General features: G+C 59.0%; 55 protein-coding genes and 1 pseudogene (2 of these 56 running past the window's edge). 23 read left to right on the top strand and 33 right to left on the bottom strand.

The features are described from left to right. Together LRL22_RS07135 and cysS are read right to left on the bottom strand one after the other, a co-directional pair. On the bottom strand, positions 1-313 hold the 5' end (the start) of the coding sequence (locus tag LRL22_RS07135; protein WP_270905050.1) for a hypothetical protein. It extends 329 nt beyond the left edge of the window; the window shows 313 of its 642 coding nt (coding positions 1-313); the start codon lies at positions 311-313; its stop codon lies beyond the left edge, outside the window. A 117-nt stretch (positions 314-430) separates the two neighbouring features. Further along, complete coding sequence (gene cysS, locus LRL22_RS07130; RefSeq protein WP_270905049.1) at positions 431-1,807, bottom strand: cysteine--tRNA ligase; 1,377 nt, start codon at positions 1,805-1,807, stop codon at positions 431-433. Between the two features lie 212 nt (positions 1,808-2,019). On the opposite strand from cysS, the gene LRL22_RS07125 reads away from it, so the two are divergent. The 5 genes from LRL22_RS07125 to LRL22_RS07105 all read left to right on the top strand — a co-directional run bounded on the left by LRL22_RS07125 (position 2,020) and on the right by LRL22_RS07105 (position 4,966). Then, positions 2,020-2,517, top strand: a complete 498-nt coding sequence (locus LRL22_RS07125) for a peptidylprolyl isomerase (protein WP_005337417.1) — start codon at positions 2,020-2,022, stop codon at positions 2,515-2,517. After that, positions 2,507-3,304 carry a DUF4269 domain-containing protein gene (locus LRL22_RS07120; RefSeq protein ID WP_270905048.1) on the top strand — a complete coding sequence of 266 codons (798 nt, stop codon included), beginning with the start codon at positions 2,507-2,509 and terminating at the stop codon, positions 3,302-3,304. The genes LRL22_RS07125 and LRL22_RS07120 overlap by 11 nt, the downstream gene beginning before the upstream one ends. Beyond that, complete coding sequence (lpxH, locus tag LRL22_RS07115; RefSeq protein ID WP_270905047.1) at positions 3,301-4,032, top strand: UDP-2,3-diacylglucosamine diphosphatase; 732 nt, start codon at positions 3,301-3,303, stop codon at positions 4,030-4,032. The genes LRL22_RS07120 and lpxH overlap by 4 nt, the downstream gene beginning before the upstream one ends. 254 nt (positions 4,033-4,286) lie before the next feature. After that, positions 4,287-4,463, top strand: a complete 177-nt coding sequence (locus LRL22_RS07110; protein WP_139434670.1) for a DUF3606 domain-containing protein — start codon at positions 4,287-4,289, stop codon at positions 4,461-4,463. A gap of 254 nt (positions 4,464-4,717) precedes the next feature. Beyond that, entirely contained in the window at positions 4,718-4,966 is a 249-nt protein-coding gene (locus LRL22_RS07105) for a GlsB/YeaQ/YmgE family stress response membrane protein (RefSeq protein WP_005359720.1), read from the top strand. 66 nt (positions 4,967-5,032) lie between these two features. Here LRL22_RS07105 and LRL22_RS07100 read toward each other — a convergent pair whose 3' ends face one another. Further along, positions 5,033-6,388: a sensor histidine kinase gene (locus LRL22_RS07100; protein ID WP_270905046.1), complete on the bottom strand. Its 1,356-nt coding sequence runs from the start codon at positions 6,386-6,388 to the stop codon at positions 5,033-5,035. A gap of 43 nt (positions 6,389-6,431) precedes the next feature. Then, positions 6,432-7,106 (bottom strand): transcriptional regulator TctD, encoded by a 675-nt coding sequence (tctD, locus tag LRL22_RS07095; RefSeq protein WP_139476610.1) that lies wholly within the window; start codon positions 7,104-7,106, stop codon positions 6,432-6,434. 222 nt (positions 7,107-7,328) lie between these two features. Here tctD and LRL22_RS07090 point away from each other — a divergent pair, with 222 nt between their 5' ends. The 3 genes from LRL22_RS07090 to LRL22_RS07080 are packed head-to-tail and all read left to right on the top strand — an operon-like array spanning position 7,329 to position 10,300. After that, entirely contained in the window at positions 7,329-8,315 is a 987-nt protein-coding gene (locus LRL22_RS07090; protein WP_042082378.1) for a Bug family tripartite tricarboxylate transporter substrate binding protein, read from the top strand. Positions 8,316-8,326: 11 nt separating this feature from the next. After that, positions 8,327-8,758 (top strand): tripartite tricarboxylate transporter TctB family protein, encoded by a 432-nt coding sequence (locus LRL22_RS07085; protein ID WP_005350923.1) that lies wholly within the window; start codon positions 8,327-8,329, stop codon positions 8,756-8,758. Positions 8,759-8,767: 9 nt separating this feature from the next. Beyond that, a complete protein-coding gene (locus LRL22_RS07080; protein WP_088869256.1) occupies positions 8,768-10,300 on the top strand; it encodes a tripartite tricarboxylate transporter permease in 1,533 nt (510 codons plus the stop codon). Between the two features lie 125 nt (positions 10,301-10,425). Here the strand turns inward: LRL22_RS07080 and maiA are convergent, their stop codons facing one another. The 10 genes from maiA to LRL22_RS07030 all read right to left on the bottom strand — a co-directional run bounded on the left by maiA (position 10,426) and on the right by LRL22_RS07030 (position 19,499). Beyond that, positions 10,426-11,061, bottom strand: a complete 636-nt coding sequence (gene maiA / locus LRL22_RS07075) for a maleylacetoacetate isomerase (RefSeq protein WP_270905045.1) — start codon at positions 11,059-11,061, stop codon at positions 10,426-10,428. Between the two features lie 139 nt (positions 11,062-11,200). Then, positions 11,201-12,196, bottom strand: a complete 996-nt coding sequence (locus tag LRL22_RS07070; RefSeq protein ID WP_270905044.1) for a fumarylacetoacetate hydrolase family protein — start codon at positions 12,194-12,196, stop codon at positions 11,201-11,203. A 10-nt stretch (positions 12,197-12,206) separates the two neighbouring features. After that, complete coding sequence (locus LRL22_RS07065; RefSeq protein WP_270905043.1) at positions 12,207-13,358, bottom strand: homogentisate 1,2-dioxygenase; 1,152 nt, start codon at positions 13,356-13,358, stop codon at positions 12,207-12,209. Beyond that, complete coding sequence (gene hppD / locus LRL22_RS07060; RefSeq protein WP_270905042.1) at positions 13,351-14,487, bottom strand: 4-hydroxyphenylpyruvate dioxygenase; 1,137 nt, start codon at positions 14,485-14,487, stop codon at positions 13,351-13,353. Before hppD ends, LRL22_RS07065 begins: the two co-directional genes overlap by 8 nt. A gap of 224 nt (positions 14,488-14,711) precedes the next feature. Then, the gene (locus tag LRL22_RS07055) at positions 14,712-15,422 is read right to left on the bottom strand and encodes an HAD family hydrolase (RefSeq protein WP_270905041.1); all 711 of its coding nucleotides are present in this window, start codon (positions 15,420-15,422) and stop codon (positions 14,712-14,714) included. Further along, positions 15,422-16,081, bottom strand: a complete 660-nt coding sequence (locus LRL22_RS07050) for a TIGR01621 family pseudouridine synthase (protein WP_270905040.1) — start codon at positions 16,079-16,081, stop codon at positions 15,422-15,424. Before LRL22_RS07050 ends, LRL22_RS07055 begins: the two co-directional genes overlap by 1 nt. Before the next feature lie 176 nt (positions 16,082-16,257). Continuing rightward, positions 16,258-16,950, bottom strand: a complete 693-nt coding sequence (locus LRL22_RS07045; RefSeq protein ID WP_005337302.1) for an ABC transporter permease — start codon at positions 16,948-16,950, stop codon at positions 16,258-16,260. Positions 16,951-16,953: 3 nt separating this feature from the next. Continuing rightward, a complete protein-coding gene (locus LRL22_RS07040; RefSeq protein WP_005352911.1) occupies positions 16,954-17,694 on the bottom strand; it encodes an ABC transporter permease in 741 nt (246 codons plus the stop codon). Between the two features lie 211 nt (positions 17,695-17,905). Then, on the bottom strand, positions 17,906-18,679 hold the full coding sequence (locus LRL22_RS07035) for an ABC transporter substrate-binding protein (protein WP_005337307.1): 774 nt from the start codon (positions 18,677-18,679) through the stop codon (positions 17,906-17,908). A 49-nt stretch (positions 18,680-18,728) separates the two neighbouring features. Further along, positions 18,729-19,499, bottom strand: coding sequence for an ABC transporter ATP-binding protein (locus LRL22_RS07030; RefSeq protein ID WP_005337310.1), 771 nt, complete (start codon positions 19,497-19,499; stop codon positions 18,729-18,731). Positions 19,500-20,032: 533 nt separating this feature from the next. Between LRL22_RS07030 and LRL22_RS07025 the strand changes: the two genes are divergently transcribed. Further along, positions 20,033-20,935: a lysine exporter LysO family protein gene (locus tag LRL22_RS07025; protein WP_058059015.1), complete on the top strand. Its 903-nt coding sequence runs from the start codon at positions 20,033-20,035 to the stop codon at positions 20,933-20,935. Positions 20,936-21,038: 103 nt separating this feature from the next. On the opposite strand, the gene iadA is transcribed toward LRL22_RS07025, so the two are convergent. Both iadA and LRL22_RS07015 read right to left on the bottom strand, forming a co-directional pair. Then, positions 21,039-22,169, bottom strand: a complete 1,131-nt coding sequence (gene iadA, locus LRL22_RS07020; RefSeq protein ID WP_270905039.1) for a beta-aspartyl-peptidase — start codon at positions 22,167-22,169, stop codon at positions 21,039-21,041. Positions 22,170-22,235: 66 nt separating this feature from the next. Next, positions 22,236-23,018, bottom strand: coding sequence for an ABC transporter substrate-binding protein (locus LRL22_RS07015; RefSeq protein ID WP_101529955.1), 783 nt, complete (start codon positions 23,016-23,018; stop codon positions 22,236-22,238). Between the two features lie 408 nt (positions 23,019-23,426). On the opposite strand from LRL22_RS07015, the pseudogene LRL22_RS07010 reads away from it, so the two are divergent. Then, positions 23,427-23,912: pseudogene (locus LRL22_RS07010) on the top strand (acyl carrier protein phosphodiesterase); the annotation flags it as partial. Between the two features lie 56 nt (positions 23,913-23,968). On the opposite strand, the gene LRL22_RS07005 reads toward LRL22_RS07010, so the two are convergent. Together LRL22_RS07005 and arsC are read right to left on the bottom strand one after the other, a co-directional pair. After that, positions 23,969-24,352 (bottom strand): DUF2069 domain-containing protein, encoded by a 384-nt coding sequence (locus LRL22_RS07005; protein WP_019445364.1) that lies wholly within the window; start codon positions 24,350-24,352, stop codon positions 23,969-23,971. Continuing rightward, positions 24,349-24,699, bottom strand: coding sequence for an arsenate reductase (glutaredoxin) (arsC, locus tag LRL22_RS07000; RefSeq protein WP_042657676.1), 351 nt, complete (start codon positions 24,697-24,699; stop codon positions 24,349-24,351). Before arsC ends, LRL22_RS07005 begins: the two co-directional genes overlap by 4 nt. Before the next feature lie 60 nt (positions 24,700-24,759). Between arsC and LRL22_RS06995 the strand changes: the two genes are divergently transcribed. Then, the gene (locus LRL22_RS06995) at positions 24,760-25,242 is read left to right on the top strand and encodes a TlpA family protein disulfide reductase (protein ID WP_270905038.1); all 483 of its coding nucleotides are present in this window, start codon (positions 24,760-24,762) and stop codon (positions 25,240-25,242) included. 90 nt (positions 25,243-25,332) lie between these two features. Here LRL22_RS06995 and LRL22_RS06990 read toward each other — a convergent pair whose 3' ends face one another. Beyond that, positions 25,333-26,787, bottom strand: a complete 1,455-nt coding sequence (locus LRL22_RS06990) for a beta-barrel assembly-enhancing protease (protein ID WP_005333848.1) — start codon at positions 26,785-26,787, stop codon at positions 25,333-25,335. A gap of 121 nt (positions 26,788-26,908) precedes the next feature. On the opposite strand from LRL22_RS06990, the gene LRL22_RS06985 reads away from it, so the two are divergent. The 3 genes from LRL22_RS06985 to LRL22_RS06975 are packed head-to-tail and all read left to right on the top strand — an operon-like array spanning position 26,909 to position 29,080. Next, on the top strand, positions 26,909-27,142 hold the full coding sequence (locus LRL22_RS06985; RefSeq protein ID WP_201936513.1) for a sulfurtransferase TusA family protein: 234 nt from the start codon (positions 26,909-26,911) through the stop codon (positions 27,140-27,142). A gap of 25 nt (positions 27,143-27,167) precedes the next feature. After that, a complete protein-coding gene (locus tag LRL22_RS06980) occupies positions 27,168-28,238 on the top strand; it encodes an AI-2E family transporter (protein ID WP_270905037.1) in 1,071 nt (356 codons plus the stop codon). A gap of 35 nt (positions 28,239-28,273) precedes the next feature. Further along, positions 28,274-29,080 carry a MipA/OmpV family protein gene (locus LRL22_RS06975; protein ID WP_270905036.1) on the top strand — a complete coding sequence of 269 codons (807 nt, stop codon included), beginning with the start codon at positions 28,274-28,276 and terminating at the stop codon, positions 29,078-29,080. Between the two features lie 85 nt (positions 29,081-29,165). On the opposite strand, the gene LRL22_RS06970 is transcribed toward LRL22_RS06975, so the two are convergent. Then, the gene (locus LRL22_RS06970; protein WP_270905035.1) at positions 29,166-29,966 is read right to left on the bottom strand and encodes an alpha/beta fold hydrolase; all 801 of its coding nucleotides are present in this window, start codon (positions 29,964-29,966) and stop codon (positions 29,166-29,168) included. A 128-nt stretch (positions 29,967-30,094) separates the two neighbouring features. Here LRL22_RS06970 and ppk2 point away from each other — a divergent pair, with 128 nt between their 5' ends. After that, complete coding sequence (gene ppk2, locus LRL22_RS06965) at positions 30,095-30,910, top strand: polyphosphate kinase 2 (RefSeq protein WP_005361444.1); 816 nt, start codon at positions 30,095-30,097, stop codon at positions 30,908-30,910. 112 nt (positions 30,911-31,022) lie between these two features. Here the strand turns inward: ppk2 and LRL22_RS06960 are convergent, their stop codons facing one another. The 5 genes from LRL22_RS06960 to yejK form a co-directional block, all read right to left on the bottom strand. Next, positions 31,023-32,159 (bottom strand): ABC transporter ATP-binding protein, encoded by a 1,137-nt coding sequence (locus tag LRL22_RS06960; protein WP_005333867.1) that lies wholly within the window; start codon positions 32,157-32,159, stop codon positions 31,023-31,025. A gap of 68 nt (positions 32,160-32,227) precedes the next feature. Next, positions 32,228-33,118, bottom strand: coding sequence for a maltose ABC transporter permease MalG (gene malG / locus LRL22_RS06955; protein WP_005333868.1), 891 nt, complete (start codon positions 33,116-33,118; stop codon positions 32,228-32,230). 12 nt (positions 33,119-33,130) lie between these two features. Beyond that, entirely contained in the window at positions 33,131-34,783 is a 1,653-nt protein-coding gene (gene malF / locus LRL22_RS06950) for a maltose ABC transporter permease MalF (protein WP_005333870.1), read from the bottom strand. A 75-nt stretch (positions 34,784-34,858) separates the two neighbouring features. Beyond that, entirely contained in the window at positions 34,859-36,040 is a 1,182-nt protein-coding gene (gene malE / locus LRL22_RS06945) for a maltose/maltodextrin ABC transporter substrate-binding protein MalE (RefSeq protein WP_005333871.1), read from the bottom strand. A 408-nt stretch (positions 36,041-36,448) separates the two neighbouring features. Next, on the bottom strand, positions 36,449-37,498 hold the full coding sequence (gene yejK, locus LRL22_RS06940; protein WP_198303916.1) for a nucleoid-associated protein YejK: 1,050 nt from the start codon (positions 37,496-37,498) through the stop codon (positions 36,449-36,451). Between the two features lie 73 nt (positions 37,499-37,571). Between yejK and LRL22_RS06935 the strand changes: the two genes are divergently transcribed. Continuing rightward, a complete protein-coding gene (locus LRL22_RS06935) occupies positions 37,572-37,799 on the top strand; it encodes a YejL family protein (protein WP_005333874.1) in 228 nt (75 codons plus the stop codon). A 47-nt stretch (positions 37,800-37,846) separates the two neighbouring features. Then, on the top strand, positions 37,847-39,697 hold the full coding sequence (locus LRL22_RS06930) for a DUF3413 domain-containing protein (protein ID WP_042053125.1): 1,851 nt from the start codon (positions 37,847-37,849) through the stop codon (positions 39,695-39,697). Positions 39,698-39,782: 85 nt separating this feature from the next. Here the strand turns inward: LRL22_RS06930 and LRL22_RS06925 are convergent, their stop codons facing one another. After that, positions 39,783-40,568 (bottom strand): MetQ/NlpA family ABC transporter substrate-binding protein, encoded by a 786-nt coding sequence (locus LRL22_RS06925; RefSeq protein WP_270905066.1) that lies wholly within the window; start codon positions 40,566-40,568, stop codon positions 39,783-39,785. Between the two features lie 609 nt (positions 40,569-41,177). Between LRL22_RS06925 and asp the strand changes: the two genes are divergently transcribed. Then, the gene (gene asp, locus LRL22_RS06920) at positions 41,178-43,052 is read left to right on the top strand and encodes a serine protease Asp (protein WP_270905034.1); all 1,875 of its coding nucleotides are present in this window, start codon (positions 41,178-41,180) and stop codon (positions 43,050-43,052) included. A gap of 18 nt (positions 43,053-43,070) precedes the next feature. After that, a complete protein-coding gene (locus LRL22_RS06915) occupies positions 43,071-43,529 on the top strand; it encodes a serine protease chaperone (protein ID WP_270905033.1) in 459 nt (152 codons plus the stop codon). Between the two features lie 67 nt (positions 43,530-43,596). Here the strand turns inward: LRL22_RS06915 and ppsA are convergent, their stop codons facing one another. Next, positions 43,597-45,969, bottom strand: coding sequence for a phosphoenolpyruvate synthase (ppsA, locus tag LRL22_RS06910; protein ID WP_270905032.1), 2,373 nt, complete (start codon positions 45,967-45,969; stop codon positions 43,597-43,599). 347 nt (positions 45,970-46,316) lie between these two features. Here ppsA and ppsR point away from each other — a divergent pair, with 347 nt between their 5' ends. Beyond that, positions 46,317-47,129, top strand: coding sequence for a posphoenolpyruvate synthetase regulatory kinase/phosphorylase PpsR (gene ppsR / locus LRL22_RS06905; protein WP_270905031.1), 813 nt, complete (start codon positions 46,317-46,319; stop codon positions 47,127-47,129). A gap of 239 nt (positions 47,130-47,368) precedes the next feature. Here ppsR and LRL22_RS06900 read toward each other — a convergent pair whose 3' ends face one another. After that, a complete protein-coding gene (locus LRL22_RS06900) occupies positions 47,369-47,665 on the bottom strand; it encodes a hypothetical protein (RefSeq protein WP_270905030.1) in 297 nt (98 codons plus the stop codon). Between the two features lie 386 nt (positions 47,666-48,051). Between LRL22_RS06900 and LRL22_RS06895 the strand changes: the two genes are divergently transcribed. After that, positions 48,052-49,434, top strand: coding sequence for an amino acid permease (locus LRL22_RS06895; protein WP_005352966.1), 1,383 nt, complete (start codon positions 48,052-48,054; stop codon positions 49,432-49,434). 88 nt (positions 49,435-49,522) lie between these two features. Here the strand turns inward: LRL22_RS06895 and LRL22_RS06890 are convergent, their stop codons facing one another. After that, the gene (locus LRL22_RS06890; protein ID WP_076494364.1) at positions 49,523-49,849 is read right to left on the bottom strand and encodes an ArsR/SmtB family transcription factor; all 327 of its coding nucleotides are present in this window, start codon (positions 49,847-49,849) and stop codon (positions 49,523-49,525) included. A gap of 106 nt (positions 49,850-49,955) precedes the next feature. Here LRL22_RS06890 and LRL22_RS06885 point away from each other — a divergent pair, with 106 nt between their 5' ends. Beyond that, positions 49,956-51,026, top strand: coding sequence for a permease (locus LRL22_RS06885; RefSeq protein ID WP_270817061.1), 1,071 nt, complete (start codon positions 49,956-49,958; stop codon positions 51,024-51,026). A 126-nt stretch (positions 51,027-51,152) separates the two neighbouring features. Here the strand turns inward: LRL22_RS06885 and LRL22_RS06880 are convergent, their stop codons facing one another. Next, entirely contained in the window at positions 51,153-51,863 is a 711-nt protein-coding gene (locus LRL22_RS06880; RefSeq protein ID WP_128816388.1) for an HAD family hydrolase, read from the bottom strand. A gap of 203 nt (positions 51,864-52,066) precedes the next feature. Here LRL22_RS06880 and LRL22_RS06875 point away from each other — a divergent pair, with 203 nt between their 5' ends. Beyond that, a complete protein-coding gene (locus tag LRL22_RS06875; RefSeq protein ID WP_270905029.1) occupies positions 52,067-53,620 on the top strand; it encodes a methyl-accepting chemotaxis protein in 1,554 nt (517 codons plus the stop codon). Between the two features lie 35 nt (positions 53,621-53,655). Here LRL22_RS06875 and hxsA read toward each other — a convergent pair whose 3' ends face one another. The 3 genes in view from hxsA to hxsB are tightly spaced (at most 5 nt apart) and all read right to left on the bottom strand, a layout consistent with a single transcriptional unit that may run on beyond the window. Continuing rightward, the gene (gene hxsA, locus LRL22_RS06870; RefSeq protein ID WP_139709231.1) at positions 53,656-54,252 is read right to left on the bottom strand and encodes a His-Xaa-Ser repeat protein HxsA; all 597 of its coding nucleotides are present in this window, start codon (positions 54,250-54,252) and stop codon (positions 53,656-53,658) included. After that, positions 54,249-55,454 carry a His-Xaa-Ser system radical SAM maturase HxsC gene (gene hxsC / locus LRL22_RS06865; protein ID WP_270905028.1) on the bottom strand — a complete coding sequence of 402 codons (1,206 nt, stop codon included), beginning with the start codon at positions 55,452-55,454 and terminating at the stop codon, positions 54,249-54,251. Before hxsC ends, hxsA begins: the two co-directional genes overlap by 4 nt. Before the next feature lie 5 nt (positions 55,455-55,459). Then, positions 55,460-55,571, bottom strand: partial view of a His-Xaa-Ser system radical SAM maturase HxsB gene (hxsB, locus tag LRL22_RS06860; RefSeq protein ID WP_270905027.1) — the final stretch only. The gene runs 1,334 nt beyond the window's last position; only the last 112 of its 1,446 coding nucleotides appear in the window; its start codon lies off the right edge, out of view; its stop codon occupies positions 55,460-55,462.

The raw sequence follows: 55,571 nt of genomic DNA, 5'->3' as shown, positions 1-55,571 counted from the left end.
TGCCCTCGACAAAGGGGGGCTTCTCGTCGGGGGCCTCGCGAGTGGCTATCTCGCGCGCCTTGGAGGCGGCATTGAGCAGGCAGAGCAGCTCGGGGGAGACGATAGTGGGCAGCGCGCCGCCAAGATCGCTCTGATAGAGGCCGCTCGGTTTGACTTGGCGCTCCCAGTCGAGAAACTGGGCCACCTTGGCCTTGGCGCGGGCACTGGCGGCCGGATCGAGTTTGCCGCTGGTGGTGGTGCCCGCATGGGCCGGGGCGAGCTGGGCCGCCGCAGAGAGGGCCAGTGCCAGCACGGGCCAGCTGGATATCTTCATGGTGCCATCTTCCTTATGTTCGCTTGCATGGGCCGCGCCTTGAACAACGCGCCGGGCCCTAAAAAAAGAGCGCAGCCCAAGGGCTGCGCTCTGCGTCAGATCGTCAACCGGCGGCCCTTAGGCTCGGCGCCAGCTGGTCTTGCCGGCGCTGTCTTCCAGCACGATGCCCATCTCGGTGAGACGGTTGCGGGCGGCATCCGCCGCAGCCCAGTTCTTGTCGGCACGGGCCTGATTGCGCTCGGCGATCAGGCGCTCGATCTCGGCAACCTCTTCGTCCGCTTCGTCCCCCTTGAGGAAAGCCTCGGGGTCTTGCTGCAGGATGCCGAGCACGGCGCCCAGCTCGCGCAGACGGGCGCCCAGCGCGGCGGCAACGGCCATGTCCTCACCCTTCTGGCGGTTGATCTCGCGCACCAGATCGAACAGGGCGGAGTAGGCTTCCGGGGTGTTGAAGTCATCATCCATCGCTTCCTTGAAGCGAACCACCTGCTCGTCACCACCGGCAGCAGCGGCTACTGGCAGATCGCGCAGGGCGGTGTACATCCGCTCCAGCGCGGCGCGGGCTTGCTTGAGGTTATCTTCCGAGTAGTTGAGCTGGCTGCGGTAGTGGCCAGACATCAGGAAGTAACGGACGGTTTCGGCGTCGTAGTGAGCCAGCACATCGCGGATGGTGAAGAAGTTGCCAAGGGATTTGGACATCTTCTCTTTATCCACCATCACCATGCCGCTGTGCATCCAGGTGTTGACGTAGTCGCCACCGTGGGCGCAGCAGGACTGGGCGATCTCGTTCTCGTGGTGCGGGAACTGCAGGTCGGAGCCGCCGCCGTGGATGTCGAAGTGGTTGCCAAGGTGCTTGGAGTTCATGGCGGAGCACTCGATGTGCCAGCCAGGACGACCCGGGCCCCAGGGGCTTTCCCAGGTCGGCTCGCCCGGCTTGGACATCTTCCACAGCACGAAGTCGAGCGGATTGCGCTTGGCATCCACCACGTCGACGCGGGCACCGGCTTGCAGCTGCTCCAGATCCTGACCGGAGAGCTTGCCGTAGTCGGCGTAGGATTCGACGATAAACATCACATCGCCGTTATCCGCCACGTAGGCGTGCTCTTTTTCCAGCAGGGATTGCACCAGCTCGATGATCTCTTCGATGTGCTGGGTGGCGCGCGGTTCGATATCCGGGCGCACCATGCCGAGGGCGTCGAAGTCGGCGTGCATGTCGCCGATCAGACGCTCGGTCAGCTCGTCGCAGGTCACTTGGGTCTCGGCGGCACGCTTGATGATCTTGTCATCCACGTCGGTGATGTTGCGCACGTAGGTGAGGTCGTAACCGGCGTAACGCAGGTAGCGAGCAACCACATCAAAGGCGACGAAGGTGCGGCCGTGGCCGATATGACAGTGATCGTAGATGGTGACACCACACACATACATGCCCACCTTGCCCGGGTGGATAGGTTTGAATTCTTCTTTTTGACGAGTGAGTGTGTTGTATATCTTCAGCATCTTCTAACCACTGCCTGTGAGTAAAATGGTTGGTCATAATACCCCGTTCAGGGGCAGAAAACGAGGCAGAAAAGCGGGCCAATCCCGCCTGCCAGCACGGTTACGGCGCCAGAGAGACTATGCCGCCAGCCCCTGATGGGCTAGAATTGCCACCACTTTATGCCATACACCTGCGGGCACTTCGTCGCCCGCATCAAATGAAAGGACATATCATGGTCACTCTGCACACCAATCACGGCGACATCACCCTCACCCTGAATGCTGAAAAAGCCCCGGAAACCGTGGCCAACTTCCTGCAATACTGCCGTGACGGTCACTACGACAACACCATTTTCCACCGCGTCATCGACGGCTTCATGATCCAGGGCGGCGGCTATGCCCCGGGCTTTGAAGAGAAAGACACTCGCGCTCCCATCAAGAACGAAGCGGCTAACGGTCTGTCCAACAAGATCGGCACCATCGCCATGGCCCGCACCATGGAGCCGCACTCTGCCAGCGCCCAGTTCTTCATCAACGTGAACAACAACGATTTCCTCGACTTCAAATCCGCCACCACTCAGGGCTTCGGCTACTGCGTATTCGGTGAAGTGACCGCCGGCATGGACGTGGTCAACAAGATCAAGGGCGTCAAGACCGGCAACTACGGCCGCATCCACCAGGACGTGCCGGTAGAAGACGTGGTGATCACCAAGGTGACCCTTGCTGACTGATCTCTGCCGACTCGGCACTGACAAAACTGCGGCCCCGGCCGCAGTTTTTCCATCTGCCTCCTCCACTGCCAGCCCAAACTGGCGCCGCCTCGACTATCTGGCCCACGGAAACCCGCGCCAGCGCTCGGCCCATGCCCTGCTCACCGCCGGTGTGTGGGATGAGCTGGCAACGCAGTGCGCCGATCTGGCGCTGGTGAGCACGCTCGCCATCGGCCTCGATCGGCCGGGCAGCGATCTCGATATTCTCTGCCAGCATCCAGATCCCGCCAAGTTTGCCGCAAGGCTCGAGGCTCAAGGTTGGCAAGCGAGCGTCAAGGGCGACAATATCTGGCTGCTGGAGCGCACCTTTTCCTGCCTCGACCAGAGCTGTGCTAATAGCGGTTCTGACAAGAGCGATGCCTGCTGGCTGCTTGAGCTCTATGTCACCCCAGCTCCCATCGAGACGCTGAACGGTTGGCGCCACCTCACCCTGATGGCGGTTTTGCTGCAATGCTTTGGCGATGCTTTCTATCAGGAGGTATTGCGCCTGCGCCTTGAAGAGGGACTAAAAGGGGAGGCGGCCATGTGCCGGTTGCTGGGGCTGGCTGGAGATCCTTATGAAGCGCTGCTGACGCTGGAGGGACGCAATCTTGCCGAGCTGGCATGGCAGCCGCCATCCCGTGACGATATCCATACCTCAACTGGCGCGATGGCGCCCGCAGCGCACTATTCGTCCCCTGTTGTGTCTACTACCTCTGCCACCCCTGTTTGCCCTGTTTCGACCGAGAGCCCGACCCCCACATCATGAGCACCCTCTTTATCAGTGACATTCACCTCTCTGCCCAGCGGCCCGATATGACCGCGGCACTGGTGCGCTTTCTCGAGCACGACGCCCCCGGCGCCGATGCCCTCTATGTGCTGGGGGATCTCTTCGAATTCTGGGTTGGCGATGATGACCCCAATCCGCTCCATCAACAGATGGCCGATGCCTTCTTGGCCCTGAGCCAGCAGAACGTGCCCATCTACTTTATCCACGGCAACCGCGACTTTCTGCTGGGCCAGCAGTTTGCCAAGCGCGCGGGGATGACATTGCTGGGGGACCCCTGCGTGATCGACCTCTATGGGGAGCGGGTAGTGCTGAGCCACGGGGATCTGCTCTGCACCCTGGATGAGGGGTATCAGAAGTTTCGTCGCATCACCCAGCTCAAGTGGCTGCGCTGGCTCTTTTTGCGACTGCCGCTTGCCCGCCGTCAGGCCATCGCCTGCAAGATGCGCGGCCAAAGCCAGATGGAAAATGCTCACAAGAGCCAGATCATCATGGATGTGACGCCCGCGGCGGTAGACGAGATGCTGCGCGCCCATGACTGCCGGATGATGATCCACGGCCACACCCACAGACCCGCCATCCACGACTTCACCCTGGACGGTCACCCCGCGCGGCGTATCGTGCTGGGGGACTGGTTCGAGCAAGGCTCGGTGCTGGTCTGTCGCCCCGGCGAGCAGCAGCTGGAGATGCGGGCGCTGGCAGAGGCTTGATAGCCCGCCAGTCCGGTTGACCACCAAGCGCCGCCCCCCATCACTCCCCATCGTTCGCGCCATCCGGTTCACAGCGCATCAGGCGCGAGCGAATAAGTGGTGATCGCTCACAGATCAGCAAAGCAAACCTGCACTCCGCCTTCAGTCCCCGGGTTGTGTGAACTCCGTCACCTTGCCACTTGCCAATTGAGAGGATGATGGCGCTCAGGCAGAAATGTCTTTCTCGCCAGCTATTTCAACAAGTTGAGGTTTGTATGCCTGACAGCAATGTGGTCGCTCACCCGTTCGATGCCAAAAAGATCAATGTCAACGATCCCTATGAGATGAAGCAGTGGATCAAAATGTTCGAGTGCACCGAGGTCCAGCTGAAACGGGCGGTCAAGGCAGTCGGCACCTCAGGCAAGGCGATCAGAAAATACCTCAAGAAGTGAGGGCACAACCCCGTCACAAACCCGGCCCCGCTCGCGGGGCTTTTCTCATCTTGGCCTTTACGTGGGCCCGTCCCCGCCCCTGTTTGGCGGCGCACATACCGCCATTCAACCGCTCATAACCGGACTGTGCAGCGCGGATAAGGCCAGCGCCGTCCGCCGTCCGACAGCTTGTGACCAGCCAGCGCCATCCGGCCCTTCGCATCCCGGCATCCCTGCCTATAATGCGGGCTCAAACACACAGAGAGGATTAATCCATGGGCTTTATCACCTGGATCGTATTGGGACTGTTGGTGGGTATTCTGGCGAAGTGGATCATGCCTGGTCGCGACGGTGGTGGTTTCTTTATGACTGCCCTGCTGGGAATTGTCGGCGCCATGGTTGGCGGCTATGTGGGTACCCTGCTGGGGCTGGGCTCGGTGACCGGTTTCAATATCCCGAGCATCGCGCTGGCGACCGTGGGCGCCCTTATCGTCCTGTTTGTCTTCAACAAGATCCGCAGCTGACCCCCAACGCCATCTATGTGTAGATAAACAGGGCACCGAGAGGTGCCCTCTCTTTTTTTATCGCCCTCACGATGTTGCCAGCGGCAAGATCAGCCTCACCAGCAAGCCCCCCAGCTGGGTGGCCGGCAGCAACACCACTTCGCCGTGGTGGTAGTGGGCGATATCGCGCACCAGCGCCAGACCAAGCCCCGCTCCCGGCTGTTCGCTCCCCTGCTCGAGGCGCTGGAACGGCTGCCAGACTCGCTCCGCCAACTCGGGGGCGATGCCGGGGCCGCTATCCTCCACCTCCAGCCAGATCTGCCCGTTGCTTCGCACCACCCGCGCCGTCACGGTGCCGTGGGGTGGGGTGTATTTGATGGCGTTGTCGAGCAGGTTGGCACAGAGCTCCCCGAGCAGCAGCGGCTCCCCCGCCACCATGATGGCGGACTCCTCCCCCTCGTAACCGAGATCGATCCCCTTGCTGCGGGCCTGCGCCAACCGTGACAGACAAGCCTGCTGCACCAGCGCCGTCAACTCCATGGGCTCCCGTTGGCGCAGCCCGGAGCACTCGTCCGATTTGAGCCGGGCCAGCAGCAGTAACCGCTCGGTCAGGGCGATGGTGTGATCGAGCCGCACGGCCATGGCATCGAGGCTTTCGCTCATCAGGGCCGGATCGCCACTGCCGCGCGCAACCTCCACCTGGGTTTTCAAAATGGTGAGCGGGGTGCGCAGTTGATGGGCGGCATCGGCGCTAAAGCGCTCCTGCCGGGCCACCAGCTGGCGCAATCGGGCCAATTGGCGGTTGAACGCCTGCACCAGCGGCCGGGTCTCCTGCCAGGGAAGCAAATCCGGCAAGGGGGCAAGATTGGCGGCATCGCGGCGCAGGATCTCCCGCGACAAACGGCGCATCGGGGTGAGCAGCCGTTTGAGCAACAGATAAGCGAGCAGCAGGGTGAGCACCACCAGCGCCCCCTGGGTCAACAGGGCCGACCAGAGCAACTGCTGTGCCAGTTGCTGGCGGCCGAGCAGGGTTTCCGCCACCGTGATGCGGGCCATGCCGGTGACGCCCCCCTCGCCTACCGGTTGCAGCAACATCACGGCGCGGATTGGCGCCTCCTGATAGAGGCCGTCGTAGAAGTAGGCGAGCGCCGGATAGCGGTCGGTCAGGGGCGTACCGTCCGGCATGGGGGGCAGGTCGTCAAAGCCGGAGATGACCCTATCGTCGATGCCGCGCACCTGATAGAAGAGGCGATCGCGCATGTTGCGCTCGAAGCTGTCGAGCACCACGTAGGGCACATCCACCTTGAGGCTGCCCTCGGCCGCCGTCAGCCGCTCGGCGACGGTGCGGGCAGAGGCGAGCAGGGTGCGATCATAGGCCGAGGTGGCCGCCGCCAGCGCGCCGTAGTAGCTGTACCAGGCCGAGGCGGCCCAGAGGATCAGCAAGGGCCCCCCCAGAAATAGCAGCAGTTGATGGAGCAGGGAGCGACTAATGGGAGGCCTCCGGCGCCGCTTCCAGCAGATAGCCGAGACCGCGCAGGGTGGTGATCACCACCCCGCTGCCTACCAGCTTTTTGCGCAGCCGGTGGATATAGAGATCGATGCTGTCGAGCCCCACCTCGTCATCGAGGTTGAACACCTGCTCGAACAGCTGCCCCTTGGCGACCGGCCGCCCGTGGCGGTACATCAGCGCGGTCAGCAGCGCCAGTTCGCGCGGAGTCAGGGCAAGGCGGGCATCGGCCAGCAGAAAATAGCCGTCGGGGTGCAGGGTCAGGCGCCCCAGCCGCAGCTCGGCACCACCGCTTTCGCTGCGCCGCAGCAGGGCTCGCAACCGGGCATCCAGCTCCCCCAGATCGAACGGCTTGGCCAGATAGTCATCGGCACCGGCATTGAGGCCGCAGATCCGCTCCTCCACCGCGCCGCGGGCGGTGAGCAGCAGCACCGGCACCCCCTGCCCCCTACTGCGCAACCGGCCGAGTACCGCCAGCCCGTCGAGCTTGGGCATCTCGATATCGAGCACCGCCAGCGAGTACTGTTCGTGGCGCAGCAGGTGGTCAGCCTGAGCCCCGTCAGCCACCCAATCCACCGCGAAACCGGCGGTGGTGAGTGCCCGCGACAGCCAGTGGGCCAGTTCGTGATTATCTTCTGCCAACAGCAAGCGCATCCCTATCCCCTTGTTCCTAACCACGGCATCCAGCCGCACTGCTTCAACTGCATCCCTTCGTCACTGCCAGTGCAGGAGAAGGTGCGATCAGGGTCACACTCCCGGCTCTTGGTCAGCGATTGAAAGGTGAATGAAAGGTTGTTGTTTTAACAATTTCGCATCACTTCGTCTATCGACGGAGTCACACCCAGGAAAAACAACGACAAGATGGAGCACACAACCATGAAGCAACGCACACGTCATGCCCTCGCCCTGCTAACCCTGCTCGGCGCCCTGCCACTGCAGGCGGCCGAAAGTGCCGCGACCCCGAGCCGTACCGAATGCATCGCACCGGCCAAACCGGGCGGTGGTTTCGATCTCACCTGCAAGCTGCTGCAGGTGAGCCTGCAGGAGACCGGCACCATCGACAAGCCGATGCGGGTCACCTACATGCCGGGCGGGGTCGGCGCCGTGGCCTACAATGCCATCGTGGCCCAGCGCCCTGCCGAGGCGGGGACTGTGGTCGCCTTCTCCGGCGGCTCCTTGCTCAACCTCTCACAGGGGAAATTTGGCCGTTACGGGGTGGACGATGTGCGCTGGCTGGCGGCGGTGGGCACCGATTACGGCATGATCGCGGTGCGCCACGATGCCCCCTATCAGAACCTCAAGGAGCTGGTGAGCGCCATGGAACGCGATCCCAATAGTGTGGTGATCGGCGCGGGTGCCTCCATCGGCAGTCAGGACTGGATGAAGACGGCGCTGCTGGCCAAACAGGCCGGGGTTGACCCCCACAAGATGCGCTACGTCGCCTTTGAGGGGGGTGGCGAGCCGGTCACCGCACTGCTTGGCAACCATGTGCAGGCGGTCTCCGGCGATCTGAGCGAGATGGTGCCCTATATCGGCGGCGACAAACTGCGGGTGCTGGCGGTGTTCTCTGCCGAGCGGCTGCCCGGCAAGCTGGCCACCATCCCCACCGCCAAGGAGCAGGGTTATGACCTGGTGTGGCCGGTGATCCGCGGCTTCTATGTCGGCCCCAAAGTGAGCGACAGCGAATACCAGTGGTGGAAGCAGACCTTCGATCAGCTGGTGAAGACCGACACCTTCAAGGCGCAGCGGGATCTGCGCGGCCTGTTCGAGTTTGACCTCACCGGCGAGGCTCTCGACAGCTACGTCAAGGAGCAGGTAGCGCAATATCGCGAGCAGGCCAAAGCCTTCGGTCTGGCCAAATAGGAGCCGCAGCCATGAGCGATCGCATCTTCGCCGCCATCTGGCTGCTGCTCTGTCTGGCAGGCGCCGCCATCGCCTGGCAGATCCAGAGCGAATACAGCTATGAGCCGCTGGGGCCGCGCCCCTTCCCGCTCGGCATCATCGGCCTGATGGCGCTCTGCGCCCTGTTGCTGCTGCGCCGCCAGCCGGACACCGTCAGCTGGCCGCCGCTGCGTACCCTGCGCCACCTCGCCATCATGGTGGTGGCGCTGGCCGGGTACGGTGCCAGCTTCGAGTGGCTGGGCTTTCCGCTGGCCACCACCCTGCTCACCTTTGTACTGGGGCGCCTGTTTGGCGCCTCTGCCAAGGCTGCCCTGCTCTCCGGCGTCGTCGGCGGTCTGGTGCTCTATCTCGCCTTCGACCGGCTGCTGGATGTCACCTTGCCCCTCGGCGTCTGGTTCTCTTAAGGAGTCAATATGGATACCTGGATGTACCTCTCTCAGGGCTTTGCGGTGGCACTCACCCCGGAGAATCTGGTGATTGCCCTGATCGGCTGCTTTGTCGGCACCGTGGTCGGCCTGCTGCCGGGCCTTGGCCCCATCAACGGGGTCGCCATCCTGTTGCCGCTGGCTTTTGCCCTGAAACTGCCCCCCGAATCGGCGCTCATTCTGCTCGCCACCGTCTATATCGGTTGTGAGTATGGCGGGCGGATCTCCTCGATCCTGCTCAACGTGCCAGGGGATGCCGCCGCCATCATGACCGCGCTGGATGGCTACCCCATGGCCCAGCAGGGCAAAGCGGGAGTAGCTCTCTCCATCTCGGCGGTCAGCTCCTTTGTCGGCTCCATGCTCGCCATCGGCGGGATCATTCTGTTCGCCCCGGCGCTGGCGCGCTGGTCACTGGCCTTCGGCCCGGCGGAGTATTTCGCCCTGATGGTGTTCGCCATCGCCTGCCTTGGCAGCATGATGAGCCAGAACCCGCTCAAGTCCTTTATGGCGGCGCTGATTGGGCTCGGGCTCGCCACCGTTGGGGTGGATGCCAACACCGGCGTCTATCGCTTCACCTTCGACAGCGTTCACCTCTCGGACGGGGTGCAGTTTATCGTGGTGGTGATCGGCCTCTTCTCGGTGAGCGAAATCCTGCTGATGCTGGAGCACACCAGTGGCGGCGGCAAGCTGGTGCGCACCACCGGACGGATGCTGTTCAACTTCAAGGAGCTAGTCCATTGCACCGGCACCATGTTGCGCTCCTCCACCATCGGCTTCTTCGTCGGCATTCTGCCCGGCGCCGGTGCCACCATCGCCAGTGCCATCACCTACATGACCGAGAAGCGACTGGCGGGGCCCAATGCCAAATTCGGCGAGGGGGACATTCGCGGCGTGGCCGCGCCGGAGGCGGCCAACAACGCCTCAGCCTGCGGCTCCTTTATCCCCATGCTGACCCTGGGGGTGCCGGGTTCGGGCACCACGGCGGTGATGATGGGGGCACTGACCCTCTACAACATCACCCCGGGCCCAACCATGTTCACCGAACAGCCCGATGTGGTGTGGGGACTGATCGCCGCCCTCTTGCTGGCCAACGTCATGCTGCTGGTGATGAACATCCCCATGGTGGGGCTCTTTACCCGCATGCTCTCCATCCCGCTCTGGTTTTTGGTGCCCGCCATCGCCAGCGTCTCGGCGGTGGGAGTCTATGCGGTGCACAGCACCACCTTCGACCTGTTGCTGATGGTGGCCCTCGGGGTCTTTGGCTACCTGCTGCGCAAGATGCACTTCCCCATGTCACCGCTCATTCTGGGCTTCGTGCTGGGTGAAATGCTGGAGCAGAACCTGCGCCGCGCCCTCTCCATCAGCAATGGCGACACCGCCATCCTGTGGAGCAGCGGCATCAGCCAGACCCTGCTGGTACTGGCCATCGTAGTAATCACCCTACCCCCGCTGGTACGCCTGCTGCGCCGCCGCAAAGCCGATCCGCTGATCCCGGACGCCCGCCCGGAGCAGGGAGCCTGATCCCCTCTGAACAGAAAGAGGCACGCCAGCAAACTGGAGTGCCGTTAACGAACAAGGGCCCCACACAGTGGGGCCCTTGTTTATGAATGGCGTGTTGATGCCATCCCGCGATTCAAGTCAGTAGGTCACTGCGCGTCCGGCTGGTTGGCGGGGGCGGCTTTGATAAAGGCTTGCAACTGTTCGCAGTTGGCGACGATGCGGCGGATGGTGGGGTAATCGTCCAGGGTCATGTCGTAGCGACGGGCGTTGTAGACCTGGGGCACCAGCATGCAGTCGGCCAGGGTCACTTCGTTGCCGACGCAGTAGACACCGGCGGTGGTCATCAACAGCTGTTCGAGGGCGGTGAAGGTCTCGTCAATCCAGTGGCGATACCAGCGGGCCTCCTGCTCGTTGTTGGCCCTGAAGTGTTCTTCCAGATAGTTGAGTACCCGCAGATTGTTGAGCGGGTGAATATCACAGGCGATCATGTTGACGATCTGGCGCACCCGGGCCCGCGCGTCGGGGGAAGAGGGCATCAGAGAGTAGGCGGGATAGGTCTCGTCAAGGTACTCCATGATGGCGACCGACTGACCGATCTGCACATCGCCATCCACCAGAAACGGCACCAGCCCTTGGGGGTTGATCCGGCGATAGGCCTTCTCGCTCTGCTCGCCTTGCCGCAAATTGATGGGATGCTGCTCGTAGGTGAGCCCCTTGAGCTGCAACACGATCCGTACCCGAAAACTTGCCGACGAACGCCAATAGCCAAACAACTGCAACATAATCTGTCCCTGCATCTTATCTGGGCCCGAAGCCCGGCAGGTGCTCGCCACCTGCCTCCTTGTGTATCCGGCACCGGTTGAGGGCTCGTCGTGATCCGGACATATCCCGAATATCCTTGCCGCCAACCGGCGCTGGCCATCAACCTCCCTGACCGCTCGCTGGCACCACCTGTTGAGAGATAGTGCCAAACAGGTTTTGGCCAGAGCGATCTTCCATCGCGATCGACACTCTATCACCAAACTGCAAATAGGGGGTTATAGCTTGATCACAATCAAGAATTTCCAGCATGCGGCGCTCGGCGATGCAGGATGAACCGGCGCTGCGATCGTAGTTGGAGACGGTGCCCGAGCCGATGATGCATCCCGCACCAAGGGGGCGGGTCTTGGCCGCATGGGCAATCAGCTCGAAGAAGTTGAAGGTCATGTCCACCCCGGCATCCGGTGCGCCAAACAGGGCGCCGTTCAGATGGGTGCGCAGGGGCAACAGCACCTTGCCATCGCGCCAGTCATCGCCCAGCTCATCCGGGGTGATGGCCACCGGCGAGAAGGCGCTCGACGGCTTGGACTGGAAGAAACCAAATCCCTTGGCCAGCTCCCCCGGAATGAGATTGCGCAGGCTCACATCGTTGACCAGCATCAACAGTTTGACGTGACTGGCGGCCCCCTGCGGGCTCACCCCCATCGGCACATCGTCGGTGATGATGGCCACCTCCGACTCGAAATCGATCCCCCACTCCTCGGAGCCCATGACAATGGGCCCACGGGGAGCCAAAAAGCTGTCGGAGCCCCCCTGATACATCAACGGATCGTGCCAGAAGCTTTCCGGCATCTCGGCGCCGCGAGCCTTGCGCACCAGCTCCACGTGGTTGACGTAGGCGCTGCCATCGGCCCACTGATAGGCACGCGGCAAGGGAGAGAGGCAAGACGCTTCGTCAAAGGGGAACGCCTCGGCCACACGGCCCTCGTTAAGCTGCTGATAGACAACCTCCAGCCTAGGGGCAACCTCGGCCCACTCATCGAGGGCGGCCTGCAAAGTCGGGGCAATCTCGCTCACCCGTACCGCCCAGGTCAGATCCCGGCTCACCACCACCAAAGCGCCATCGCGCTTGCCATTGTTAAATGTTGCCAATTTCATAAGCGATTCCTTATTTGCCGGCAGCCACGCTCGGGCGCTGCCAGCTGGAGACATACCGGGTGTTCTCGATCCCTTCGCACAGACTGCCAACGTTCAGCGCATCGCGGGTATCGAGCATCACCGCTACCTCGTCGGTAAACTTCTTGGCATAGGCCTGCCCTGCCGCAAACGCCTTGGGATGGGGGCCGTGGGTGAAACCGGCGGGATGGAAGGTGACCATGCCCCGCTCGATATTGTCCCGGCTAAAGAAATCCCCCGCGTGGTAAAAGAGCACCTCGTCGTAATCGTCATTGCTGTGATAGAAGGGCACCTTGAGGGCGCCGGGATCGCTCTCGATGGGGCGCGGCACGAAGGTACAAATCACGAAGCGGCTCGCCACAAAGGTCGAATGAGCCGACGGCGGCAGATGGTAGCGATGGCTCATCAGCGGGCGGATATCCCGCCAGTTGAGGCGCACCACGCACAAGTCCCCGTGCCAACCTTGCGCATCAAGCGGGTTGAAGGGCCAGGTGATGACCGACACCTGATCGTGGCGCTTCACCTGCAGCGACCAGGGATTCTCATCCTGCTGGGCTAAAAAGCGTTCATTGATGGCGGGCACATCGAGCGCCGCCGGGTCGAAGATGGCGTGATTACCCACCAGCCCCTTATCCGGCAGCTGGTAGCTGTCGTTGGTCGCCTCGATCATCAGGATGAACAGGGGCGCCGTCGGCTCGATGCGCCACATGGTGCCGCGGGGGATCACCACGTAGTCGCCATCGCGAAGAGTCAGGTGGCCGTAGTCGCAGAAGAACTCTCCGCTCCCTTCATGGATAAAGAGCAGCTCGTCACCGTCGGCGTTGCGCACCAGAAACGGCATCGCCTCGGAGAGCCGCCAGATGCGATAGCGGCAGTGGGGGTTGCTGAGAATATCGGGGGCCACCCAGGGGGAGAGGGAACTCACCTCATCCTGCAGGGCATTGAGGTCAAACAGCCGTGGCCGCAGCGGTCCCTCCCAACTGATCCAGTCAGTGGGGGCATGCTTGTGGTGCATGTGGGTAGCTGGGCCGAAAAAGCCGCTTCGCCCCAGCTCGCGCTCATAGATGGCCTGCTCCGGCAGGTCGGCATGGGCTTGCCGGGAGTGGGTCCCCTCCCGATGGGGGAAGTTAATCCAGTTACGCATCGCTCGCTCCCTCTTTGCGGGCACCCTTCTCATCCTCGCCGCCATCCAGCACGCCACGGCGGATCTGGTCCAGCTCGATCGATTCAAACAGTGCCTTGAAATTGCCCTCGCCAAACCCTTCGTTGCCCTTGCGCTGGATGATCTCGAAGAAGACCGGGCCTATCACGGTATCGGTGAAGATCTGCAGCAGAATGCCATCCTTGGTGGGGGAGCCGTCGATGAGGATGCGCAGCTCTTTGAGTGCCGCCAGATCCTCCTGATGCCCCTCGACCCGGCTGTTCACCTTCTCGTAGTAGATATCCGGGGTCGGCATAAAACCGGTACCGCGGCTGCGCAGGGTGCGGATGGTGTGGTAGATATCGCTGGAGGCCATGGCGATGTGCTGGATCCCCTCCCCTTTGTACTGGCGCAGGTACTCCTCAATCTGGGACTTGTCATCCGCCGACTCGTTGATGGGGATGCGGATCTTGCCGCAGGGGGCAGTCATGGCGCGTGAATGCAGCCCGGTCAGCTTGCCCTCGATATCGAAGTAGCGAATTTCACGGAAGTTGCCGATCCGCTCATAGAAGTTGGACCAGACATCCATATTGCCGCGATGCACGTTATGGGTCAGGTGATCGATCTCCATAAGACCGGCATCTACCTCTGCCATCCGGGCCTGCCAGTCGGGGTAGAAGACAAAATCCACGTCATAGATGGAGCCCTTGTCGCCATAACGGTCGACAAAGGAGAGGGTGCTCTCGCCGATACCGTAGATGGCGGGAATATTGAGCTCCATCGGGCCAATCTTGCCGACAAAGGGCTTGGCCCCCTTGGCGATGGCGTACTGCTGGGCTTTGCCCGCATCGCTCACCCGAAATGCCATGCCGCAAACGCTCGGCCCGTGCAGGCTGGCAAACTGCTCCGCCTGGGAGTGAGGCTCGGCATTGACCACAAAGTTGATATCCCCCTGCCGGTAGAGCCAGCACTGCTTGTGTTTGTGCTTGGCGACCTCGGCAAACCCGAGCGAAACGAACAGGCTCTTGAGGGCAGCAATCCCTTTGGCATCGGGGGCCGTGTACTCGACAAACTCGAAACCGTCAGTACCTAACGGATTGATGGTATGGGTGGCGGAAGAGGTGGCATTCATCGGGCGCTCCTTGCTCTTGATTCGGTTAAAACGGATTGCAGCACCCAGCGGTGCGGCAAGTGTTAACAACTTGTTTCATTAGAAGCAGGGCATAGCAGGAAGAGAAGAGGCGGGTTGCAGATAGTTTTTCGCAGCTGGCAGCAAAGAATGTAAATGGATTGTGACATTTAAGCCGCAGCCTTGCGGATCAAACGGTGACGACCCGCATGGCTGTCAGCTTTGCATTACAGTTGCCAGTTTTTGACCATCAGATGGGGCAAGCAGGCCCGGGCCTTTTGCAGTCGCACAGGCGTCGGATTGATCAACCACGCCTCTTTCCCCAACCCCAGCAGCGGCAGATCGTGCAGGCTGTCGCTCAAGGCCAGCTCGGCATCGAGGGCGCAAATCTCTGGCAACAGCTTGTGCTGGCCGTGGCAATAGAAGCGCGGCATCAGGCCGCCAAAACGGTAGTGCATCTGCGAGCCAATGATCCGGTGGGGCAACTGGCCGGGCAGTTGCTGATAGAGCTGGGCCCGCACCAGCGCGCAGGGGCTGGCGGAGATCACCCAGCAGCGCGCCCCCTCACTTTGCAGCAATTCGCGAGCCTGACGATACAACCCCGGCCTGGTGCTGCAATAGGCACGCACCAGCTTGCGCCAGCCCAAAGGGGAAAGCCCCAACGTGATGGCCCACCAGATAAGGGAGATACCGCGCCGCCGCTGGCTGGGTAGCAGCTGACTTGGCAACAAATAGACCAACCCACCCAGCGCAATCACTGGCAACAGCAGCTGCGGCCAGATCCGGCGGCGCAGGATATAGCACAGCAGACCGGCGTGGCTGTCGCCGGGGGCCAGGGTGTCGTCAAAGTCGGCCAGGATCCAGCGCGGAGTGCCCCCGTCAGGATCACGATCTATCGCTGAATGGATAATAGTGTCAGACGCTGGGCGCATCAGCATCAGGGCGCAAGGGCTGCGATGGCTGCCGTGAGCTCGGGAGTGACAAATTCACTCCCCACATCGGGCGGGCAGACAAAGTCGAACGGCTTGCCCGCCAGGGTAAAACTCAGTCGCCAGGCGTGCAGATAGCCGCGATCGGCTGGCGTACCGCCATAGCGCTCATCCCCGAGAATGGGGGCGCCGATACTTTTGAGGGCAACCCGGATCTGGTGGGTTTTGCCGGTCTGGGGCTTGATGCGATAGAGCCGCAGCCCCTCGCGCACCGACACCGAATCAAACCAGCTGATGGCGGGATTATCCAGCGTGCGCACCAGCATCCAGCTGCCGCCACGCCCCTTTTGCATATCCCCCTTCACCCAACCCTGCTTCTTCTTCGGTTTACGATCGGAGAGCGCCAGATACTGCTTGCTCACCTCACGGGCCGCAAAAGCCATGCTCAGCTCACGATTCGCCTCAGTGGTGCGGGCCAGCAGCACCAAGCCGGAGGTCATCTTGTCGAGCCGGTGCACCGGATAGAGGGTCAGCCCTGTATCGGCCTTCACGCGATTGATCAGCCCCGGATTGACCGACTCACCGTCGCCCTTCTCGTCGTGCATGCCGATACCGGGCTGCTTGTCGATAACCAGGAAAGCGGGATGCTCAAACAATATCCGGTACATAAAACCTCGGGAACTGGGGAATAAGGCATGCAGCCAACGGCTGGCGGCACTCGGGAGTGCTGCATTCTCCCTGCTCGTCCGCCATTTGGCAAACCGGGCGGGCAGAGGATGAAGATAAAAAATGGCCCCGCCTGCAACAGGCGGAGCCATTTTCGCTCATCTTGGCAGCTCACCCCTTACACATTGCGCGGGCGCAGGTGAGCGTGCCAGCGCGCTTCCCACTTCTTGAACAGCCAGACGATGACAAAGGTGAGCAGCATATAGAGCAGCCCCGCGGTCAAAAAGGCCTCGAACGGACTGTAGTAGCGGGAGTTGATGATCCGCGCCGCGCCGGTCAGATCGACGATGGTGATGATGCCCGCCACCGCCGAACCTTGCAGCATGAAGATCACCTCGTTGCTGTAAGCCGGCAGTGCCCGACGAAACGAGTTGGGCAAAATGATCCGGGTCAGGGTCTGCCAGCGGGTCATGCCAAAGGCGTTGGCTGCCTCAATCTGGCCGCGCGGCATATTGTGCACCGCCCCGCGCACGATCTCGGCGGTATAGGCGGCGGTATTGAGGGTGAAGGCCAGCAGGGCGCAGAACCAGGCTTCGGAGAAGAGCGACCAGGCGGCACTGTTCTTCAGCCACTCCCACTGGGCGGCGCCATAGTAGATGATAAAGAGCTGCACCAGCAGCGGGGTGCCGCGAAAGAAGTAGATATAGGCCCAGATTGGCCCCTTGATCAGCCAGTTGCGGCTGTTGCGCAGAATGCCCATGGGCACCGCCAGCATCAACCCAAGGATCAGAGAGAGGGCCACCAGCCAGACGGTGGTATAGAGCCCCTCCCAGTAGGTGGGCCACTCTTTGAGAATGATTGAGAAATCCATGGCTTACCTCGTCTTGATGGCATAGTGACGCTCGGCCCATTTGAGCGCCGAGGTGGAGACTGCGGTGAAGATCAGGAAGATCAGCGCCACCGCCATATAGAAGGTGAAGGGCTGCTGGGTCGAGCCCGCCGCCAGCGAGGCTTTGCGCACCATGTCATCAAGGCCGATGATGGAGACCAGCGCGGTGGTTTTCAGCAGCACCAGCCAGTTGTTGCCAAACCCGGGCAGAGCGTGGCGCATCATCTGGGGGAAGAGGATCCGGACAAACACCTGGGTTGCCCGCATGCCAAAGGCCCGTGCGGCCTCCAGCTCGCCCTTGTCCACCGCCAGAATGGCGCCGCGAAAGGTCTCGGTCATGTAGGCGCCGAAGATAAAACCGATGGTCGCGACACCGGCCACAAAGGGGCTGATGTCGATATAGTCCGGAAGCAGGGAGACCCACTCCTGATTGGGATTACTCTCCAGTAACCAGCTGTTGTAAGTCTCGTTGACCCAGGTGCAGATACCGTTGATCAGCACCTGGCCGCCAAAGAAGAGCAGCATCATCAGCACCAGATCGGGGATGCCGCGAATGATGGTGGTGTAGCCGGTGGCGATGGCCCTGGCCCACTTGTAGGGAGAGAGTTTGGCCAGCGCCCCCAGCATCCCCAGCAGCAACGCCAGCAGCAGGGAGGCCAGCGCCACTTCCAGGGTGACCCAGGCGCCCTCCAGCAGCGAGGCTTCGTATCCTTTCAAATCAAACATATGCAGCTCCATCGCCACTGAATCTTCACGCACCTGCTAACCAGAAGGCTCCATAGCAGTCCGAATGAAATATGTGCAGTTCCATTGCAATCAATGCGGGCCCGTAAACTCCCTCAGGGAGGTGACGGGCCCGATGACTACTGACGGGATCAACCTGTCGTTACTTGCCGTAGACGTCTTTGGACTTACTCGCCGTAAACGTCTCTTTGTTTTACTCTCCGTAAACGTCGAACTCGAAGTACTTGTCGTTGATTTCCTTGTACTTGCCGTTGGCACGCAGCGCCAGAATGGCGGCGTTGAATTTCTCTTTCAGATCCTTGTCAGCCTTGCGCACCGCAATACCGGCACCCTCGCCAAACCACTTGGGATCGGTCAGTTTCGGGCCGACGAATTCGAAGGCATCACCGCCCTCTTTCTTCAGCAGACCGTCGGTGATGGCGGCAGAGTCGGCCAGCACATAGTCCACACGACCGGATTTCAGATCGAGATAGGCTTCATCGGCCGTGCCGTAACGCTTGATGGTGGCGTTGGGGAAGTTGTCGGTAATAAAGGTATCCATGGAGGTCGCACGCTGCACCGCGACGGACTTGCCTTCCATAAAGGCTTTGTCGAGCTGCACATCAGTGCCCTTTTTGGCGGCGAAGCGGGCCGGAATGTGCTGGTACTTCTGGGTGAAGTCCACCTTCTTCTTGCGCTCTTCTGTGATGTCCATGGTGGCGATGATGGCGTCAAACTTGCGCGACAGCAGCGCCGGAATGATGCCGTCCCAGTCCTGCTTGACCAGGGTGCACTTCACTTTCATCTCTTCGCACAAGGCGTTGGCGATGTCGATATCAAAGCCTTTCACCTCGCCACTGGGCTCGGTCCAGGAGAAGGGGGGATAGGCACCCTCAACCCCGATCCGGACCTCTTTCCACTCCTTTGCCATCAGGCTACCGGACGCGAGGGCAGTAACTACGGCTGTCGCCAGCATCAGCTTGTTCATGTATCTCTCCTTGATAAAACAGTTGATTGGGTAACCAGGCATCCCGCCATCAGTAGATGGAGGAGATGAATTGCTTGAACCGCTCGGATTTGGGATGGGCGAAAATCTCCTTGGGGTTGCCCTCCTCTTCCACCCGCCCCTGATGCAGAAACATCACCTTGTTCGATACATCCCGGGCAAACGACATCTCGTGGGTCACCACCAGCATGGTGCGCCCCTCTTCGGCCAGCTCGCGCATCAGGCCGAGCACCTCCCCCACCAGCTCGGGATCCAGCGCCGAGGTGGGTTCATCGAACAGCATCACCTCGGGCTCTACCGCCAGCGCACGGGCGATGGCGGCCCGCTGCTGCTGACCACCGGAGAGGTGGCCGGGATAGTAGTCACGCCGCTCCCAGAGTCCAACCCGGTTGAGCAGTTGCTCTGCCTTGGCCAGTGCTTCGGCGCGAGGTACCTTGAGCACCTGGATCGGCACTTCGATGATGTTCTGCATGATGGTCATGTGTGACCAGAGATTGAAACTTTGAAACACCATGGCCAGCCGGCTGCGGATCCGCTCCACCTGACGCATATCCTCGGGCAACCGCTCGCCGGCGCGGCTGGTTTTCATCCGGATCAACTCGCCGTGGAGCGAGACGGTGCCGGATGAGGGGGTTTCGAGCAGATTGATACAGCGAAGAAAGGTCGACTTCCCCGAGCCGGAGGAGCCGATAAGGGAGATCACATCCCCCTTGTGGGCGGTCATGTCGATGCCCTTGAGCACTTCGTGGGTGCCAAAATATTTGTGCAGATCACGTACTTCCAGTGCGGCAACGTCGCTCATCCATTACAACCTTGTCTGTCCCTAGACGCCGCAGGGGGCGTGACTCAACCATCGTCCATTTAACAAAAAGTTAACCGATGGCAACCTTCAGCGAAAATATCACCCGGATAGTGAAAAAACAATACAGAACGAGGGTCTTCAGGGGATTCGCTCTATTTTTATTCGCTCTTTGCGTATTTTTCAGCACTTTGTTTGCATAAACAGCCGTTTCAATGGCTATTCCGATAACGCCTTTTTATACCCCAATCATATCAGTGGCAAGAGAAAAGCGTGATGTGTGCCAAACCGGCACCAAAATGGCTTTATGCACACCCTTGCCGAGCGAAATATCGGCACCCCGATTGGATCAACTTGATTTCATTGGTGCACTCGGGCTCGCACAGAACCTTATCAAACAGAGAGGTTGTGGCAAAAAAGTAACAATCTGCCCCCAAAAGGGCTGTTTTCGGCCATGAAAGCGATAGATATGTGACACAGAGCCAATAAGTAATGATAAGGTGGTGTTTTTATCAGTTTTTGTGATCGAGGCCTCGATGCTGCTCAATGTGTTGCTGATCCTGTTGCCACTGGCAATCGGCTATCTGATTCCCCTCTCCTCTGCCCGGCTGATCAAGCTGGTCAACCAGAGTCTGGGCAAGATGGTCTACCTCATTCTGTTTCTGATGGGGCTCGGGCTTGCCTATGTGGAAAACTTGGGCAGCAATCTGGCGGTGATCTTCAAAGTCGCCGGGGTGATGCTGACCGCGATCACGATCTGCAACCTGCTGGCCCTCTGGTGGCTCGACAAGCGCACGCCGCCGACCCACGAGGCGAGCGATAGCAAAATGCCGAGCAAGCTGCACCTGTTGTGGGAATCCCTGCAGCTCTGCTTTGTGGTGCTCGGTGGTGTGCTGCTGGGTCTATTGGTGGATCTGCGCGCACTGCCCATCGACAAGTGGAGCGAGTGGGCCCTGATGCTGCTGCTGTTTCTCATCGGGGTGCAGATGCGCAACTCCGGCATGCGGCTGCGCCAGATCCTGCTCAATCCCTGGGGGATGAAGATAGCCGCCACCGTCATCCTCAGCAGCTGGCTGGGCAGCCTGCTGGCGGCCCAATTGCTGGGCATGCCCTTTGCCCATGGTCTGGCGATGAGCTCGAGCTTCGGCTGGTATTCGCTCTCCGGCATTCTGGTGGCCGACAAACTGGGGCCGGTGCTCGGTTCTGCTGCCTTTATCAACGATCTTGGGCGCGAGCTTATCGCCATTCTGATCATCCCGGTCCTGATGCGTCGCCACCCCTCGGCGGCCATCGGTTACGGCGGCGCCACGGCGCTGGACTTCACCCTGCCGGTCATCCAGAAATCAGGGGGCATTCAGGTGGTGCCGGTGGCCATTGTCTCCGGCTTTATCCTGAGCCTGCTCGGCCCCATCCTGATCCTCGGGTTTCTGGCGATCTAAACCTTATTCCCACACTGCAGATAAAAAAGCCCGACCTTGTTGTCGGGCTTTTGCTGTTTGGAGCAACCATGCACTCGCACTGGCTGCGATATTGCCCGCAGCCTTATTCGCGCCATTGGCCGCCACTCATCACCCGTTCGATAGCAAACGTCCGGCCGTGCACCAGCAGCAGATCCGCATCCTGCCCGACCCCGATACGCCCCTTGCTGCCAAGCCCCAGCGCCTGTGCCGGATTGCTCGTCACCACGGCCAACGCCCTCTCCAGCGAGACACCGAGCCGGGTCGCGCGCACGCACTGCTGCCACAGGCTGGCAATCTGGCCGCAGCGCATCTCGATTAGCCGCCCTTCGCCATCAAAGCGCGGCAGGCTGGCGTTGGCATCCGAGCTGAAGGTGATGCGCTCGGCAGGCACATTGGCGGCCAACAGCTCGAGGAGCGCATCGGCGGCAAGCCGCTCGCCATCCTCCAGCAGATCGGGAAAGCTCGAGGTGGTGAGGTCGACCCAACCTCCCGCCTTGCCCCACTCGATGGCCTCGGCAAAGAGCCAGGGGTTGCGGTTGCAGTGGGTGGGATAGAGCTGGCGCAGCGGAATGTCGGTCTCATCGCGCAGGGCCCGCAGGGGGGCCAATGCCCCCTTGCCATCCCCGACATGGAAGAAGCTGACCCCGCTCTTGCCCGCAAGCAGCCCGGCCACTCGCGCCTCGCTGGCAAGCCTGGCCAGCTCGTCGTGGGTCGGCGCACTGGATCTGTGGTCACTGATGGCCACCTCCCCCACCCCCAATACCTCGGGGATCAGGATGATGTCCGACTCCACCGTGCCAGTCAGGGTCTTGACCGGCAGATGGTAGGAGCCGGTATACATAAAGGCGCTCACCCCGGCGGCGCGAAACTCGCGCACCTTGCCGAGCACCTGCGCGGGAGTGCGGGTCAGGCTGTCGGTGCCAAGCGCCGCCACCAGGGTAGTGACACCTGCCTTGAGCGCCTCGCTCGCCGCCAGTTCCGGGGTGCGAAAAGCAAAGCCCCCCTCACCGCCGCCGCCGGTAATATGGGCCAGCGGATCCACCAACCCGGGCACCAGATAGCGGCCTCGACCATCGACCCGATGCAGCGGCCAGTTTGCAGGCACCGTCAACCCCTTGCCCATCCAGGCGATACGGCCATCAGCCACCAGCAGATCCTGCTGGCCAAGGTGGGTGGGGCTGAAGATCTCGGCCCCCTCGAACAGGGTCAACATGGCGATCCTCCTTGCACGATTGTCGCTTGCCCGATGAAAAGAGAGGGAGCAAGCTCCCTCCCCCCGTCAACCACCATATATATCGTACTTGAAGTACTTCTGGTTGATCTGCTGATAGGTACCATTGGCACGCAAGGCCTTGATCGCCTCGTCCAGCTTGCCCTTGAGCTCCTTATCGCTCTTGCGCACGGCGATCCCCATGCCATCACCAAACCACTGGCGATCGGTCAGGGCGGGCCCCACATAATCGAACTTGTCGCCCCCCTCTTTGCCAAGCAGCCCCTGCTCGATAGCAGAGGCATCGGCCAGCAGGGCCAGCACCCGACCCGCTTTCAGATCGAGATAGGCCTCATCGGCATTGCCGTAACGGACGATGGTGACATTCGAGCCAAAATTGTCGGTCAGGTACTTGTCGTGGGTGGTGGCACGCTGCACCCCGATGCGCTTGCCCGCCATGCCTTCCGGGGTCAGCGTCAGCTCTGTCCCCTTGGCCGCCACAAAGCGATTGGGAATATGGGCATATTTCTCGGTGAAATCGACCTTCTGGCGCCGCTCGTCGGTGATCGACATGGCGGCGATGATGGCATCGTATTTACGCGACAGCAGGGCCGGGATCATGCCGTCCCAATCCTGCGCCACCAACTCGCACTTGACCGCCATCTGCTTACAAAGGGCGTTGGCGAGATCGATATCAAACCCCTTGATCTCGCCCGATGCATCGGTCCAGGAGAAGGGCGGGTAGGCCCCCTCCACCCCGAAGCGCACGGTTTTCCACTCCTTGGCCATGGCGGGGGTGGCCAGCAGGCTGGCAACAAACAGGGCTGAGAGGGTCAGTCTGATCTTCATCATGAGTACTCCATTACATAAAAAGCGCACAGGCGCGGACAATGCATCGCAGGCGAATACATGCGATGACCAAAAGCGGCAAAATCTGGATGAGCGAGATCACGCCCGAGCGGGCGTCAGTGAACTGCTCCAGGGGTTCGATCTATTCGTCGAACCACTCGGAGAGATAGAAAGGCTTGAAGTAGAAGGCCAGAAAAAAGCCTCTGGCTTTGCGCATCATGGTGGTTTGTCGCGTCCTGTGACAAAGATGGCATCACCTTAGCACGCCCGAATTTTGCCCGGCAAGAGGCAGCCGCAGGGCAGTAGCAAAATCCCGATCATGGTCAAGGCGGGCGGGATCCGTTAGGCTCGAAGCACCTTGCCATCCCATAACAGACCCACAGCGACCGATGAATTTTCTGGCCCATCTCCATCTGGCTACACCGCAAAATTGACGCTTTCACCGACGGCCACCCCGAGCACAAGGCAGCCGTCGCCTGTTTCGAGGCCCCCTGGCGCCGCTTTGGCGGCATAGTGGTGGATATGATCTACGACCACTGGCTGAGCCTGCACTGGGGACTGTTCAGCACCGAGCCCCTGTCCCGCTTCCTGCAACGCGGTTATGAGCAACTATTGGCGGATCACCCACGCCTGCCGGACGGACTGCCACTCCCCCTCAAACGGATGGCCGAGCAGAACTGGATCGCCTCCTACCGCCACAAGGAGGGGCTGGGGCAAGCGCTAAATGGCATCGGTCGCCGACTGCGCCGCCCGGTACAACTGGGAGAGGCGCTGCTGATCCTTGATGAGTCACAGTGGCAAACATGCGAGGCGGGATTTCTGCGTTTCTATCCCCAGTTGATGGACTTTAGCCAGCAACAGCTGGCCCAATATCGGGCAGCCCAAGGGGCACAGTGATCCCTCTGGATAGACCTGCGTCCCCATAAAAAACGCCCCTTGCGGGGCGTTTGTCATCAGTTGGCTTCGTCTTTCTTTTTGCGAATGCTTAAGCCAAGTTCGCGACCACGCAGTCGGGCGTAATAGATGGTGCCGACAAAGGCGAGAGTGGTGAAGACCAGCTCCACCACCGCCAGCCACCGCTCCCCCTCATCCGTGGTGATCAGGGTGAGGGCGTGGAGGAAATAGGGCATCAATACGAAGTTGCCCCAGGCGTGGGTGTAGGGGTTGCCCTGCACTATCCCCTTGAGAGGGAAGAGCAGCGGCACCGTCCAGATCACCGGCAGCAGCCAGGGATTGAGGTCCGGATGGGGTGATAGCCACAGATGCCAGAGGATGACCCAGCCCAGCAGACCAAAGAAGCCGACCAGAGTCAGCAGACGGGCAAAGCGGGTGCTCACTTAAGGATCTCCAGCACCTGCTCCGGCGGGCGACCAATGCGGGCCTGACCATTCTTGATGACAATGGGGCGCTCGATCAGCTTGGGATGCTGGTGCATGGCGCGAATAAGGGCATCACCGCTGACATCGGCCAATCCCAGCTCCTTGTAGAGATCCTCCTTGGTGCGCATCAGCTGGCGGGGATCGCTAAAACCGAGCAGAGAGAGCAGGTTGCGGATCTCATCTTCGCTCGGAGCCTGCTCCAGATAGAGCACCACATCAGGGGCGATCCCGTGCTGTTCCAGCAGAGCCAGGGTTTCGCGACTCTTGGAGCAGCGCGGATTGTGGTAGATTTGGGTCTCGCTCATGGTAACTCCCTGATTAATCGCAAGATGGGACTAGAAACGGCGCTATTGTAGGGGAAAGTGATGGTCAGGGTAAGCGGCAGTGGAAAGGAATTGAAACGAATTTGTTGGCTGATTGTGGCGAGCCTGCTGGGCGCCTGCACACCCGCCCCCGAATTTACCGATGCAACAGGGCAGTCGGTCAGCCTGCGCCACTTTGCCGGCAAGCCGCTGCTGGTCAACTACTTCGCCCCCTGGTGCACCCCCTGCCTGCGGGAGATGCCGCGCCTCAATGGGCTGGCGGAGGAGGGCAAAATCGCCGTGGTGGCCATCAACTACGACCCGACCACGCCAGCAGAGCTGGACGAACTGGCTGCGCAGTACCACATCAAGGTGCCCCTCCTTATTGCCAATGAAGATGCCAAGCTTACCTTCCCTCGACCAAGCGGCCTGCCCACCAGCTATCTGCTTGATAGCGAGGGCAAGCTCAAGCAGACGCTGGTCGGCGAGCTCGACCAGCAGCAGATCGAGATGCTCAAGGCGACCGCCAGCAGCATGAGTCACTAGCCCATCGCTGCTATCACCGTCCCCCACATCAACGCCACCGCCATAAACAACAAGGGCGCACCATAGTGCGCCCTTGTTTGATAGGTTTCGTTAGCCCTTGAGGCTGTCGAGATCCTTCTTGGCCCGCTCCAGCTCGGTGATCCGTGCCTCAAGCCTTGCCAGGGTCATCCGGTCGCTGGTGGTACCGCGTGCCACGATCAGCTCGTCGATGGCCGCCTGATAATCCCCGCGCAGTGCGAGCATCTCGGCCCGCGCCATATGCAGCTCGGTCATTCTGCCCGCCTTGCGATAGGCATCGGCCAGCAGGTTCCAGGCCAGATTGTTCTCCTCATGGGCACGGGCATAGGGGTCGAGGATGGCGATGGACTTCTTGTAGTTGCCGCTCTCGAGGTAGGCGTTGCCGAGATTGACCACCACCACTTCGTTGTCCGGCATCCGGCTGCGGAACTTCTCGAGGCGCGCGATGGCCTGGGCACTGCGCCCCTTGGCCAGGTCGATGTCGGTCTGGGCATCGACGATAAAGAGATCTTCCGGATGACGGGCCGCCAGCTCCTGCATCAGGGTATCAGCTTCGTCAGTGCGCTTGAGCTGGATCAGCGCCAGCGCCTTGCCATAGATGGCGGCATCCTTGAGCGGGTAATCCCCCTTCTGGATCCGGCTATCGAAGTAGCTCAGCAGCCCCTGCGGGGTATCGGTACCAAAACGCACCTGAATCCGCACCTTGGCCAGCCAGAAGTCGAGACTGGGCGGCAAGTCGCGGCGACCATAGCTGCCCGCCCGAGCGCGGGCCTCGCTGATCCGGGTCTCCGGCAGCGGGTGAGTGAGCAGCATCTCCGGCGGCTTGCTGGCGTAACGGTATTCGGCAGCCAGTTTCTGGAAGAAGTTGGCCATCCCCATGGGATCGAAACCGGCATCATAGAGGGTCTTCATGCCGATGCGATCCGCTTCATATTCGTTGTCGCGGGTGTAGTTGATGGCCGACTGCATGGAGAGGCCCAGCGTGGTTTGCAGCGCGGCGATACCGGCAGTCGGGTTGATCACTGCCAGCGCGATGGAGCCCACCAGACCGGCCAGGGTCACCGCCGAGCTGCTTGCCTGCGCTTCCATATAACGGGCGATGTGGCGCTGGGTCACGTGGGTGATTTCGTGGGCCAGTACCGAGGCCAGCTCGCTCTCGCTGTCGGCGTAGAGGAAGAGGCCAGTGTGCACCTTGACTCGCCCGCCGAGGAAGGCGGCCGCGTTGATGCTGGGATCATTGATGAGGAAGAAGGTAAACGGGAAACGTACCCCATCGGCGTTGGTCAGCAGTCGCTGACCCAGATCGTCAATGTACTGGCTCAGCACCGGATCATCGATGATCGGCAGACCCGCACGGGCAAAGCGCATAAAGGCGTTGCCGTAACGCACTTCCTGCTCGATGGGCAGGGCAGCAACCCCGGCCGTGCCGATGTCGGGAAGCTGATTGTTGGCCTCGGCATGAAACGTGGCGCCCATCAGGGAAGCCAGCAGGGGAAGCGATGCCATCAGGGGGGAAAAACGTGCCACGTTATCTCTATCTCCATCAGAAAGGGCCTCGGCAGAATACCCTTGCCCATCAAGGGCTACAAGCGTTGTTTCACGCTCTTATCACGGCCATAATAGCGGCCACCTGCCTGATGGAGCCCCCATGGAAATTCTCGACCTGACCCCCTGGCGTTGCCCCGAGCCGCTGATCCGGCTCAAGCTCTGGTTAAGGGAGGCCAAAAGCGGTCAAACCGTCACCATCCGGCTGGCCGATGCGGGCTCCCGGCAGGATATTCCGGCCTATCTGCACCGTCAGGGCCACCATGTCGAGATGCAGCAAGAACCGGACAATACCCTCTCTTTGCAGTTGGTTGTCGGGGCGAAACAGCCATCTTGAGCCCCAGTGATGTAAGGATGCCGTCATGTTAGAAGTATTGAAGCACTGGTATCAGACCCGTTTTTCCGATCCCGATGCCGTTACCCTGTTCCTGTTGCTGGTGTTCTGCTTTGCCATCATCTGGCTGTTTGGCGATCTGCTGGCCCCCCTGCTGGTGGCACTGGTAATGGCCTATCTGCTGGAGTGGCCGGTCGCCCGGCTGCAAAAAGCGGGGCTGTCGCGCACCCTGGCCACCAGCATCATCCTGATCCTCTTTATTGCGGTAGCAGTCGCCTCCTTGCTGGGTCTTATCCCGACGCTGGTGAGTCAGGGGATCAATCTGGCCAAAGAGGCACCGGCCATGCTGACCCACGCACAGGATTATGTCCGCACCCTGCCTGACAAATACCCCGAGCTCATCGACGTCAGTCTGGTGGAGACCGTCATCGACAATATTCGCCAGCGCATCCTCAGTGGCGGCGAGCATCTGGTGAGCGCCTCCCTCAGTTCGCTGGTCAACGTGGTCGCCATCATGATCTACCTCATTCTGGTGCCGCTGATGGTCTTCTTTATGCTCAAAGACAAGCGGGTACTGATGGGCAGCCTGCGCCGCTTCCTGCCGCGCAACCGCACCTTGGTCAACCGGGTGTGGGTCGAGATGAACAACCAGATCATCAACTACATCCGCGGCAAGGTGATCGAGATCCTCATCGTCGGCATCGCCACCTATGTTCCCTTCGCCCTGATGGGACTGCGCTACTCGGTGCTGCTGGCGGTGGCGGTCGGCTTCTCGGTGCTGATCCCCTATATCGGCGCTGCCGTGGTGACCGTACCGGTAGCCATGGTCGCCCTGTTCCAGTGGGGGCTCACCCCCGAATTCGCCTGGCTGATGGTGGCCTATCTGGTCATTCAGGCCCTCGATGGCAACCTGCTGGTACCTGTGCTCTTCTCGGAAGCGGTCAACCTCCATCCGGTGGCCATCATCATCGCCGTGCTGGTCTTCGGCGGCTTGTGGGGATTCTGGGGAGTCTTCTTCGCCATTCCCCTCGCCACCCTGGTCAAGGCGGTGATCAATGCCTGGCCAAAACGCGAAGAGATGCCCGGTGCCGCAAAATAACCTGCTTCCCCTGCAATCGTGACAACGGAGTGTCCATGACCTTTTTTCGTCAAATCAGAGCGGCAGGGCTGACGGCCCTGCTCCTCGCTGCCGCCCTCCCAGCGCGTGCCGATATCGATCTTGGCGCCATGGATCTGCTCACCAGCGACAGCCCTACCAGCCCGGTGCCACAGGGCTTTGTCGCCGGTGCAGCGCTCATCGGGGGACAGGCCCGCTATGAGGCGCAGGATAATGCCACCTACGCCATCCCGGGCTTTATCTATTTCGGCAAGCAGTTCATGTTTCTCGGCGATCGGGCGCGCTACTACTTCCACAAGGATGAGAACCTCGCTCTGTACGGCTATGGCCGGGTGCGGTTTGGCAATCTGGATCCCGAGGATGCTCCGGCCTTTACTGGCATGGAACAGCGCAAATGGCAGCTGGAAGGCGGGATAGGTGGCAACATCATCACTCCCTACGCCCTGCTGACCGTGCGGGCCAACAGCGATATCACCGGCCGCAGCAAGGGTCAGGAGCTGCTGCTGTGGGCCGACTTCCCCATCCAGCGCGACAACCTGCTCATCATGCCGGGGATGGGGGTGATGCTGCGCAGCGACAAGATGGCCAACTACTACTTCGGCGGCATCTCCGAGAGCGAGGCCACCGCCCAGCGGCCCGCTTGGGATACCGGCACCACCCTCTCCCCGATGGCGGCCCTCATCACCAGCTACCGCTTCAGCCCCAACTGGATTGGCATGTTTGCCATGAACTACGAATGGTATGATCGGGACATCAAAAACAGCCCCATCGTCCAGCACGATGGCGAACTATACGCAGGATTTGCCCTCGGCTATATCTGGTAACGCTGAGGAGTTGTGAAACAAGACCAAACAAAAGGGAGCCCTCGGCTCCCTTTTTCACAACCATCGTCAGGCTGCCAATTCAGACTTATAGCGCAGCCAGAAATTCGCTCAGTTGCTGATTAACGAAGGCCGGATTTTCCAGCGACGAGATGTGGCCAGCCGCCGGGATCTCCTTGAACGGGCAACCCAGCACCTCGGCCATCAGATAGCCCTCCAGCACTGGACGGGCTTTATCTTCACAGCCGGTCATCACCAGCGCGGGAGTGGTGATCTCCTCCAGCCACTCGATGCGATCTTCGCGGGTCACAAAGCTGCGGCCCACCGCCACCATGGCGGCAATCTTATCCTTTGGCCAGGTTTCAAGGCGCGCCTTGAAACCGCTCATCAGCGCTTCATCGGGCTGATTGGCAAAAAAGAGCGGCGCCACCTGTTCGACGATGGGCGCCGGAATGGTGCCGAGCTGCTCGATCATCGCCAGCATGTCGAGGTAACGCTCGCAGGTGATCTGCGGCTCGAGGCCAACGAAGCTGTCCATCAGCACCAGCCCCTTAAGGCGGTTTGGCACCATGCGCGCCAGCTCCACACCCCACATGCCACCGATGGAGAGACCCACCAGCACGAACTCATCGACTCCGAGGGCATCGAGCAGCGCCAGGTGATCCCGCGCCAGGGTTGCCAGGGTGCAGCCACCTTCGGGGAGCAGGTCGGAATCACCGTGGCCCCACAGCTCGGGAACGATGCAGCGATAGCTGCCCTTGAGCGCCTCGATTTGCGGCGCCCACATGGCGCTGTCCCACAGATAACTGTGACCAAACAGCAGTACCGGCCCTTGCCCTTCGTCCAGATAGGCCATCCGACGGCCCGCTATCTCCATAAAATGCTTCATGTTATCTCCTGTTGCCAGCGATGGGCGGGCAGTGTATCACGTCCCCCTTGGCAGGTGACGCCTCCCTGGTGCAAGCTGACAGTGACTCAAAGAAGTCACCCATGAAAGGATGCCAAAAGGAGAAGCCCATGGCGAAGGAGAAGAGCAAGAAGCGGCCACGTCTGGACAAGAAGTGCTACGAGCACCACCTTGCCCATCTGCAGGAGGAGCTGGTCAAACTGCAGGAGTGGGTCAAGCAGGAGGGGTTAAAGGTAGTGGTACTGTTCGAAGGACGGGACGCCGCCGGTAAAGGGGGCGTCATCAAGGCGATTACCGAACCGCTCAACCCCCGGGTCTGCCGGGTCACGGCGCTGCCCGCCCCCTCCGATCGGGAGCGCTCTCAGTGGTACTTTCAGCGTTATGTGGCCCACCTGCCCGCCGCTGGCGAAATGGTGCTGTTTGACCGCTCCTGGTACAACCGGGCCGGAGTCGAGCGGGTGATGGGATTTTGCAGCGACGCCGAGTATCGCGAGTTTCTGCGCGCCTGCCCCGAGTTTGAGCGGATGCTGATCCGCTCCGGCATCACCCTGATCAAATACTGGTTCTCGGTCAGTGACGAGGAGCAGGAGAAGCGCTTTAAAGAGCGGATCAACACCCCCATCAAGCGCTGGAAGTTCAGCCCGATGGATTTGCAATCCCGGTCACGCTGGGTGGAATACTCCCGCGCCAAGGATGACATGTTCACCTACACCGACACCGAGGATTGTCCCTGGTTCGTGGTGGAGGCAGATGACAAACGCCGTGCCCGGCTCAACTGCATCGCCCATCTGCTGAGCAAGGTACCCTACGAGGCGATCCACTACGAGCCTATCAAGCTCCCCCCCATCAAGACCGAAGGGTATGAGCGCCCGCCGCTGGCCAGCCAGACCTTTGTGCCCGATATTACCGCCGAACTCGAGGCTTGAACCGGGTTACCTTGCCTACCTGCATGTTCAAATCGCAGGCAATAAAAAGCCGGTCTGACGACCGGCAAAAAGGCATTGATTATTAAGAAAGGAAAACCAGCACAACAAAAAATCAGGTACGGATATATTTGGCGGTCCGTGGGAACGCCTGCTCCTTGGCATCGAACAGGTAGCAGGCTTCGGCCGGGATACCCACGCTGTAGGTCTGACCGGTCGCCACATCCACATCCGAGGTAGCCTTGACGGTAAAGTCGTGACCATCCACATCCATATAAACGAAGGACTCGGCGCCCAGGTGCTCGGCCACCTGCACGATCCCGCTCACCTTGCTGTGCGCATGGGGGTGATCCAGCGGCATCAGATGCTCGGGGCGAATGCCCAGCTCCACCTTGTCACCCACAGCGCCACTGCGGGCATCGACCCGGGCACGCACGGTATCGCCAGAGGTCAACTTGACCAGGCACTCCTGCTCGCCAATCTCCAGCAACTCGCCCGCCAGGAAGTTCATCTTGGGAGAGCCGATAAAGCCCGCCACGAACTTGTTGTCCGGGTTGTGGTAGAGATCCAGCGGTGAACCGAACTGTTCCAGGTTGGTGGCAGCTTCGGCCTTGAGCGGGCTCAGCACCACAATCTTGTCGGCCAGGGTCATCGCTTCCACCTGATCGTGAGTCACGTAGATGATGGTGGAGTTAAGCTCTTTGTGCAGCTTGGCGATCTCGATCCGCATCTTGACCCGCAGCGCGGCATCCAGGTTGGAGAGCGGCTCGTCAAACAGGAACACCTGCGGCTGCTGCACTATGCTGCGACCGATGGCGACACGCTGACGCTGACCACCGGAGAGCGCCTTGGGCTTTCTGTCCAGCAGCGGCTCAAGACCCAGGATCTCGGCGGCGCGCATCACCCGCTTGTGGATGTTCTCCTTGTCCATCTTCTTGAGCTTCAGACCAAAGGCCATGTTCTCGTAGATGTTCATGTGCGGATAAAGGGCGTAGGACTGGAACACCATGCCGACGTTGCGCTCTACCGGCGGCACGTCGTTCATGTAGCGACCGCCGATGGTCAGCTCACCGCTGGTGATGTCTTCCAGACCCGCGATCATCCGCAGCAGGGTGGATTTACCGCAGCCGGACGGGCCGACGAAGACGATGAATTCGCCCTCCTTGATGGAGAGGTTGATGTTGCGCAGGGTGTCCTTGTGAACAGCCGGATCGTAATTTTTGCGAACGTTGTTGAGTACTACTTCAGCCATGACGAGCTCCGCTCTTGAATCTTTGCAAATCGTGATAGCGGGGGGAGTCAGCTCCCCCGGCCATAAACTTAACCTTTCACACCACCGGCGGTCAGACCGCCAACCAACCAGCGCTGTGCCAACAGGAAGACCACAGTGATGGGGAAACCGGAAAGCACTGCGGCCGCCGCGAAATCACCCCACAGATAGTTCTGCGGATAGAGGTACTGCTGGGCCCCGACCGCCAGGGTCAGATTGTTCACATCCTGCAGCAGGATGGAGGCCATGGGCACCTCGGTAATGGAACCGATAAAGGCCAGAATAAACACTACCGCCAGGATGGGCACCGACAGGGGCAACAGGATCAGACGGAATGCCTGCCACGGGGTCGCACCGTCGATGGCCGCCGCCTCCTCCAGGGAGGAGTCGATGGTCTCGAAGTAGCCCTTGATGGTCCAGACGTGCAGGGCAATCCCCCCCATGTACGCCAGGATCAGGCCACCGTGGGTGTTGAGACCCAGCCAGGGGATGTAGTCACCAATCTTGTTAAAGAGCGCGTAGATGGCTACCAGTGCCAGCACCGCCGGGAACATCTGGAAAATCAGCATGCCCTGCAGGATGGTGGACTTGCCACGAAAACGCAGGCGGGCAAAGGCGTAAGCACAGGTGGTGGAGAGCGTCACGATCATCAGGGCTGTGATGCCGGCGATCTTGATGGAGTTCCACAACCAGGTCAGCACCGGGAACGGCGGAGGCGTGATGCTGCCGTCGGCGTTGGTGATGGACATGCCCAGCGCCAGCTTCCAGTGATCCAGGGTCGGATTGGAGGGGATGATCTCCCCTACCGCGAAGTTACCGTTACGGAACGAGATGGCGATAACCATGATCAACGGGAAGATGATCAGCGCCAGGAAGCCCCACATGACCAGGTGGGTTGCCCACACCCGGTATTTGACTGATTTGGGTTGTACGATTGCCATGTTGAAGCCTCCTTACAGCTGCTTGTCGGCTTTGGACAATTTCAGGTTGAGCAGCGCCAGCGCACCTACGATGAGGAAGATAGCTGTGGCGATGGCACTGGCCAGACCGTAGTCCTGACCACCCGATCCCTGGAACGCAATCCGGTAGGTATAACTCACCAGCAAGTCGGTGGTACCGGCCGGGGTGCTGGCGCCGATGATGTCGGGCGCACCGTTGGTCAACAACTGGATAAGCACGAAGTTGTTGAAGTTGAAGGCGAACGAGGCAATCAACAGCGGTGTCAGCGGCTTCATCAGCAGCGGCACGGTGATCTTGAAGAAGTTCTGTACCGGGCCGGCACCGTCCATGGCGGACGCTTCATAGAGATCTTCCGGAATGGCTTTGAGCAGGCCCATGCAGAGGATCATCATGTAGGGGTAGCCGAGCCAGGTGTTGACAATCAGGATCATCACCTTGGCCAGGAAGGGGTTGGTATACCAGTCCGGCTTGATGCCAAACGCCGCTTCCAGGAACATGTTGATCTCACCGAAGTTCTGGTTGAACAACCCCTTGAACACCAGGATGGAGATAAACGCCGGGATCGCATAGGGCAGGATCAACATGACCCGATAGAAACCGCGCCCCTTGAGCTCTTCCCACTGCACCAGACAGGCCAGCACCATGCCGATAGCCAGGGTGAAAGCGACGGAGCAGGTTGAGAAGATCACGGTCCAGATGAAGATCTGCAGGAAGGGTGACTGGATGCCCGGATCGGTGACGATGCGCGCGAAGTTCTTCCAACCGACGCTGACCACAAAGCCCGGAGCAATACCCTTGCCGACAAACTGACCCTGTTCGTCGATGTACTGATAGAAGCCGGTCTCGCCATTGGGCAGCATCAGCTCGCCATTCTGGGTATCACGCAGCAGGTTGCTGTCTTTGATCACCACCCCGGACTTGAGCACGGCACCATCCATCAGACGGGTGTAGTGCTGCTTCTGGGCGGCAAACTTGCGCAGGCTGCTCAGGGTCAGGTGGGTACCGCCATCCGGCAGTACCAGATCAAGGTCACTCAGGTGAGTACGATGCTCAACAATGGCGCGGATCGGTGCGGCCTTGCTGGCCGCTTCGCCAGTGAAGGGCTGTAGCTCGACCACTTGCTGGGTGTTCTGCACACGGCCCTCGCGGGACGCCAGCTCACGGGCCTTGTTGGTCATCAGGGAAACAGGTTGGCTGATAAAGGATTGATCATCCTGAGTCAGCAGCAGCTGGAACTGGCCGTTGTCGCCACCCAGCAGGGTAAAATCGAATTCACCGCCCGCCACCTTGTAGGTTTTCTTCAGGTGGTAGTCCCGCGCCTGCTCCACGGAGAGCAAGTTGGACCCCGAATAGTTGGTGAAGGCAATGCCAATGGTGTAGGCAAGAGGGAAGATGATAAACACAACCATGCCCGCAACACCCGGAAAGATGTAGCGATGGGCATAGGTCTTCTTGTTCATGAAGACATACAGACCGACGGAAACCACCACCAGATCCAGCAGCGCGAATACCCACTCGCCACTGGCGTACATCATCACGGCTGCGTAGCCGTTGAGGATGGCAACCAGGGCCGCTATGGTCCACTTAAGCCAGGTGTGCTTATCCTTCGGACCGGCATAGGACTCAACAGAAGGTACTACTTCCATGCCAATTAACCTTTATAACGCCAAGAGAGATTTGAGAGAGTGGGAGGCCATGACGGCCTCCCGGGTAGTGCGTGCTTACTGAACGATACGCTTGGCAGCGGTATCCAGAGCTTCGTCAACACCCTGACGACCGGAGGTCACGTTCTTGAGGGCAGTTTCGAAGGAAGACCAGAAACGGCTCATCTCGGGAACGGATGGCATCGGCTCGCCAGCCTGGGCGTTCAGCATGGTGGCCTTGATGTGCGGATCGGATTCCAGGGTCTTCTGGAAGGATTTCAGCGCAACGGCACCCAGCGGCTTGTCGGCGTTAACCGGCGCCAGACCGGCATCGGTCAGCAGGTAGTTTTCCAGGAACTCGATAGCCAGATCCTTGTTCGGGCTGGCAGCGTTGATGGTGGCACCCAGTACGCCAACGAAGGCTTTGGCCGGCTTGCCGTTCAGGGTCGGCAGCGGCGCTACGCCGTACTTGATGCCGCTCTTGTCCAGGTTGCTCCAGGCCCAGGGACCGTTGATCATCATGGCCACTTCGCCCTTGTTGAACTTGGCGTCCATCACACCGTAGTCGATGCCTTTTTCCAGGTGACCGGACTTGATCATCTCGGAGATGTAGCCCACGCCCATCTTGGCACCTGCGTTGTTCACGCCGGTATCTTTGACGTCATAACCGGTAGCGGTTTTCTTGAAGGCGTAACCACCGTTGGCAGCCACCAGCGGATAGCTGAAGTACGGGGTGTCATAAGCCCACATGATGGCGCGCTTGCCGTTTTTCTTCAGAGTCTCGTCAATCTTGGCGATCTCTTCGAAGGTTTTCGGCGGCTCGGGCAACAGGTCCTTGTTATAAATCAGGCTGACGGCTTCCATGGCAACCGGGTAGCCATAGGTTTTGCCATCAACAGTCATGGCATCCCATGCCAGCTGTTCAAATTTGCCTTTGGTGGCAGCGTTCGGCGTTACCGGAACCAGCAAACCGGCTTTGACCCACTCACCGTAACGGTCGTGAGCCCAGAAGAAGATGTCCGGGCCGTTGCCAGTGGCGGCGGCTTGCTGGAATTTCACTTCAACCTGATCCGGGTGAGCAACAGTAACCTTGATGCCGGTTTCTGCTTCAAACTTCTTACCCACTTCAGCCAGACCGTTGTATCCCTTGTCACCGTTGATCCAGATGGTCAGCTGGCCTTCATCGATGGCAGCAGTAGCAGAGCAAGCGACGCCAAGAGTGGCCAGACCGATCAGGGATGACAGCAATTTCTTTTTCATGAGCCTTTCCTTGTATTAGTTCCGCGCTGTAAGAGCATTGTGTGCGAGATGAATATTATCCCAAGCGGCAAACGGCTCACATGACGCAACTCGCATTTTTGAAATGCAATTACGTATTTCCTTCCAGAAAGTTTTGAAAACATTTTCTTATTTCAGGGAATTACGGCCATTTATCGGCTTAATTCCAGACAACCACAGAATAATAATTACCAAAATGAAATAAAATTTCATGAATGAAAGGGTTTTCACCTCAATGAAAACCCTTTCAGGTGGTTTATTTTGTTTGATTTGTTAACAAAGTACCGCGCCAGTTTCGAGGTCTGCCCGGGCGCGATAAAAAAAGAGACCCCGCCGGGGCGGAGTCTCTTTTTGCGAGAAATGACGAGTTGATCACACTCGGGAGCATGACTACGACTGGCGCAGCAGCTGATCCTTAAGATTGGGCGGCACACCCTTGATGGTCAGGGTGTCGGTCTGAGGGTCGTAAAAGATCCGGCTGTTCAACAGCTTCTGCTCAAAGCTCAGAGTCAGACCGCCGCCGGAGCCAACAAACTTGGTCAAACCACGCAGGGTAGAGCGATCCGCCGGGAAGCGCTCTTCCAGCTCATACTCCTGACCGATAAAGCTGTAAAAATCGAGGTCACCGTCGCCGGGCAATTCTGCAGACAGCTCCTTGATTTCGATCTCTTCACCGGCGCTCGCCTGTTCGGTGCAATATTTGAAGACCTGCTTTTTATAGTCATTGCGCTCGGTCGGTTCGAGCTGACGACTGTCGCAATAATCTTCAACCGCCTGCAGCAAGCCTTTATTTTGTACCTTGGCATCCATGCCCTCGCGGGCACCCAGCAGATCCATAAAGAAGTCGCCCAGTTTGCGACCAATGCGCCCCTTGCTGAAGGTGATATAACGGCGCGAATCAGGTTGGGTTTTCCATTCGGTCAAATCAATGCGGGCCACCAGATTGAGTTTGCCGATATCCAGATACTGGATATGGCGCAATTCCAGCGCTTCGCTGACGGTGACGCTCTCCTTGCCCTCCAGCAGGGCAATCAGCAGATAATCGACCCCGACGTAGTTATATTTGGCAAACAGCAGCACCCCTTGCTCATCGAGGGCGTGCTCCACCAGCTGCTTGACCAGCATCTGGGTCACGGTGACCGAGAAGGGAACGAATTCGGTCTGCTCGTTGAGCAGCTGTTCGAGGGCGATACGAAATGCGGGTGAAGGCTGCTTGGGAGCCTCTTCACCGTCGGCCAGCTCGGCGACGGCAGCCTCGGGGTCGGCAAAGAAGCCAAAGCCCTTGCCGCCCTTGCCGTTGTAGATCCGATGCAGTTCCGCCATCAGTCCCTGTACCGCCTCATCAGGGGGCAGGGTCTGGCTGCGGGTATCGGCGTGGGGTTGACCATCGCCGCCCTGGCGCAAGGAGTGAAGAATGATCTTGTCGATATCGAGACTCATGTCACAAAGCCATAGTGTTAGCCGAAAGGGTGAAGTATTATAAGGCGCTTTGAACCGAGATGAACTGAAGATTATGCCTATCGTATCAAAGTACAATAACGAGCAATTTGACGCCCTGATGAACGACCTGATCACCGCGCTGGAAAAGCATAAAGCGCCGGTGGATCTCAGCCTTATGGTGCTTGGCAATCTGACCACCAATATCATCAACGGTATGGCACCGGCCCAGCGCCAGGCCATCACTGAAAAGTTTGTCCAGGCCCTGACCGCATCGGTCGATAATCGCCACGACGCACACTGAGTCCCCGACTCTGTTGATTTGACGTTTCTCAACGCAGATGGATCACTATGGTCGAAACCGGTAACCCCTATCGTGATAATGTCTCTCGCCTGATCACCTGGGGGCATTGGTTCTCCTTCTTCAACATTATTCTGGCCATGCTCATCGCCACCCGTTATCTGGGTGCCATCAGCTGGCCATCGACCACGCTTGGCGTGATCTATCTCGTTGTAAGCTGGATTGGCCACTTCTCGTTTCTGAGTTTTGTCACCTACCTGTTGACGATCTTCCCGCTCAGCTTCGTGCTGCCCAAGGAGAAGTCGTTGCGGTTCATCTCCGCCATCATCGCCACCCTGGCGCTGGTGTTGCTGCTGATCGACACCCAGGTATTCCGGCTGTTCAAGTTCCACCTCAACAGTCAGGTATGGCAGTTGCTGCTGGATCAGGCGCAGACCGAAGAGGGCTCAATCTGGAGCATCATCTTCGTTGCCGTGCCCACCATCTTCCTGCTGCAACTGCTGCTGTCGGCCTATGTCTGGCGCAAGATCAACAAGCGCAAGCGCCGCCAGTACGGCAATCAGGTGGGGCTGGCCCTGCTGATCTGCTTTATTCTGACCCACGTGGTCAACAGCTGGGCGGATGCGACCCTCTATCAGCCGATCACCATGCAGAGAGCCAACTTCCCCCTCTCCTACCCCATGACGGCCCGCTCCTTCCTGGCCAAACATGGCTGGCTGGATCTGGATCAGTACGAGAAGCAGGCGGCCTCCCAGGGTGATAACAGCGACAGCCGGATGCACTACCCACTGCGCCCGCTCAACGTCAACGCCCCCCTGACTCACAACAATCTGCTGATTGTGGTGGTCGACTCATTGCGTTTTGACATGCTCAACAACATCAACATGCCCAATCTGCAGCGCTATGCGGATCAGCATCTGACGTTCCGCAATCACCTGAGTGGCGGCAACGACGACCTGATGGGCATGTTCAGCCTCTTCTACGGGTTGCCCGGTCACTACTACAAGGACATCAGCAGCGACAAGCGTCCGCCGGTGCTGTTCGACGAGATGCTGCGCCAGGATTACCAGTTCGGGCTGTTCGGCGCGATGGAAGATGCCCAGAAGTATCGCAAGAGCATCCTCGCCGGTCTGCGCAAACAGGTGTTTGTCTCCGAACAGAGTGACGATGGCAAGCTGCTGACCGACTGGCAACAGTGGCTGGAGAAGCGCTCTCCCGAGCGCCCCTGGTTCTCGCTGGTCTATCTCTCCAGCCCCGGCGACTACCAGTTGCCCGCCACCATGAAGGGGCCGTTCCAACCGGAGCTCGCCAACTTCAATCCGGCGACCGCCTATCGGGCGGAGAACCTGCAAAAACTGGAGAACCGCTACAAGAACTCGGTCTTCTATACCGACCAGTTGCTTGAGCAGATGCTGACCAAATTGCAGTCGCAGGGGATGGACAGCAACACCATCGTCGTCATCACCTCCAACCACGGTCAGGAGTTCAACGACACCCGCAGCAACAGCTGGGGCGCAGGCAGCAACTACTCACCCTATCAGGTGCAGGTACCGCTGGTACTGGCCTGGCCGGGGCGCGGCAGTGACGTTCGGGAACAACCGAGCAGCCATTTCGATCTGGCGCCGACCCTGATGCAGGGGATGCTGGGCGTGCGCAATCCGGCGCGCGATTACAGCGTTGGCCGCTCGCTGTTTGATACCAGCCCGCGCAACTGGCTGCTGGCCGGGGATCAGAACGACTTCGCCATCTATGAAGGGGAGACCATCACCCACTTCAACAAGCAAGGTGACTTCGAACTGCTGGAGCGCAACAGCTATCGCCCGATCAAACACGGCACCCCGGATATGGGCGCCATGATCCAGGTGATGAACGAGCTGAACCGCTTCTATCGCAACCAGTGAAGCGCCCGTTGATGGCTTGATACCATAAAAAACGTCCCGAATTCGGGGCGTTTTTCGTTGTATAGCCGGGCCACGTTCACGACAGTTAGCCACCCCACCCTTGCGGGTACTTGTAGCCGACGAAACGCTTGGCTGCATAGGCCTTGAAAGCCGCCGAGTTGTAGGCTGCCGCCACATCTTTGGCAAACGGCTGCTCCGCATCTGCGCTTTTCACCACCACCCAGTTGATAAAATCGTAGCTGCGCTCCAGAAACAGTCCTTCACTGAACGGGATACCGCTGGAGGCTGCAAAATTACCGTTGATCACCGAGAAGTCCACATCCTCCCGCGAGCGGGGCAACTGCGCGGCTTCCAGCAGTACCAGCTTGAGATTGTGCGGATTGTTCACCACATCAAACTCGCTGGCCTTGAGCGGGTTTATCCCCTCCTTGAGAGTGAGCCAACCGAGATCCTGCAGCATCAACAGCGCCCGCGCCTGATTGGTGGGATCGTTGGGGATGGCCACCGTGCTCCCCTCTTTCACCTTGTCGAGTGCTGCCAGCTTGCCGGAATAGAGTCCCATCGGGCCGGTTGGCACCTGGGTAATGGGCGCCAGCGACAAGCCGCGATCTTTGGCAAAACTCTCCAGATAGGGTTTGTGCTGGAAGCAGTTCACATCCAGTGATCCGTCAGCCAGAGCAATATTGGGGGTCACATAGTCGGTGAACTCCACCAGCTTGACCTTATACCCCTTGGCCTCCAGCTGCGGCTGGATGGAGTCGGTCACCATGTCGGCAAAATCCCCCACCGTAGTACCAATCACGATCTCCTGTTTGGTCGGCAAGGACGCATCGGCGGCAACCGCGGAAAAAGAGAGGCTCCCGACCGCCATCGCGGCAATAAAGGTGCTGGCACCAGCAGTGGCGCGCAAGGAAGCAGTCAAAGGAGAAGATAAGTAGGAACGAAACGGCATAGGGACTCCCTGTCAGGTACGCATCAAGCTATGGGACTGCGGCGGGGTGGCTCTCAGAGATTAGGCCGCTCAAACCGCAGCAATCTAGCCATCCAAACGGCTATTTTGGTTACCATAACAGAGCCATCCACCGCCGCCAAGCAATAAACCACTGACCCACCCCCACCTCATCACTCTTGCAGGCTCACCCGAACGCATACCAGCACTCACATTGGCACACATCACTATGCCGTTTATTTCCAAGAGCGCACGAGCTCACCTCGGGATTGCCCCGAATCGAGATGGCTGCGGCGAAGGAGAGTCGCGAGATGAGTGAATTACAGATAAAAAGATCAGTAGCGAGCGGTGAGAACCATTCTCAATAGAACACATAACCAGTGTCATTGGAATACCTACCACAAACTGAATCGGATTTCTTTGAACCTCATTGCGTTTTTTGAAAATGGCTCTTTTTGAACCCCTTTCACCCGTGTATAGATTTCCGTCGCACTCAGGATGAGTGCGATCCAAGATGGAGTTAAAAAAATAATGAAGCAAACATCGTTAGCACTGGCGATCACAGCACTGCTGTCGACCCTGCCCAGTGCGCTCGTTCAGGCAAATGAAGGTTGTGCGCCGCTCACCGGCAAGGAGAGCGGCATGGATATCGGACGCAGCAGCACCGAGCGCTGCCTGCCAGGTGCCAATCCCCTGCAGGATCAGCAGTGGTATCTGCTCAACAGCGGCCAGGATGGATTCAGCGCCCGTGGCGGTATAGCGGGCAATGATCTCAACCTCTGGTGGGCTCATCGCACAGGGGTGCTGGGCCAGGGAGTCAATGTGGCCGTGGTGGATGATGGTCTGGCCATCGCCCACCCGGATCTGGCGGACAACGTGCGTCCGGGTTCGAAAAACGTGGTAACCGGCAGCGATGACCCGACACCGACCGATCCGGATTCGGCCCACGGCACCTCGGTCTCCGGCATCATAGCGGCGGTAGACAACGCCATCGGTACCAAGGGAATTGCCCCGCGAGCCCAGCTGCAGGGGTTCAACCTGCTGGATGACAACAGCCAGCAGTTGCAGAAAGATTGGCTCTACGCCCTTGGCGACAGCGATGCCAGCCGCGACAACCGGGTGTTCAACCAGAGCTACGGCATGAGTGTGGTGGATCCCCGCTCAGCCAACTCTCTGGATCAATCCCAGCTTGATCGCCTGTTTGAACAGCAGACCCTCAAGGCGCAGGGCGCGGCCTATATCAAGGCCGCCGGCAACGGCTTCAACAAGATAGCGGCGGGCGGCTATGTGCTTAACCGCACCGGCAATGGTCCCAAATTGCCGTTTGAAAACAGCAACCTCGATCCCTCCAATAGCAACTTCTGGAACCTGGTGGTGAGCGCGCTCAACGCCGATGGCGTCAGATCCTCCTACTCCAGCGTCGGCAGCAACATCTTCCTGAGCGCGACCGGCGGCGAGTACGGTACCGACTCTCCGGCGATGGTGACCACGGATCTGCCCGGCTGCGACATGGGTTACAACCGCACCGACGATCCCAGCACCAACCGGCTGCACGGCAACCCGCAACTGGATGCCAGCTGCGACTACAACGGCGTGATGAACGGCACCTCCTCCGCCACCCCCAGCACCTCCGGCGCCATGGCGCTGCTGATGTCCGCCTACCCAGATCTGTCGGTACGTGACCTGCGGGATCTGCTGGCGCGCAGCGCAACCCGGGTCGATGCCAAACATCAGCCCGTGATGGTCAGCTACACCAGCAGCACCGGCAAGGTGCGCGACGTGAAAGGACTGGAAGGTTGGGAGCGCAATGCCGCCGGCATGTGGTTCAGCCCGACTTACGGTTTTGGTCTGATTGACGTCAACAAGGCCCTTGAGCTGGCAGCTAATCACCAGCCCCTGCCCCCGCTGGTGCAACTGCCATGGCAGAAGATCAATGTCACTGGCAGTGCCGCCGCCATTGCGGATGTGGGCAACAGCCCGACCCATTCCACCACCCGCATCGCGACACCATTGACGGTGGAAGCGGTTCAGGTGATGGTGAGTCTGGATCATCAGCGTCTGCCCGATCTGCTGATCGAACTGGTCTCCCCCGCCGGCACCCGCAGCATCCTGCTGAGCCCCTTCAACAGCCTGGTCGGCCAATCTCTCGACCAGCAGCAACTGGGCTTTGTGCGAACCAAGGGATTGCGTGACATGCGGATGCTATCCAACAAGTTCTACGGCGAATCGGCGCAAGGCACATGGCGACTGGAAGTAACCGACGTTGCCAACGGTACCCGTCAGGTCTCTCTGCTCAATCGCGAGACCCGTGAGCGTACCACCCTGACCGAGCGCAACAATCGCCAACCGGGCAAGCTGATCTCATGGTCCCTGCGGGTCCTGGGTCACGATGCCAACCGCAGCTAACACGCTAGGAGTATTACCATGAACAAACCTGTTACCTTGCTTCTGGCAACCCTGCTGGCCCCCCTCTCGGGACAGCTCTGCGCCCAGGAGTCCGTCACCATGGATGGCAAGCAGTACAGCACCATAGAGGTGAACGGCCAGACCTACCTCATTCCCGACAATGGCAGCAAGAAGCGGGTCGCCCGTAGCCTTGACAGCAAGGTCCCGCAACAGACCCTGCGCCGCGGTGACGTGTTGATGCAAGGGGCCGCCAGCCCCGAGCTGACTGTAAGCGGCACCCTGCTGGTGGAAGCTGACGATGCCAGCGCCAAGGCGCTGGCGACTCGCCACGGCCTGAACTTCAAACAGAGCAGCGGTGGTATCGCCCTACTTGAGGCCAAACCGGGCACCGATCTCAATGCCATCGCCACCAAGCTCAAGAGCGAAGGGGTGAAGGTACAGATCGAGCTGTCGGGGGCCGAACAGCAGCCGAAATAGGTCGTGACACACAGATAACAAAGGGGGCCATCATGGCCCCCTTTCTGCTGCTCATTTTGACAGTGACTTACTTGGCGCCATGCTGCTCCGCCAAATAGAGCCAGGTATCGACCACGGTATCGGGGTTGAGAGACACCGAATCGATCCCCTGCTCCACCAGCCAGGCGGCAAAGTCCGGATGATCGGATGGCCCCTGACCGCAGATCCCCACGTACTTGCCCGCCTTGCGCGCAGCCTGAATCGCCATTGCCAGCAGTGCCTTGACCGCCTCGTTGCGCTCGTCGAACAGATGGGCAATCAGCCCCGAGTCCCGATCCAGCCCAAGGGTGAGCTGGGTCATGTCATTGGAGCCGATGGAGAAGCCGTCCACGTGCTCGAGGAACTTGTCCGCCAAGAGGGCATTGCTCGGGATCTCGCACATCATGATCACCTTGAGCCCCCGCTCGCCGCGGCGCAGACCGTTCTCGGCCAGGATGTCGATCACCTGCTCCACCTCGCCCACGGTGCGCACGAAGGGGATCATCACCTCGACGTTGGTCAACCCCATCACATCGCGCACCCGCTTGATCGCCTCGCACTCGAGGGCAAAGCAGGGGCGGAAGCTGTCGGCGATGTAGCGGGATGCGCCACGAAAACCGATCATCGGGTTCTCCTCGTGGGGCTCGTAGCCACGACCGCCCACCAGATTGGCGTACTCGTTGGACTTGAAGTCCGACATCCGCACGATCACCCGCTCCGGCCAGAACGCAGCGCCCAGAGTGGCGATCCCCTCGGTCAGCTTGGCCACGTAGAACTCCCGCGGGCTGTCGTAACCGGCGATCATCTTGCCGATGGTGGCCTTGAGCTCTGGGGTTTGCTGGTCAAACTCCAGCAAGGCCTTGGGGTGCACGCCGATCATCCGGTTGATGATAAATTCAAGGCGTGCCAGCCCCACCCCGGCGTTGGGCAACTGGGCAAAGTCGAAAGCGCGGTCCGGGTTGCCGACGTTCATCATGATCTTGATGGGCAGGCGTGGCATATTGCCCACCTCGGTCACCGCCACATCGAAGTCCAGCTCGCCGTCATAGATAAAACCGGTATCCCCTTCCGCGCAGGAGACGGTGATCCGCTGGCTCGGCTGAATATGATCGGTAGCGTTGCCACAGCCCACCACAGCCGGAATGCCCAGCTCACGGGCGATAATGGCGGCGTGACAGGTGCGGCCACCCCGGTTGGTGACGATGGCGGAGGCCCGCTTCATGATGGGCTCCCAGTCCGGGTCGGTCATGTCGGTCACCAGCACATCGCCGGGCTGCACTTCGTCCATCTGGCTGATGGAAGAGATGACCCGCGCCGGACCCGCGCCAATCTTGTGGCCGATGGCCCGCCCCTCGATCAACACCTTGCCCGACTGCTTGAGGGCAAAACGCTCGAGGGTGTTGGCCTCCTGACGGCTGCGCACGGTTTCCGGGCGGGCCTGCACTATGTAGAGCTGGCCATCCTGACCATCCTTGGCCCACTCGATATCCATCGGGCGGCCATAGTGCTGCTCGATGATGAGGGCCTGTTTCGCCAGCTCCATCACCTCGGCATCTGTGATGCAGAAGCGGCTGCGCTCGGCTTCATTGGTGTCGACGATCTGTACCTGACGGCCATGGCTGGCATCGCCGGAATAGGTCATCTTGATAAGCTTGGAGCCAAGCGTCTTGCGCACCACCGCCGGGCGTCCCCCCTTGAGGGTCGGTTTGTGCACGTAGAACTCGTCCGGGTTGACCGCCCCCTGTACCACCATCTCGCCAAGACCGTGGGCGCCGGTGATAAAGACCACGTCGTTGAAGCCGGACTCGGTATCCAGGGTGAACATGACACCGGAGGCGGCAAGATCCGAGCGCACCATCCGCTGCACCCCGGCCGACAGGGCGACGCCCTTGTGGTCATAACCCTGATGCACCCGATAGGAGATGGCGCGATCGTTGAACAGGGAAGCAAACACATGCTTGACCGCCGTCATGACGGCATCGATGCCGCGCACGTTGAGGAAGGTCTCCTGCTGGCCGGCAAAGGAGGCGTCCGGCATATCCTCGGCGGTGGCGGAGGAGCGCACCGCAAACGAGGCCTCGACACCGGCGCTCAACTTTTCATAGGCAACCCGGATCGCCTGCTCCAGCTCGGGCTGGAACGGGGCTTCGATCACCCAGTCGCGGATCTGCTGACCGGCCCGGTTGAGGGCGGCGATATCGTCCACGTCCAGATTGTAGAGCAGATGGTGGATCTTGCCGTTGAGGCCGCTTGACTCCAGAAACTCGTTAAACGCAAAGGCGGTGGTGGCAAAGCCCCCCGGCACGGATACGCCAGCGCCAGAGAGGTTGCTGATCATCTCGCCAAGGGATGCGTTCTTGCCGCCAACTCGTTCTACGTCCTGCATTCCGAGTTGTTCGTACCAGAGCACGTACTGTTGCACTTGGATGTCTCCAGGTTGGTGGGCACCGATGCCATAGCACCTCGTGCGCCCGATTTAATCGATGAGGTTATGGGTAAGTCAGGTGCGTTATTGTCTGTTTCTTTTGTTGCCAACGACTATGAAAACGTTTTCTACTTATTTTCAAAAAAATCCCCGAGCAAGCGTTGGGGATGGTCGAATGACCGGAACATTCTACAATGGCGACACAAAAAGATAACGATTCAGGTTTGCAAGCCACTTCACAACTTGGGCACAGCAGACCGGTTGACAAAACTGGTATGGTTTCGGGAGATACTTCTCACCCCTTACCCCATGCGACCCCACCCGCGGTATCACAGGAGCCCTACGTGCACACCGTATTTTATGTTTCAGACGGAACCGCCATCACCGCCGAAGTGTTCGGTCACGCGGTATTGAGCCAGTTTCCGCTGGCCTTCGAGCAGATCACTATCCCCTTTGTGGAGACACAGGAGAAGGCGCGTCAGGTACGGATGCGGATCGACGAGCAGTTCCGCCAGACCGGGGTACGCCCCATCCTGTTTCACACCATCGTCGACCCGCTGGTACGGGAAGAGGTACTGAAATCGGAGGCGTGCGGCCACGACTTTCTCAATACCTTCGTCAGCCCGCTGGAGCAGGAGCTGGGGGTGAAGGCCGAGCCCCGCCCCCATCGCACCCACGGTATGGAGAACCGCAAGCTCTATGACGATCGCATCGAGGCGGTTAACTTTGCGCTGGCCAACGACGATGGCATCACCACCAAAGAGTACGACGAGGCGGACATCATCCTGATCGGGGTCTCCCGCTGCGGCAAAACCCCCACCAGCCTCTATCTGGCGCTGCAGTTCGGCATTCGCGCCGCCAACTACCCCTTTATCGAGCAGGACATGGGGATGCTGGAGCTGCCCGCCCCCCTCAAGGCCAACCGTCACAAGCTGTTTGGCCTCACCATAGCGCCACAGCGGCTGCACGAGATCCGTAACCAGCGCCGTGCCAACAGCCGCTACTCCTCCATCGAACAGTGCGAGCAGGAGCTGGCCTGCGTGGAGCGGCTGTTTCGCCAGGAGGCGATCCGCTTCCTCGATACCAGCTCCCACTCGGTGGAGGAGATCAGCGCCAAGGTCCTCGAGGCAACCGGTCTGCGCCGCCAGCTCTGTTAAGCCAGCTTGACAGCTATCGGCATCAACAAAAGATAAAAATTACAGTGTCGCGGCGAAAGTCAGCTGTGGCGAACTGCAATTCACATAGATGACAGTGAAAAGCGTGGATAAAAAAGGGATAAGCACCACAAATGCTTATCCCTCTTCTTGTCGACCTTAGCGTTGTGCCCTTGTCACCTGCAGCCAGTTAGCCGCTATTCGATTCCGTTCTGCTGCGCTCGGCAAACAGCCAGCGTTAACTAACGATTGAGCTCCGGGTTGTTCATCAACCGGGCATAGAAGGCCAGCAAACCGTGGCGCAGGCGAACCCGCTCCGCCAGCCAGCCGCCAACGAGCGCCCCCGTTACCCCACCCGCCAGCAACAGCGACTGCCAGTAGTGCAGCAACTCCTGATCACCGAGTAACAGCCAACCCAGCAATATAATCGCGGCCACCAGCAACAACAGCGGACTGGCGGCAATCCCTAACCAGAGCGCCACCTGTACACCCCGGGCAACCCCCTGTTGCAGCACGCTTTCGCACTTTCTGTACTCCAACTCTCTGCACTCTTCCCTGTACTCTCGCTTGTTTGGCATCATTTGCATCCATTTGTGGCTTGGCACCACAAAAGCACACCAACAAGACAAAATGTCAATCAAACAGAATTCGATTGCACAAACATTAACCAAAAACTACCAAGAAGCCTCTTCAGATCATGAAAAAGCTGCCTTTGGTACAAAACACGGCCATTAGAAATGGAAAACAGGTGCATTCATGGCGGATTATCACTATTCTGCTTCGGTTGCCAGCCAACACTAAAAATTGCAAATGGCATGGTGTAACGAAATAAATACATCTTTCGTCAGGTTTTGGCTACGCACTGCGGCCTGCTCAGGATGAGCCCAACACCGACAAGAGACAACAGAGACGTAAGGACAGACCCATGGATTTGAAACAAGACGGTGAGGAGCTGAAGCGCGGCCTTAAAAACCGCCACATTCAGTTGATTGCTTTGGGCGGCGCCATCGGCACCGGCCTCTTTCTGGGCATTGCCCAAACCATCAAGATGGCAGGCCCCTCAGTCCTGCTGGGTTATGCCATTGGCGGCTTTATCGCCTTCCTGATCATGCGCCAGCTCGGTGAAATGGTGGTGGAAGAGCCGGTAGCCGGTTCATTCAGCCACTTTGCCTACAAATACTGGGGCGAGTTTGCCGGTTTTGCGTCCGGCTGGAACTACTGGGTGCTCTACGTGCTGGTGAGCATGGCCGAGCTGACCGCGGTGGGCATCTATGTCCAGTACTGGTGGCCCGAGATCCCGACCTGGATGTCGGCAGCCTTCTTCTTCGTGCTGATCAACGCCATCAACCTCTCCAACGTCAAAGCGTTTGGCGAAATGGAGTTCTGGTTCGCCATCATCAAGGTGGTCGCCATCATCGGCATGATTGGCTTTGGCGGCTATCTGCTCCTCTCCGGTGCCGGCGGACCCGAGGCAAGCGTCACCAACCTGTGGGCACAAGGGGGCTTCTTCCCCAACGGCATCAGCGGTCTGGTGATGGCGATGGCGGTGATCATGTTCTCCTTTGGCGGTCTGGAGCTGGTCGGTATTACCGCCGCCGAAGCGGACAATCCCGAGAAGAGCATTCCCAAGGCCACCAATCAGGTGATCTACCGTATCCTCATCTTCTACATCGGCGCTCTGGCTATCCTGATGTCCCTCTACCCCTGGGGTAAAGTGGTGGAAGGCGGTAGCCCGTTCGTAATGATTTTCCACGCTCTGGACAGCAATCTGGTCGCCACCGTGCTCAACATCGTGGTACTGACGGCGGCACTGTCGGTCTACAACAGCTGCGTCTACTGCAACAGCCGGATGCTGTTCGGTCTGGCCAAACAGGGCAACGGCCCGAAAGCCCTGCTCAAGACCAACAAGAGCGGCGTGCCGCTGGTTGCCCTCTCGGTCTCGGCCATCGCCACCCTGCTCTGCGTGCTGATCAACTACCTGATGCCGGGCAAGGCGTTTGGTCTGCTGATGGCACTGGTGGTCTCCGCACTGGTGATCAACTGGGCGATGATCAGCCTCGCGCACCTCAAGTTCCGCAAGGCCAAGGTCGCAGAGGGTGTCCAGCCCAAGTTCAAGGCGTTCTGGTATCCCTTCGGCAACTACCTCTGCCTCGCGTTCATGGCCGGTATTCTGGTGATCATGTATATGACCCCCGATTTCCGCATCTCGGTCGAACTGATCCCCGCCTGGCTGGTGGTACTGGGCATTGGCTTTGTCATCAAGCGCAAAGGACAAGCTCAAAGCAAGGTTGCAGCCAATCTGGGTTAATGCCCGCAGCTGAGAAAAACAATGCAAAACGCCGATCGGATGATCGGCGTTTTTTTATTGCGCGCAGTACTACTAGCAGCCGTAGCCCTCAGGAAGGCAGCTCTTGCCTTTGATCTTGCCGATGCTCTGGGCTGTTGACGCAACACTCATCGCGGAAAAAGGCGATGATCTCCTCCAACACCGCGTATTGAGAGACGCAAAGCAGGGTGCGACTCTCCCGGTTTTGCTTCACCAGCCCCACCGAGACCAGCGCCGCGATATGGTGGCTGAGGGTGGATGCGGGGATCGCCAGCTGCTTTTGCAGCTCACCCACCGGCAGCCCCAGCTCTCCCGCCTTGACCAGATGCTTGAAGATAAACAGCCGGGTCGGATGACCCAGCTCTTTCAATGCCTTGGCGACCTCTTCCAGTTGCATCTCTGCGCCCTCCACAAATTTGATATTTCGATAATACCAGAAATATCTTGACCGGCCATTCATTTCGATTATTTTGGAAATATAGAAACCAAGTGAGGATACGACAATGAATGAGTGGTTAACCATGCTGACCGATGCAGCCCAGATGTTCCTGTTTCTGGCTGTCGAGCTGTCGGTTCTGTTTCTGGTCATTAGCGCCGGGGTCAGCCTGATCCGCCAGAAGATCCCCGACGAGAAGATCCAGCGGATGCTGGGGGCGCGCCATGGCAAGGGCTATCTGCTCTCGGCCCTGCTCGGCGCCGTCACCCCCTTTTGCAGCTGCTCCACCATCCCCATGCTGAGAGGGCTGCTCTCGGCCAAGGCTGGCTTTGGCCCCACCCTCACCTTCCTGTTTATTTCGCCACTGCTGAACCCTATCATCGTCGGCTTGATGTGGGCCACCTTCGGCTGGAAAGTGACCCTGCTCTACGCCGTGATCGCCGCCAGCGTCTCCGTCATGGCGAGCATGCTGCTCGACAGGCTCGGGTTCGAGCGCCACGTCATCGACCCCAAAGAGGCCACCCCCTCTTGCGGTAGCGACTGTGGCCCGGCGACCCGCGCCACAACTCAAACAAATTGCAGTGACAACCAACGCGGTACCATTCGCGCAATCAAACAACTCAAGGGGACGGCGTGCTGCCCGGCTCCGCAACCAGAGATGGCAGAACAGGCTACCCTCCCCTGCTGCGGCGATGGCACGGCTGCCCTGACCAGAGCGCCACTGCTCCCCACCGCCTGGGTCAAAGCTCGCATCGATGCCTGGCAGCAGTTCAAAACGGTATTGCCCTTCCTGCTGCTGGGGGTGCTCATCGGCTCGTTTATTTACGGTTTTATTCCAGCCGAGTGGATCGCAGCCCATGCTGGTGCCGACAACCCGCTGGCCATCCCCTTCAGCGCCATCGTCGGGATCCCGCTCTACATCCGTGCCGAGGCCGTGATCCCGCTGGCGTCGGTACTGCTGGGCAAAGGGATGGGAATGGGCGCCGTCATGGCGCTGATCATCGGCAGTGCCGGTGCCAGCCTGACCGAGGTGATCCTGCTCAAATCGATGTTCAGAACTCCGATGATTGCGGCCTTCCTTACCGTGATACTCGGCATGGCGATCCTGATGGGCTACCTGACGCAACTGCTGTTTTAAGTCGCCCATCATTAAACAGACAAGGTGTTAAGCCAGCTGAGTGTGAAACCATCAGGCTTCCCATAGACAAAACGCCGATCAACTGGTCGGCGCTTGTCTATTCCGTACGGCAATCTGCAACCGGCGTTACAGATATTGCCCGACGATGGGGAGCAGATCCTCGACGTCACGGGCGATATGGTCGGGTTGGTGTTCCCAGCGCTCCGGGGTCGCGCGGCTATAGGCGACAGCCACCGAGATCACACGGCTCTGCTCGCCAAGCGCCGCTTGCAAATGACGGGCAAACTGCACATCTGCTTCATGGTCACCGATATAGATCAGCGACTGGCACCTGGCTGGGCCGAAGATAGACTCCAGACATTTGAGGCCACCGTAAGGATTGGGTTTTTGCTGCTGTCCGGGCACGTCATCATAGCCGACCACAGCCTTGAACAGGCTGTTCACGCCATGCTGCTCCAGTACGCGGCGAATGTTCTTTTGGGAGTTCTGCGAACAAATTCCGTGGGGAATGGCAGAGAAATGGTCAATCACCGCCTCCAGCCCCGCAAAAAAACGCACCTCGGTCCGGTTCATCTCCTGATGCTTGGCCCACAGACTGCCAGCCAGCACCATCTCGTCCCGCGACAAACCGTAGTAATCCATATAGAGCGCCTGCCAGTTCTTGGCGGCGTGATTGGCATGGTGATACTCCGCTTCGCTGCGCAGATAGCGCGGCAGATGTTCTCCGGTCAGATGGGGGGCGACCTCAGCCAGGATCTGCTTGGTGATATCGATATTCTTCGGCACCGAATTGACCAGAGTACCGTCATAATCCCATAAAATCGCATCCAACTTCATTGCGTTACCTGTCTCGCTGCACAGCCATAAGTCACGCCATGTTACTTGGCTTGCCTCCCCTCGCCAAACCGCGCTGTAAAAATGTGAGACCCATCCCGTCCCCACGCAGTAGCACAAGAGTTAATGTGCAACAACACAATAAATGAACATCCTCTGCCATACTCAGACGAAGTATTCCGTTACGCCGAAACCGGAGTCTGATCATGGTAACCAGCTCGCTTCACACCACAGATACCGAGGTTGAATTTGCCGACGATATCCAGTTGGTATCGACGACCGATCTCAAAGGGGACATCACCTACGCCAATCCGGCGTTTTGTCAGGTGGCAGGCTATCGCCTGGAAGAGATGTTGGGGCAGCATCACAATCTGGTGCGCCACCCCGACATGCCCAAGGCAGCGTTTGCCGATCTCTGGGCCCACCTGCAGGCGGGTAAACCATGGCGAGGGATGGTAAAAAACCGCTGCAAAGATGGTCGCTATTATTGGGTTGATGCCTATGTCACCCCGATTTATGAAGATGGCAAGATGGTGGGTTACCAATCCGTCCGCTGCCGCCCCGCCGCAGAACACAAAGCGCGTGCCAGCCAGATGTACAAAACCCTTAAAGCCCGTGAAACCGGCTCTGCCATTCACATGGGCCTGCATCAACTCACGCCGGCCATGATGACCATCCCCCTGCTGCTCGTCAGCGTGATCAGCGCGCTCTGGCTGCTCTCACCGCTGCAGGCGCTCTGGGTCATCATTCCCCTATTGGCCGCCATCTGGTTCAATCGCCACCCTCTCTTCCTCACGCCGCGATTCTTGCAGCAGCTCGAGCAGGATTACGACAGCATCAGCCGCCTTATCTTCTCGGGGGATGCCCCCCACAGCATTGCCGATTTCCATATCAAGCTCGGGCAAGCGAAGATCCGTACCGTACTCGGCCGGGTGGATGACACCACGGCTTCGCTCAATGCCATGGCCAATGACCTGCGCGGCTCCGCCTCGCTGGCCAGCCAGGATATCTCTTCGCAAGACACGCAGATCCAGCAGATTGCCACCGCCGTCACCCAGATGGCCTCGGCCGCCGAGGAGATCAACCGCAATATTCAAGACAGCAACAGCCAGATCGAAGAAGCCCGCCGCCACTGCATCACCACCAGCACCCAGCTTTCGGAAGCAGGAGAAGAGATGTCGGCGCTTGCCACCCAGGCGGAGCAAGCCTTTCAGTCAGCCGTTGAGCTGGCGAGCGAATCCGAGCGGATTGGCACCATCATGAGCGAAATTCGCGGCATTGCGGATCAAACCAACCTGCTGGCGCTCAATGCCTCCATCGAAGCCGCACGGGCAGGCGATCAGGGGCGCGGCTTTGCAGTGGTGGCGGACGAGGTTCGCAGCCTGTCGACCAGAACCCACAAGGCGACAGAGCAGATCCAGAACAGCATTGGCCATATCCAGCAAACCCTGGGGGGATGGAAAGAGATGATGCATCTCAATGTGACCAGAACCAACGCCTGCCTCGCCACCACCCGGGCAAGCACCGGCAACCTGAATCAGGTTGTGGTCGAGATAGACAAGGTCTCTGATTTTTCCAATCAGATCACCGCCGCGGCCACCGAGCAACAAGCGGTCATCGAGGAGATCAGTCGCAATATCAACCAGATATCCTCGCTCTCTCACGATAACAGTCTCAAAATCGATCAGGTGAGTGAAACCAGTGCCAACTTGCAGAGCAAAGCGAGCCACCTCAAGGACTTAAGCCGGACGTTTGGATAGCATAAATGATTAGAAGGCTACTTTTAGAAAGCCAGTCATTGGATTTGAATACCCAAACTCCCAAGCAATTCGGTTGTCAGTGTGCCTGTGGAATTTAGCCCATGGTCACGCTGATAACGTTTAATCTGAGTACGGGTTTTGGGGCCCAACTTGCCATCTATAATGCCCACATCATAACCTTTGGCGAACAACGCGATTTGCACTCGCATGATCAACTCAATCATCGCACTGTCATTTGCAGTACGACGTTTTACCGTAGAAGAACCTGTGGTGGGGTACAGACTTTCTTTAGTAGCGCTATTGAGGCTGTTAGTACTGCTGGTGCTACTGCCCGTAGAGATTGAGGGCAAATTCACAGGGGCGCTATAGGTCGAGGCACCATAGCCAGAATAGTGAGAACGATGACTTGAATGCGAGCGATGTGAACTGTGTGAGCGATGTGATCTATGCGCTGCATAGAGGTTGTTAACATTCAGGTTCAGCGATGACGCCATATTTGGCAAGTTGTCCAAATTCAATTGACTCAATGCTTCATCGGAAAGGTGTGCAGGGCTGGCCGTAGCGCCATGTCCACCCAAAACACTCAGACCAAATACTCCCCATCGTTGCAAAGTGGACATGAGCTTTTTCATAGTTTCTCTTTTACCTCAATATAAGATTCATCATTAATGCTTTTTAACGATTTAACTATAATACCGGACTTATGATAAAGGTTCGACTCAAAAAAGCCACAACAGATAGCTTTTGACGCGCAACTATCACAACCATTAGGAAACTCATTTTTCCAGTCAGAAATGCTTTGTACTGCAAGATCTCGCAAACTCAGCGGAAGATGACATTGTGGAATATTGTAAATTAATGCCTGTACTCTATTTAATTTCAGGATGTTAATTCCCGATATCAATGTAGGTAAATACTCAACAATTGAAGAATAAACTTGTGCATAATTTCGCTTGGCAAAGCCAGTTAATTCAACTCCCATAAACGCAACAAATGAGACGAATGATAAGTTCCTGGCAATAAATTCACATAATGCTTCAATATTATTGAGCACATCGATGGTCAAAACGATACGTAGTTCAATATGTTGCCCGATTGTTTCAAGGTGATAGAGACCATTGATAGTCTGGTTGAATGCACCACGAGACTGCACATGATAATCGTGCTCGAGAGCAGTCGAACCATACAATGGAATACCCCAAAGTACTCGCTGGTGCCCAATCTGCTTAATGTTATTGATGAAGTTTCTGTCACTCAGTTTTTTGCCATTGGTCAAAATATGGAGCTGGGTTTGAGGCAGTTTCTCGTGACAATGGCTAAGAATTTTTAAAAAATCAGCGCTAAGGATGGTTGGCTCACCACCACTTACCCCCAATGTGCGCGGATCATCATCAAGCAAATTGATGATGCCCAGAGCATCATTTATCCGCCAAGAGTCATCGATGTTTTTTGGCGGTTGAGAACACATTATGCAGAGGTTATCGCACCGCTCAGTCAGAAATAAAGTGTTGGAATCACTGCACTGCTTGTAGACAATGTAAACAGCATTATGTAGGGTCACAATAATATCACCATCCTCAAGGGGCTCGGCTGTCTCGGTGACCTTGATAATTTGACCTTCAAAGGGTGGGGCTGCTTTATCATAAATTACAACCGCTCCCCAATTAATAGAGAGCAGGGCCTCTGCCCGATCTTGCCTGTCTGGATAAATCAGACAAAGCTCCTCCGGTGATCGCCCATTAGCAATGTAACTCTCAATCGTCGCCACCCGCAACGGGCGACGAATAATAGAGGGATTGTGAATTTCAGCTTTTAATTTCAATTTGAAGCTCATCGCACTTACCCTTTTGTGATCCATGAGGTGAATACGCCCTTGTTTTCCCCAAGGAGGTTGAACAGATGGCGATACAATGGCTTTTGCTTATTGCAAAAGTCATTCTTAGCCCTGTGC

This window comes from Aeromonas sp. PI_26 (assembly GCF_027854445.1).
Classification (GTDB): Bacteria; Pseudomonadota; Gammaproteobacteria; order Enterobacterales; family Aeromonadaceae; genus Aeromonas; species Aeromonas veronii.
The sequence above is the reverse complement of the archived record's forward strand: the minus strand, read 5'-3'. Positions and strand labels throughout refer to the sequence as shown.

Excerpts from the sequence above, each read along its gene's own strand:
- LRL22_RS06960 (WP_005333867.1), bottom strand. The coding sequence starts at position 32,159 with ATGGCTGAAGTAGTACTCAACAACGTTCGCAAAAATTACGATCCGGCT.
- LRL22_RS06985 (WP_201936513.1), top strand. The coding sequence starts at position 26,909 with ATGGAAATTCTCGACCTGACCCCCTGGCGTTGCCCCGAGCCGCTGATC.
- cysS (WP_270905049.1), bottom strand. The coding sequence starts at position 1,807 with ATGCTGAAGATATACAACACACTCACTCGTCAAAAAGAAGAATTCAAA.
- LRL22_RS07090 (WP_042082378.1), top strand. The coding sequence starts at position 7,329 with ATGAAGCAACGCACACGTCATGCCCTCGCCCTGCTAACCCTGCTCGGC.
- LRL22_RS07015 (WP_101529955.1), bottom strand. The coding sequence starts at position 23,018 with ATGATGAAGATCAGACTGACCCTCTCAGCCCTGTTTGTTGCCAGCCTG.
- maiA (WP_270905045.1), bottom strand. The coding sequence starts at position 11,061 with ATGTTGCAGTTGTTTGGCTATTGGCGTTCGTCGGCAAGTTTTCGGGTA.
- LRL22_RS06880 (WP_128816388.1), bottom strand. The coding sequence starts at position 51,863 with ATGAAGTTGGATGCGATTTTATGGGATTATGACGGTACTCTGGTCAAT.
- malE (WP_005333871.1), bottom strand. The coding sequence starts at position 36,040 with ATGAAAAAGAAATTGCTGTCATCCCTGATCGGTCTGGCCACTCTTGGC.
- ppk2 (WP_005361444.1), top strand. The coding sequence starts at position 30,095 with ATGGCGAAGGAGAAGAGCAAGAAGCGGCCACGTCTGGACAAGAAGTGC.
- arsC (WP_042657676.1), bottom strand. The coding sequence starts at position 24,699 with ATGAGCGAGACCCAAATCTACCACAATCCGCGCTGCTCCAAGAGTCGC.
- LRL22_RS06890 (WP_076494364.1), bottom strand. The coding sequence starts at position 49,849 with ATGCAACTGGAAGAGGTCGCCAAGGCATTGAAAGAGCTGGGTCATCCG.
- malF (WP_005333870.1), bottom strand. The coding sequence starts at position 34,783 with ATGGAAGTAGTACCTTCTGTTGAGTCCTATGCCGGTCCGAAGGATAAG.
- LRL22_RS06995 (WP_270905038.1), top strand. The coding sequence starts at position 24,760 with ATGGTCAGGGTAAGCGGCAGTGGAAAGGAATTGAAACGAATTTGTTGG.
- hxsC (WP_270905028.1), bottom strand. The coding sequence starts at position 55,454 with ATGAGCTTCAAATTGAAATTAAAAGCTGAAATTCACAATCCCTCTATT.
- LRL22_RS07045 (WP_005337302.1), bottom strand. The coding sequence starts at position 16,950 with ATGGATTTCTCAATCATTCTCAAAGAGTGGCCCACCTACTGGGAGGGG.
- LRL22_RS07050 (WP_270905040.1), bottom strand. The coding sequence starts at position 16,081 with ATGTACCGGATATTGTTTGAGCATCCCGCTTTCCTGGTTATCGACAAG.
- LRL22_RS07070 (WP_270905044.1), bottom strand. The coding sequence starts at position 12,196 with ATGAAATTGGCAACATTTAACAATGGCAAGCGCGATGGCGCTTTGGTG.
- LRL22_RS06915 (WP_270905033.1), top strand. The coding sequence starts at position 43,071 with ATGAACAAACCTGTTACCTTGCTTCTGGCAACCCTGCTGGCCCCCCTC.
- LRL22_RS06930 (WP_042053125.1), top strand. The coding sequence starts at position 37,847 with ATGGTCGAAACCGGTAACCCCTATCGTGATAATGTCTCTCGCCTGATC.
- LRL22_RS07055 (WP_270905041.1), bottom strand. The coding sequence starts at position 15,422 with ATGCTGATGCGCCCAGCGTCTGACACTATTATCCATTCAGCGATAGAT.
- yejK (WP_198303916.1), bottom strand. The coding sequence starts at position 37,498 with ATGAGTCTCGATATCGACAAGATCATTCTTCACTCCTTGCGCCAGGGC.
- LRL22_RS07105 (WP_005359720.1), top strand. The coding sequence starts at position 4,718 with ATGGGCTTTATCACCTGGATCGTATTGGGACTGTTGGTGGGTATTCTG.
- LRL22_RS06935 (WP_005333874.1), top strand. The coding sequence starts at position 37,572 with ATGCCTATCGTATCAAAGTACAATAACGAGCAATTTGACGCCCTGATG.
- LRL22_RS07085 (WP_005350923.1), top strand. The coding sequence starts at position 8,327 with ATGAGCGATCGCATCTTCGCCGCCATCTGGCTGCTGCTCTGTCTGGCA.
- LRL22_RS07065 (WP_270905043.1), bottom strand. The coding sequence starts at position 13,358 with ATGCGTAACTGGATTAACTTCCCCCATCGGGAGGGGACCCACTCCCGG.
- LRL22_RS07040 (WP_005352911.1), bottom strand. The coding sequence starts at position 17,694 with ATGTTTGATTTGAAAGGATACGAAGCCTCGCTGCTGGAGGGCGCCTGG.
- iadA (WP_270905039.1), bottom strand. The coding sequence starts at position 22,169 with ATGTTGACCCTGTTCGAGGGGGCCGAGATCTTCAGCCCCACCCACCTT.
- lpxH (WP_270905047.1), top strand. The coding sequence starts at position 3,301 with ATGAGCACCCTCTTTATCAGTGACATTCACCTCTCTGCCCAGCGGCCC.
- LRL22_RS06975 (WP_270905036.1), top strand. The coding sequence starts at position 28,274 with ATGACCTTTTTTCGTCAAATCAGAGCGGCAGGGCTGACGGCCCTGCTC.
- LRL22_RS06970 (WP_270905035.1), bottom strand. The coding sequence starts at position 29,966 with ATGAAGCATTTTATGGAGATAGCGGGCCGTCGGATGGCCTATCTGGAC.
- hxsA (WP_139709231.1), bottom strand. The coding sequence starts at position 54,252 with ATGAAAAAGCTCATGTCCACTTTGCAACGATGGGGAGTATTTGGTCTG.
- LRL22_RS07080 (WP_088869256.1), top strand. The coding sequence starts at position 8,768 with ATGGATACCTGGATGTACCTCTCTCAGGGCTTTGCGGTGGCACTCACC.
- malG (WP_005333868.1), bottom strand. The coding sequence starts at position 33,118 with ATGGCAATCGTACAACCCAAATCAGTCAAATACCGGGTGTGGGCAACC.
- LRL22_RS06980 (WP_270905037.1), top strand. The coding sequence starts at position 27,168 with ATGTTAGAAGTATTGAAGCACTGGTATCAGACCCGTTTTTCCGATCCC.
- LRL22_RS07025 (WP_058059015.1), top strand. The coding sequence starts at position 20,033 with ATGCTGCTCAATGTGTTGCTGATCCTGTTGCCACTGGCAATCGGCTAT.
- LRL22_RS07030 (WP_005337310.1), bottom strand. The coding sequence starts at position 19,499 with ATGAGCGACGTTGCCGCACTGGAAGTACGTGATCTGCACAAATATTTT.
- tctD (WP_139476610.1), bottom strand. The coding sequence starts at position 7,106 with ATGCGCTTGCTGTTGGCAGAAGATAATCACGAACTGGCCCACTGGCTG.
- LRL22_RS06875 (WP_270905029.1), top strand. The coding sequence starts at position 52,067 with ATGGTAACCAGCTCGCTTCACACCACAGATACCGAGGTTGAATTTGCC.
- LRL22_RS06895 (WP_005352966.1), top strand. The coding sequence starts at position 48,052 with ATGGATTTGAAACAAGACGGTGAGGAGCTGAAGCGCGGCCTTAAAAAC.
- LRL22_RS06925 (WP_270905066.1), bottom strand. The coding sequence starts at position 40,568 with ATGGCGGTCGGGAGCCTCTCTTTTTCCGCGGTTGCCGCCGATGCGTCC.
- LRL22_RS07035 (WP_005337307.1), bottom strand. The coding sequence starts at position 18,679 with ATGAACAAGCTGATGCTGGCGACAGCCGTAGTTACTGCCCTCGCGTCC.
- LRL22_RS07125 (WP_005337417.1), top strand. The coding sequence starts at position 2,020 with ATGGTCACTCTGCACACCAATCACGGCGACATCACCCTCACCCTGAAT.
- LRL22_RS07110 (WP_139434670.1), top strand. The coding sequence starts at position 4,287 with ATGCCTGACAGCAATGTGGTCGCTCACCCGTTCGATGCCAAAAAGATC.
- LRL22_RS06885 (WP_270817061.1), top strand. The coding sequence starts at position 49,956 with ATGAATGAGTGGTTAACCATGCTGACCGATGCAGCCCAGATGTTCCTG.
- hppD (WP_270905042.1), bottom strand. The coding sequence starts at position 14,487 with ATGAATGCCACCTCTTCCGCCACCCATACCATCAATCCGTTAGGTACT.
- asp (WP_270905034.1), top strand. The coding sequence starts at position 41,178 with ATGAAGCAAACATCGTTAGCACTGGCGATCACAGCACTGCTGTCGACC.